The organism is Chitinimonas lacunae, assembly GCF_042650885.1.
In the GTDB taxonomy this organism is placed as follows: Bacteria; Pseudomonadota; Gammaproteobacteria; order Burkholderiales; family Chitinimonadaceae; genus Chitinimonas_A; species Chitinimonas_A lacunae.
Window position 1 is genome coordinate 3,388,758 of the sequence record NZ_JBHSBU010000001.1, and the last position, 57,671, is coordinate 3,446,428.

General features: G+C 63.2%; 46 protein-coding genes and 1 other RNA gene (2 of these 47 cut by a window edge). 16 read left to right on the forward strand and 31 right to left on the reverse strand.

The window, feature by feature from the left end:
* Positions 1-2,291 carry the 3' portion of a copper-transporting P-type ATPase gene (locus ACFOW7_RS14620; protein WP_378165544.1) on the forward strand. 49 nt of this gene lie to the left of the window's left edge, so only the last 2,291 of its 2,340 coding nucleotides appear in the window; the start codon falls outside the window, past its left edge; the stop codon is at positions 2,289-2,291.
* 175 nt (positions 2,292-2,466) lie between these two features.
* Here ACFOW7_RS14620 and ACFOW7_RS14625 read toward each other — a convergent pair whose 3' ends face one another.
* The 3 genes from ACFOW7_RS14625 to ACFOW7_RS14635 are packed head-to-tail and all read right to left on the reverse strand — an operon-like array spanning position 2,467 to position 7,051.
* On the reverse strand, positions 2,467-3,711 hold the full coding sequence (locus tag ACFOW7_RS14625; protein WP_378165546.1) for an alanine racemase: 1,245 nt from the start codon (positions 3,709-3,711) through the stop codon (positions 2,467-2,469).
* Positions 3,708-5,654, reverse strand: a complete 1,947-nt coding sequence (locus ACFOW7_RS14630) for an aldehyde dehydrogenase family protein (RefSeq protein ID WP_378165548.1) — start codon at positions 5,652-5,654, stop codon at positions 3,708-3,710. The genes ACFOW7_RS14625 and ACFOW7_RS14630 overlap by 4 nt, the downstream gene beginning before the upstream one ends.
* Complete coding sequence (locus ACFOW7_RS14635; protein WP_378165550.1) at positions 5,651-7,051, reverse strand: FAD-dependent oxidoreductase; 1,401 nt, start codon at positions 7,049-7,051, stop codon at positions 5,651-5,653. The genes ACFOW7_RS14630 and ACFOW7_RS14635 overlap by 4 nt, the downstream gene beginning before the upstream one ends.
* A 197-nt stretch (positions 7,052-7,248) precedes the next feature.
* Between ACFOW7_RS14635 and ACFOW7_RS14640 the strand changes: the two genes are divergently transcribed.
* The 7 genes from ACFOW7_RS14640 to ACFOW7_RS14670 all read left to right on the forward strand — a co-directional run bounded on the left by ACFOW7_RS14640 (position 7,249) and on the right by ACFOW7_RS14670 (position 18,739).
* Complete coding sequence (locus ACFOW7_RS14640; RefSeq protein WP_378165553.1) at positions 7,249-9,240, forward strand: neutral/alkaline ceramidase; 1,992 nt, start codon at positions 7,249-7,251, stop codon at positions 9,238-9,240.
* A 74-nt stretch (positions 9,241-9,314) separates the two neighbouring features.
* Complete coding sequence (locus ACFOW7_RS14645) at positions 9,315-10,730, forward strand: OmpP1/FadL family transporter (protein WP_378165556.1); 1,416 nt, start codon at positions 9,315-9,317, stop codon at positions 10,728-10,730.
* Between the two features lie 257 nt (positions 10,731-10,987).
* A complete protein-coding gene (locus tag ACFOW7_RS14650) occupies positions 10,988-11,629 on the forward strand; it encodes a TetR/AcrR family transcriptional regulator (RefSeq protein WP_378165559.1) in 642 nt (213 codons plus the stop codon).
* Positions 11,630-11,920: 291 nt separating this feature from the next.
* Positions 11,921-15,430 (forward strand): indolepyruvate ferredoxin oxidoreductase family protein, encoded by a 3,510-nt coding sequence (locus tag ACFOW7_RS14655; RefSeq protein ID WP_378165561.1) that lies wholly within the window; start codon positions 11,921-11,923, stop codon positions 15,428-15,430.
* Between the two features lie 217 nt (positions 15,431-15,647).
* A complete protein-coding gene (gene creD / locus ACFOW7_RS14660) occupies positions 15,648-16,985 on the forward strand; it encodes a cell envelope integrity protein CreD (RefSeq protein WP_378165563.1) in 1,338 nt (445 codons plus the stop codon).
* A gap of 336 nt (positions 16,986-17,321) precedes the next feature.
* Complete coding sequence (locus ACFOW7_RS14665) at positions 17,322-17,771, forward strand: hypothetical protein (protein ID WP_378165565.1); 450 nt, start codon at positions 17,322-17,324, stop codon at positions 17,769-17,771.
* A 608-nt stretch (positions 17,772-18,379) separates the two neighbouring features.
* Positions 18,380-18,739, forward strand: a complete 360-nt coding sequence (locus tag ACFOW7_RS14670) for a hypothetical protein (RefSeq protein WP_378165567.1) — start codon at positions 18,380-18,382, stop codon at positions 18,737-18,739.
* A gap of 94 nt (positions 18,740-18,833) precedes the next feature.
* Here the strand turns inward: ACFOW7_RS14670 and parC are convergent, their stop codons facing one another.
* The 11 genes from parC to ACFOW7_RS14725 all read right to left on the reverse strand — a co-directional run bounded on the left by parC (position 18,834) and on the right by ACFOW7_RS14725 (position 31,170).
* Positions 18,834-21,134: a DNA topoisomerase IV subunit A gene (gene parC, locus ACFOW7_RS14675; protein WP_378165569.1), complete on the reverse strand. Its 2,301-nt coding sequence runs from the start codon at positions 21,132-21,134 to the stop codon at positions 18,834-18,836.
* Positions 21,135-21,643: 509 nt separating this feature from the next.
* Entirely contained in the window at positions 21,644-22,462 is an 819-nt protein-coding gene (locus ACFOW7_RS14680; RefSeq protein WP_378165571.1) for a metallophosphoesterase family protein, read from the reverse strand.
* A complete protein-coding gene (locus tag ACFOW7_RS14685; protein WP_378165573.1) occupies positions 22,459-23,427 on the reverse strand; it encodes a diacylglycerol/lipid kinase family protein in 969 nt (322 codons plus the stop codon). Before ACFOW7_RS14685 ends, ACFOW7_RS14680 begins: the two co-directional genes overlap by 4 nt.
* A 162-nt stretch (positions 23,428-23,589) precedes the next feature.
* On the reverse strand, positions 23,590-24,723 hold the full coding sequence (locus tag ACFOW7_RS14690; RefSeq protein WP_378165575.1) for a polysaccharide deacetylase family protein: 1,134 nt from the start codon (positions 24,721-24,723) through the stop codon (positions 23,590-23,592).
* 227 nt (positions 24,724-24,950) lie between these two features.
* A complete protein-coding gene (locus ACFOW7_RS14695; RefSeq protein WP_378165577.1) occupies positions 24,951-26,141 on the reverse strand; it encodes a YfaP family protein in 1,191 nt (396 codons plus the stop codon).
* A 337-nt stretch (positions 26,142-26,478) separates the two neighbouring features.
* Positions 26,479-26,742 carry an acyl-CoA-binding protein gene (locus ACFOW7_RS14700; RefSeq protein ID WP_378165579.1) on the reverse strand — a complete coding sequence of 88 codons (264 nt, stop codon included), beginning with the start codon at positions 26,740-26,742 and terminating at the stop codon, positions 26,479-26,481.
* Positions 26,743-26,839: 97 nt separating this feature from the next.
* Positions 26,840-28,123: a dihydroorotase gene (locus ACFOW7_RS14705; protein WP_378165581.1), complete on the reverse strand. Its 1,284-nt coding sequence runs from the start codon at positions 28,121-28,123 to the stop codon at positions 26,840-26,842.
* Positions 28,120-29,073 (reverse strand): aspartate carbamoyltransferase catalytic subunit, encoded by a 954-nt coding sequence (locus ACFOW7_RS14710; protein ID WP_378165583.1) that lies wholly within the window; start codon positions 29,071-29,073, stop codon positions 28,120-28,122. Before ACFOW7_RS14710 ends, ACFOW7_RS14705 begins: the two co-directional genes overlap by 4 nt.
* 40 nt (positions 29,074-29,113) lie before the next feature.
* Entirely contained in the window at positions 29,114-29,539 is a 426-nt protein-coding gene (gene ruvX, locus ACFOW7_RS14715) for a Holliday junction resolvase RuvX (protein ID WP_378165585.1), read from the reverse strand.
* Entirely contained in the window at positions 29,539-30,099 is a 561-nt protein-coding gene (locus tag ACFOW7_RS14720) for a YqgE/AlgH family protein (protein WP_378165588.1), read from the reverse strand. Before ACFOW7_RS14720 ends, ruvX begins: the two co-directional genes overlap by 1 nt.
* Positions 30,100-30,126: 27 nt before the next feature.
* Positions 30,127-31,170 carry an ADP-ribosylglycohydrolase family protein gene (locus tag ACFOW7_RS14725; RefSeq protein WP_378165590.1) on the reverse strand — a complete coding sequence of 348 codons (1,044 nt, stop codon included), beginning with the start codon at positions 31,168-31,170 and terminating at the stop codon, positions 30,127-30,129.
* Between the two features lie 305 nt (positions 31,171-31,475).
* Here ACFOW7_RS14725 and ACFOW7_RS14730 point away from each other — a divergent pair, with 305 nt between their 5' ends.
* Positions 31,476-32,891: a cryptochrome/photolyase family protein gene (locus ACFOW7_RS14730; RefSeq protein ID WP_378165592.1), complete on the forward strand. Its 1,416-nt coding sequence runs from the start codon at positions 31,476-31,478 to the stop codon at positions 32,889-32,891.
* A gap of 331 nt (positions 32,892-33,222) precedes the next feature.
* Here the strand turns inward: ACFOW7_RS14730 and ACFOW7_RS14735 are convergent, their stop codons facing one another.
* Positions 33,223-34,371, reverse strand: a complete 1,149-nt coding sequence (locus ACFOW7_RS14735; protein WP_378165594.1) for a methionine aminotransferase — start codon at positions 34,369-34,371, stop codon at positions 33,223-33,225.
* Positions 34,372-34,633: 262 nt separating this feature from the next.
* Positions 34,634-35,296, reverse strand: coding sequence for a TetR/AcrR family transcriptional regulator (locus ACFOW7_RS14740; RefSeq protein ID WP_378165596.1), 663 nt, complete (start codon positions 35,294-35,296; stop codon positions 34,634-34,636).
* A 600-nt stretch (positions 35,297-35,896) separates the two neighbouring features.
* Between ACFOW7_RS14740 and ACFOW7_RS14745 the strand changes: the two genes are divergently transcribed.
* Positions 35,897-37,345, forward strand: coding sequence for an aldehyde dehydrogenase family protein (locus tag ACFOW7_RS14745; protein ID WP_378165599.1), 1,449 nt, complete (start codon positions 35,897-35,899; stop codon positions 37,343-37,345).
* A 60-nt stretch (positions 37,346-37,405) separates the two neighbouring features.
* On the opposite strand, the gene ACFOW7_RS14750 is transcribed toward ACFOW7_RS14745, so the two are convergent.
* Positions 37,406-38,626 (reverse strand): RNA-guided endonuclease InsQ/TnpB family protein, encoded by a 1,221-nt coding sequence (locus ACFOW7_RS14750; protein ID WP_378165601.1) that lies wholly within the window; start codon positions 38,624-38,626, stop codon positions 37,406-37,408.
* Positions 38,627-38,648: 22 nt separating this feature from the next.
* Here ACFOW7_RS14750 and tnpA point away from each other — a divergent pair, with 22 nt between their 5' ends.
* The 4 genes from tnpA (at position 38,649) to ACFOW7_RS14770 (ending at position 42,688) form a co-directional block, all read left to right on the forward strand.
* Positions 38,649-39,062, forward strand: coding sequence for an IS200/IS605 family transposase (gene tnpA, locus ACFOW7_RS14755; RefSeq protein WP_378164313.1), 414 nt, complete (start codon positions 38,649-38,651; stop codon positions 39,060-39,062).
* 322 nt (positions 39,063-39,384) lie between these two features.
* The gene (locus ACFOW7_RS14760) at positions 39,385-39,918 is read left to right on the forward strand and encodes a hypothetical protein (RefSeq protein WP_378165603.1); all 534 of its coding nucleotides are present in this window, start codon (positions 39,385-39,387) and stop codon (positions 39,916-39,918) included.
* Positions 39,919-40,025: 107 nt separating this feature from the next.
* A complete protein-coding gene (locus ACFOW7_RS14765; protein ID WP_378165605.1) occupies positions 40,026-41,393 on the forward strand; it encodes a pyridoxal-phosphate dependent enzyme in 1,368 nt (455 codons plus the stop codon).
* 146 nt (positions 41,394-41,539) lie between these two features.
* Entirely contained in the window at positions 41,540-42,688 is a 1,149-nt protein-coding gene (locus ACFOW7_RS14770; RefSeq protein WP_378165607.1) for a trans-sulfuration enzyme family protein, read from the forward strand.
* 276 nt (positions 42,689-42,964) lie between these two features.
* Here the strand turns inward: ACFOW7_RS14770 and ACFOW7_RS14775 are convergent, their stop codons facing one another.
* The 5 genes from ACFOW7_RS14775 to ACFOW7_RS14795 form a co-directional block, all read right to left on the reverse strand.
* A complete protein-coding gene (locus ACFOW7_RS14775; RefSeq protein WP_378165609.1) occupies positions 42,965-43,759 on the reverse strand; it encodes a TauD/TfdA dioxygenase family protein in 795 nt (264 codons plus the stop codon).
* Between the two features lie 25 nt (positions 43,760-43,784).
* The gene (locus tag ACFOW7_RS14780) at positions 43,785-44,759 is read right to left on the reverse strand and encodes an L-tyrosine/L-tryptophan isonitrile synthase family protein (protein WP_378165611.1); all 975 of its coding nucleotides are present in this window, start codon (positions 44,757-44,759) and stop codon (positions 43,785-43,787) included.
* Positions 44,760-45,557: 798 nt separating this feature from the next.
* On the reverse strand, positions 45,558-46,616 hold the full coding sequence (gene aroG, locus ACFOW7_RS14785) for a 3-deoxy-7-phosphoheptulonate synthase AroG (protein ID WP_378165613.1): 1,059 nt from the start codon (positions 46,614-46,616) through the stop codon (positions 45,558-45,560).
* Between the two features lie 233 nt (positions 46,617-46,849).
* Positions 46,850-47,263 (reverse strand): RNA polymerase-binding protein DksA, encoded by a 414-nt coding sequence (gene dksA / locus ACFOW7_RS14790; RefSeq protein WP_378165615.1) that lies wholly within the window; start codon positions 47,261-47,263, stop codon positions 46,850-46,852.
* Positions 47,264-47,514: 251 nt separating this feature from the next.
* Positions 47,515-47,826 (reverse strand): c-type cytochrome, encoded by a 312-nt coding sequence (locus ACFOW7_RS14795; RefSeq protein WP_378165617.1) that lies wholly within the window; start codon positions 47,824-47,826, stop codon positions 47,515-47,517.
* A gap of 262 nt (positions 47,827-48,088) precedes the next feature.
* Between ACFOW7_RS14795 and ACFOW7_RS14800 the strand changes: the two genes are divergently transcribed.
* The gene (locus tag ACFOW7_RS14800; RefSeq protein ID WP_378165619.1) at positions 48,089-48,967 is read left to right on the forward strand and encodes an energy transducer TonB; all 879 of its coding nucleotides are present in this window, start codon (positions 48,089-48,091) and stop codon (positions 48,965-48,967) included.
* A 150-nt stretch (positions 48,968-49,117) separates the two neighbouring features.
* Here ACFOW7_RS14800 and ACFOW7_RS14805 read toward each other — a convergent pair whose 3' ends face one another.
* On the reverse strand, positions 49,118-50,545 hold the full coding sequence (locus tag ACFOW7_RS14805; RefSeq protein ID WP_378165621.1) for a PAS domain-containing protein: 1,428 nt from the start codon (positions 50,543-50,545) through the stop codon (positions 49,118-49,120).
* A gap of 201 nt (positions 50,546-50,746) precedes the next feature.
* On the opposite strand from ACFOW7_RS14805, the gene ruvC reads away from it, so the two are divergent.
* The gene (ruvC, locus tag ACFOW7_RS14810) at positions 50,747-51,286 is read left to right on the forward strand and encodes a crossover junction endodeoxyribonuclease RuvC (protein ID WP_378165623.1); all 540 of its coding nucleotides are present in this window, start codon (positions 50,747-50,749) and stop codon (positions 51,284-51,286) included.
* Between the two features lie 261 nt (positions 51,287-51,547).
* Here the strand turns inward: ruvC and rnpB are convergent.
* From rnpB to gmhB, 8 genes are all read right to left on the reverse strand, one after another.
* Positions 51,548-51,919: RNase P RNA component class A (rnpB, locus tag ACFOW7_RS14815), an RNA gene on the reverse strand.
* A 14-nt stretch (positions 51,920-51,933) separates the two neighbouring features.
* Complete coding sequence (gene cydX / locus ACFOW7_RS14820) at positions 51,934-52,101, reverse strand: cytochrome bd-I oxidase subunit CydX (protein ID WP_378165625.1); 168 nt, start codon at positions 52,099-52,101, stop codon at positions 51,934-51,936.
* A 51-nt stretch (positions 52,102-52,152) separates the two neighbouring features.
* Positions 52,153-53,286: a cytochrome d ubiquinol oxidase subunit II gene (cydB, locus tag ACFOW7_RS14825; protein WP_378165627.1), complete on the reverse strand. Its 1,134-nt coding sequence runs from the start codon at positions 53,284-53,286 to the stop codon at positions 52,153-52,155.
* 6 nt (positions 53,287-53,292) lie between these two features.
* Positions 53,293-54,852 carry a cytochrome ubiquinol oxidase subunit I gene (locus tag ACFOW7_RS14830; RefSeq protein ID WP_378165629.1) on the reverse strand — a complete coding sequence of 520 codons (1,560 nt, stop codon included), beginning with the start codon at positions 54,850-54,852 and terminating at the stop codon, positions 53,293-53,295.
* Positions 54,836-55,030, reverse strand: coding sequence for a cytochrome oxidase putative small subunit CydP (cydP, locus tag ACFOW7_RS14835; RefSeq protein ID WP_378165631.1), 195 nt, complete (start codon positions 55,028-55,030; stop codon positions 54,836-54,838). Before cydP ends, ACFOW7_RS14830 begins: the two co-directional genes overlap by 17 nt.
* 101 nt (positions 55,031-55,131) lie before the next feature.
* Positions 55,132-55,701: a GbsR/MarR family transcriptional regulator gene (locus ACFOW7_RS14840; RefSeq protein ID WP_378165634.1), complete on the reverse strand. Its 570-nt coding sequence runs from the start codon at positions 55,699-55,701 to the stop codon at positions 55,132-55,134.
* An 824-nt stretch (positions 55,702-56,525) separates the two neighbouring features.
* Positions 56,526-57,212, reverse strand: coding sequence for a M48 family metallopeptidase (locus tag ACFOW7_RS14845; protein WP_378165636.1), 687 nt, complete (start codon positions 57,210-57,212; stop codon positions 56,526-56,528).
* A 4-nt stretch (positions 57,213-57,216) separates the two neighbouring features.
* Positions 57,217-57,671, reverse strand: the 3' portion of a protein-coding gene (gene gmhB, locus ACFOW7_RS14850) for a D-glycero-beta-D-manno-heptose 1,7-bisphosphate 7-phosphatase (protein WP_378165638.1). The gene runs 112 nt beyond the window's last position; 455 of the gene's 567 nt are visible here — the last part of the coding sequence; its start codon lies off the right edge, out of view; it ends in the stop codon at positions 57,217-57,219.

Here is a 57,671-nt window from a genome sequence, read left to right on the forward strand (position 1 = left end):
AGGTCACTCGCGAGCAGGCGCTGCGCGATGGCACGACCTACACCTGTCCCATGCATCCCGAGGTGCAGGCTCCCCATCCTGGACGGTGTCCCCGATGTGGCATGGCACTAGTGGCAGTGCCCCAGCCCTTACAGCAGCACACCGGACATGCTGCTCAATTGGCCTCCGTCGCATCTTCTGCGGTCGTTGCAGTGCCTGACGCCATCTATACCTGTCCCATGCATCCGGAGATTCGACAGGACCATCCCGGTACCTGTCCCAAGTGTGGCATGACGCTGGAGTCCATCCTGCCTGTCACGGATGACGAAGAAAATCACGAGCTGCGCGACTTTACGCGTCGCTTCTGGTGGACATTGCCATTCACGCTGGTCGTCACTGTTCTGGCCATGTTCGGTCATGAACTGAGCCTGTTTAGCGTCGCTACCCAGACCTGGGTTGAATTGATCCTGTCGCTGCCGGTAGTTCTCTGGGCTGGCCAGCCTTTCTTTATTCGTGGCGTCCAGTCAATTGCGCAACGCAGTCTGAATATGTGGACGCTGATCGGACTCGGTACCGGAGCCGCCTTTGTCTACAGCCTGGCGGCGACGCTAGTGCCGGCATGGTTCCCGCCATCCTTTCGAAGCATGGGGCGAGTCAGCGTTTACTTCGAGGCCGCCGACGTCATCATCTCGCTGACACTGTTGGGCCAGATGCTGGAATTGCAGGCACGCTCACGAACTTCGGCGGCGATCAAGGCGCTGCTGGGCCTGGCACCCAAGACGGCCCGTCGTGTACGCGACGATGGGAGTGACGAGGATATCCTTCTGGCTGAAGTGCACGTCGGCGACCGCTTGCGCGTGCGCCCTGGCGAAAAGGTACCGGTGGACGGTGTGGTGACTGAGGGAGGCAGCTCAGTCGACGAGTCCATGTTGACCGGCGAGCCCTTACCGGTTGCCAAGGCAGTCGGCGACAAGCTGATCGGTGCGACCTTGAACACCAGTGGTGCACTGGTGATGCGCGCAGAACAGGTTGGCAGCCAGACCGTACTGTCGCAGATTGTGCAGATGGTAGCCGTCGCCCAGCGCTCCAAGGCCCCGATGCAGCGATTGGCCGATGTGGTCGCTGGTTATTTCGTGATCGCGGTATTTGCGATCGCCATCGCTACCTTTTTTGCCTGGGGGGTGCTGGGGCCACAGCCAAGCTGGCTGTACGGTCTTCTGAACGCGGTCGCCGTGCTGATCATCGCCTGCCCCTGCGCCTTGGGCTTGGCGACCCCCATGTCCATTATGGTCGCGACCGGCAAAGCGGCCGGGCAAGGCGTGTTGTTCCGCGATGCCACAGCCATCGAGCAGCTTCGGCAGGTCCATACCTTGGTGGTCGACAAGACCGGAACCCTGACCGAGGGCAAGCCCAGCTTCGAGCGTGCAATGGGCGCTTCGGGATGGACGGAAACCGAGATTCTGCGTCTGGCGGCCAGCCTGGACCAAGGCAGTGAACATCCACTGGCCGATGCCATCGTGCGGGCTGCTAGAGCGCAGGGCTTGGCCTTGACTGCGGTGGAGGATTTTGAGTCGGCCAGCGGCATCGGTGTCCGAGGCAAGGTGGACGGGCGGCAACTGGCCTTAGGCAACCGCGCCTTTATGCTGCAACTGGGTGTCGCGCTAGACGTGCTTGAGGAGGCGGCTGAATCACTCAGGCAGAAGGGCGCCAGCGTTATCCAGCTGGCGATCGATGGCCAACTCGCCGGTATCCTGGCGGTTTCCGATCCCATCAAGGCCAGCACTCCCGAAGCATTGGCCAGTCTGAAGGCCGCAGGTGTGGCCGTTGTGATGGCAACCGGCGACGGTTGGACAACGGCTAATGCCGTCGGCAGGCAGCTCGGAATCGCTGAGGTTTATGGCGAAGTCAAACCTGCCGATAAGCTAGCCCTGGTTGAACGACTGCAAAAAGAAGGCCGGGTGGTGGCCATGGCGGGCGACGGCATCAACGATGCGCCGGCACTGGCGCGTGCCGATGTTGGCATTGCGATGGGGACCGGCACCGATGTGGCCATGCATAGTGCTCAACTGACTCTTGTGAAGGGCGATCTGCGGGGTATTGCGGCTGCGAGGGCAATTTCGGTCGCAACAGTGGCCAATATGCGGCAAAACCTGCTGTTCGCCTTACTCTATAACTCCCTCGGAGTCCCTGTCGCCGCTGGGGTGCTCTATCCCTCCACTGGCTGGCTGCTCTCACCGATGATTGCTGCACTGGCTATGAGCCTGAGCTCGGTGTCCGTAGTCGCCAACGCATTGCGCCTGCGAAGTAAGTAGCAGGGTCCAGCCTACGAGGCATCCAATTAGCCTCCACGACGCGCTCCTCAAACCGGATGATGCCCATTGATAGCGCTATGCTCATAGGGGCCGACACACTGCCCTGAGCTTGCTGAGAATGGCGATCACCGTTGCGCTACGGACCCGACAAGCATCTGGTCGAGAGGTTGTGGGATCAGAAGAAACGCCAACCCATGCCGCGATAAGTAGGGACGCGATCCTGGATGCGTCTTCCACCGATCAGCAAGACCTCGTCGAGATGGTCGAGCCATTCGCCGGCCTTGGCGGGACGCCATAGCACGGCTTCGCCCAGACGCGGCAGGGTAGGGCCAGACAGCGGTGTCTGCACTTCGCCGACGCCTTCGTTGGCTTCGGGTCGGAGTCCTTGCGGCCAGACCGGCTGTGGCGACTTATGCAAATCCGTGGCGCCCGAGGCGACCCAGCCGCCGCCTTGGCAGGTAATGCGACCGTGGCCGGGATTGCGGCAGGTTTCCAGCGCGAAGAAGGCAGCCGGGCGATGGCGGAAGGTCCGGTAGAAGTCGAATAGCCGTGGAGCCATCAGGCCCGAGCCCGCCGCAAGCTCGGTAACGCTTGAATCGAGCCGGGTGCTTTCCAGACTGCCTGTGCCGCCGCCATTGACCAGTGCCAGCGTCGCGCCGGCCTCGCGCAATGCCTGGACGATGGCCTGCCGCCGCGCCGCTACCCGGGGCATCGCCCATTGCTTGAGGGCACGCACGGCCAGATTCTGTGCGCCTTGTCCCGGCACCGCATCGCCGACCCCGGCGATCTGCGCCTCGTAACCCATCACTGCCACCAGATCGAGCGCGGGATAGCGTGCCAGCGCCCGGTAGAGCGCCACCGCACGCTCCGGGCTGTCAAGCGGCGAGCGGTAGACGCCGAAACGCAGGCCGGGCAGATCGAGCGATAGATCGATGTCGAATGCCACCGGCAGCCGGACACCGAGCGGTTCCGCCGCTCGGGCCAGGGCGACCAGATGGCTTTCGTGGTCGACCATGGCGACGATGCGGCGACCCCGCGCCGTTGCCTCGGCCAGCTCGGTCAGCGCTGCTGTCTGGAGGGTGGGATAGGCCACCAGCAGATCGTCGAAACCCAATTCCGCCAAGCGCACTGCCTCGGCCACGCTGTAGCAGAGCAGGCCGCGATAGGCCGGATGGGCCAGCGCCCGCCGCAGCAGCGCCGGCACGCGGATCGACTTGCTGGCGACCCGGATCGGCATCCCGCCGGCGCGTGCGGCCAGGGCATCGAGGTTATGGTCGAAGGCATCGAGATCGATCAGCCCGGCCGGCAGCGTCTCACCGCGCAGCAGCGCGGCCAGTTCGGCGTAGCGGGTCGCGGCGTCTGCCAGATCGTCTGGCCGAGTCGTCGCGACGCGCAAGGTGCCCAGTCCCTCGCCGTTCATGCCGAGCGTCCTGCGCGGCCGAGCCGGTTGGCCAGGTTTTCGAGCTTGAGCCCGCTGAGCGCAAAGCGCAGCAGCCCGCCCAAGCCCTTTTGCTGGCTGGCTTCGGCCAGGCTATCGAACAGCGCGTATTTATCGGCGGTGAACGGATACCAGTTGGCCTCGTATTTGGCCGAGTCGGCATCGATCATCACCGACTTGATATTGCAAAAACCATGCAGCCCCTCGGCGCCCTTGAAGCGGCCGATACCGCTTTGCTTGGCACCGCCGAACGGCAGCGCGTGGTTGCCTTCGGTGATCATCACATTATTGATGGCCACATTGCCCACCAGCAGCCGGCGCGCCACCCGCTCGGCCCGGGCGCGGTCGGCGCTCCAGACCGAGGCCGACAGGCCGTAGATGGTCTGGTTGGCAAGCGTCACTGCCTGTTCTTCGGTATCGAAAGGCACGATGGGCAATAGCGGCCCGAACGCCTCTTCCTGCATCACCCGCATCTGCGGCGTGCAGCCTTCGAGCACGATGGGTGGAATCCATTCGCTCTCGCCGTCCCAGTCGAGCCCGGTCAACTGACGGGCACCGCGTGCCAGGGCATCGTCGCGCAGTTCGCGCACGATCTCGATCTGGCGGGCGGTGGTCATGCGGCCGATATCGGAATCGCGGTCGGTGCCGAGCTTGAGCTTCTGGCTCTCCGCCACCAGCCGCGCCTTGAACGCCTCATAGATCGGCCGCTCGACCAGCAGCCGCTCGACCGAGGTGCAGCTCTGGCCGGTATTGGTATACGCCCCCCACATCGCCCCGGCGACAGCACGCTCGAGGGTGGCATCGGCAAATACCAGCATCGGGTCCTTGCCGCCCAGTTCGAGTTCGACCGGGATCAGGCGCTCGGCTGCCCGCGCCATGATCTTGCGGCCGGTGGCGACGCTGCCGGTAAAGAACACCTTGTCCGGCCCGCCATCGACCAGCGCGGCGCCGACCGTGCCGTCGCCGTAGACCACCTGGACCCAGTCCTGGCCAAAACCGGCCTCGGCCAGCACCGACTCGACCAGACCGGTCAGCGGCGTGAATTCCGACGGCTTGTAGACGCTGGCGTTGCCGGCCACCAGGGCAATGCTGAGTGGCACGATGGCCTGGTAGAACGGGTAGTTCCACGGCGAGATGGTCAGCACTACCCCCAGCGGTTCGTACCAGACGCGCGAGCGCTTGCCCAGCATGGCCAGCGGTGTGGCCACCTTGCGGTCGGCCAGCAGCCGGTCGGCGTGCTTGCGCAGAAAGTCGAGATTGTCGAGCACGGCGAAGATCTCGCCGACGATGGCATCGGTCTCGCATTTGCCGGTGGCGGCGACCACCCGCTCGACGATTTCCTCGCGCCGCTTGAGCAGCACCTGGGCCAGGCGGTCGATCAGGGCCAGCCGGGCCTTGACCGGCAGACGGGCGATTTCGGCCTGGGCCTTGCGGGCGCGTTCGTAGACGGCGGCGATGGCCGGGGCGGTGGCGGGGGTATCGAGGGGAGGGCGGGCGCGTTCGACGAGCAGGTTCATGGCATGTTCTCCGGTCGGTTCGGTGCGGATGGCGGCATCCCAGGCCAGGGCGGCGCGGACTCGCGCACCACCGTCGGGACCGGCGAAGCCGTAGTAGAGGCTATAAATCACCCCAGCCACCCCAAGCCGGGCCAGCCGCAGCTCGGCCGGCCAGCCGGCATGGCGGTCGGCGGCGTCGAGCAGCGCCAGCAGGGCGCGCAGGGTGGAGCGCGGGGCATACGCGGTCAGACGTAGCAGTTTTTTCAGGTCGGCCCGGTCACGCGGGTCCATGGCGATCGCCAGCCGGTCGATTTCCGTGCCGGCGCCGCAACTGGAAAACGGCGGCAGCAGATCGTCGCCGGGGCAGAGCAGGTCGCCCAGCCGATCAAGGCCGAGCAGTTCCACCTGGGTGAAGAAACGGCTGCTCATGGGCGGTCCTCCAGCATCCGGGCGGCGACGCGCCGACCCAGCGCCATAATGGTCAGGGACGGATTGATGCCGGGCGCCGACGGGAACAGACCGGCATCGGCCACATAGACATGCGGGCTGCCGAACAGGCGGAAATCCGCCCCCACCACCGCTGTAGCAGCATTGCGGCCCAAGGTCAGACCGCCCATCAGATGGAGGCAGATGCCAAAGCGACCGGGCAGCACCGCTTCGGCCCCGGTCGCCTCAAAGATCGCTTCGACTGCCCGTCGGCCGGCGGCGGCGCGGCGGCGGTCCTCCGAATCGAGTTCCTTGTCGATCAGCGGCCGGCCGTGGCGATCAAGCCCGATCCGGCCGGGCGCCGTATCGCGCACGGCAACCTCGATACAGGCGAAATGGCGCAACTGGCGCATCCGCTGCTGATGCGGCGCCCCGCTGCCCGGCAGCAGCAGCGCAGTACCCACGGGCGGGGCGAACACGTTTTCGAGCTTGAAGCCCTGGCGGCGGAAACCCGCATCGGCCGATTTATACGATTGCAGCGGTCCACGATGGGCATCGACCGGCTCGCGGTAGCGGGCGTAATACATATACTGCGGATGGGAAAAGAAGCGCTGCCCCAGCCGGGGCAGCCGCTCGGCGTAGCCCGAGCGCAGCAGCAGGCCGGTCGAGCCGACGGCACCTGCCGCCAGCACCACACTGCGGGTCTGCCACAGCAGCCGGCGGCCGCCGGCGAGGCGGCCATGCACCCGTACCCCTTGGCCGACTTCCTCGATACCGAGCACTTCACATTCAGGCAATAACTGGGCGCCCGCTTCAAGAGCGCCCTTGAGTGAGGTCATCGGGGTCGATTGCTTGCTGTCGCGACGGCAGCCATAGAGGCACTCGATGCAGTCGTTGCCGTCGCCATGGCCACAGTCGGCTTCCCCGCGCTCCAGCGGCGCACATTGAAAACCGCAGCGGGCAAAGCCGTCGGCAAATAGCCGGGCATTGCGATTGGCATGGGCCAGCGGCACGGTCTGGATCTGCAAGGCGGCGCGGGCCCGCTCGTACCACGGCCGCATGCCGGTTTCGCTGAACAGGTCCATGCCGGTGAGCTGACGCCAGTCGTCGAGGGCGTCGTGGTCGAATTCATCGAGCAGCGCCTGATTGACGATGGAGCCACCCCCCACCACCTTGGCCCGCAGCAGCGCCAGCGTGGCGGAACGGTTGAGTTCCATGCCGCCGTTCCAGAACAACTGGGCATTACCGTCGAGTTCCCCGCGCGGATAGCTGCGCCGCGAGTAATAGCGCCCGGCTTCGAGCACCAGTACCCGCCAGCCGGCCCGGGCCAGCTCCAGCGCGACATTTGATCCACCGACGCCCGCGCCGATCACGATAACGTCGTACTCGGTCTGCTCCATGTCTCCTCCGTGTGCTTATCGGGGCACGGTTCGGAAACATTGTTTTCGATAAGTCGGGTGAATTCAAGGCGCGAGTTTGTTGCACGGCAACAATGCAACAGCGCTTTTCCTCCGTCGAATCAATGATTTCGAGCAGGTTGACTTTGCGTTCGGCGTATCGATAACTTTGTTTTTACAACCACAAGAGGAGATACAGCATGGCAAAGCAAGCGATGGTGACAGCCGCCGTTCTGCTGGCGCTGAGCGCCGGCACCGCCGAAGCGGCTTTCTGGGTTGGACGGGCCAAGGCCGATATCACCGGTGAGGCGGCCGAAGTGGGCATGATGGGTTATGCCAGCCTGGAGCAGAAAACCGCCGGCATCCATATGCGGCAATGGGCGCGCGCCTTTGTGGTGCGCGACGAGGCAAGCGGTCGCCGAGTGGCGTTTGTGAATACTGATCTGGGAATGGTGTTCCAGGGCGTTCATCAGGCGGTACTGGCCAAACTCCAGGCCCGCTTTGGCGACCGCTACAACCGCCACAATCTGGTGCTGGCCGCTACCCATACCCATGCCGGACCGGGTGGCTTCTCCCATTACGCGCTGTATAACCTCACCACCTGGGGCTTTAACCGTGCCACCTTCGACGCGGCCGTCGAGGGCATCGTCGAGGCCGTCGTGGCGGCCGACGCCGATCTCAAGCCGGGTGAGATCCTGTTCCACCATGGCGAACTCCATGACGCCAGCGCCAATCGCTCGCTGCTGGCCTATGAGCGCAATCCGCCGGCCGAGCGCTCGCGTTGGCGCAGCGCGATCGACCCGAGCATGCTGGTGCTGCGCTTTCGCCAGGGTGGCCGCGATGTGGGGATGATCAACTGGTTCTCCACCCACGGCGTATCGATGCATATGAATAACCCGCTGATCTCGGGCGACAACAAGGGCTATGCCGCCCAGTACGTCGAGCAGCAGGTGTTTGGCCGGCTCGGCCAGACCGGCTATGTCGCTGCCTTTGCCCAGGGCAATGCCGGCGATATGACGCCGAATCTGTTTCTCAACGGTAACGGCCCGACCTACGACGAGTACGAGAACACCCGCCAGATCGGCCAGCGCCAGGCGCTCAAGGCGCTCGATCTGCTCCAGTCCGCCATCACGCCCTTGCGCGGCACGATCGATTACCGGCAGCAATATGTCGATATGAGCCGGGTGCTGGTGCGGCCCGAATTCGCCGATGGCCAGCAGCGTCCCACCTGCGTCGCCGCCCTGGGCCGCGCCTTTGCCGCCGGTACCGAGGATGGCCGCGGACCGGGTGGCTTTGAGGAAGGCAATCTGAGCAATAACCCCTTCCTGGCCCGGCTGGGCGGGGTGATCTTCGACACACCGCGCTGGCTGGCCGATTGCCAGGCACCCAAGCCCGTGTTGATCCCGACCGGCTTGCAGCAGCCCTATCCGTGGACCCCCGAAGTCCTGCCGCTGTCGCTGCTGCGGATCGGCGATTTCGCCATCGTGGCGGCACCTGCTGAATTCACCATCATGGCCGGCCGCCGTATCCGCGAAACCGTCGCAGGCGTTCTGGGCCTGCCGCTCGAACGGGTGGCGTTTGCCGGTTATGCCAATGCCTACGCCGGTTATGTCACCACGCCCGAGGAGTACGACGCCCAGCACTATGAAGGCGGCTCGACCCATTTCGGCCGCTGGACGCTGCCGGCCTATCGCCAGCAGTTCCACGATCTGGCCGTGGCGCTGCGCGATGGACGGACGGTCGATCCGGGGCCGACCCCGCGCAATCTGGCCAATGAGCAGATCAGCCTGCAAACCGGGGTGGTGCTCGATAACACACCGATCGGCAAATCGTTCGGCCAGGTCGAGCGTGACGCGGCGGTGGCCTATCGGCGCGGCGATCTGGCCTCGGTCTGGTTCTGGAGCGCTCACCCGAAAAACAATCTGCGCCGCGGCGGCACCTTTCTGTCGGTCGAGCGCTGGGATGGCGCCGGCTGGCGCCGCGTGGCCAGCGACGACGACTGGCAGACGGTCTATCGCTGGGTGCGGATCGACCCGGTATGGGGCACCTCGCAGGCCCGGATCGACTGGCGCATTCCGGCCGATGCGACACCGGGGCAATACCGCATCGTTCACTACGGCGATTACAAGAATGGCTGGACCGGCCGTATCCATGGCTTCAGCGGCACCAGCCGGACCTTCCGGGTCGATTAGTTTCACGTGAAACGCGCTGACAGCGCTGCGGGGCCGGCCGGCCCCGCTGACAACAACAACGAGGAGAACCACCGATGCCGCACCCCCGTGTCCTGATAGCCCCCGTGGCGCTGGCCCTGGCTACCCTGCCGGCCTGCGCCGGCGGTTTCGCCATCCATGAACAGAGCGCCGCCGGACTCGGCAATGCCTACGCCGGTGCCGCCGCCACGGCCGAGGATGCCGCCACCGTTTACTACAACCCGGCCGGACTGGTCCGGCTCGGGCCGCAATGGCAGTTGGGCGCCAGCTATATCGATCTGTCGGCGCGCTTTAAAACCGAAGCGTCCGAGACCTGGCTGGTCGATCGGGCCAGCGGCCGGATCGGCACCGAGGCGCCGGGCGGTCTGCCGATTGGGGCGCCTTTGTCGGTCGGCGGCAGCGATGGTGGGCAGGGTGGTCGTGGTGGGGTGGCACCGCAGTTCTTCCATGTCCAGCCGCTCAACGAGCAACTGAGCTTCGGTTTCGGCCTCTACGCACCGTTTGGTGCCGAAACCCGCTTCTCGCCCGACTGGGCCGGCCGCTACAGCGCGATCGATACCGAAATGGCGGCGCTGGCGCTCAATCCGGCGCTGGCGATCAAACTCAACCAGCACTGGGCATTGGGCCTGGGGCTCGATGCGATCCGGGTCAATGCCAAGGTCACCAAGGCGCTCGATTTTCATTACGAAGCGATGATCGGGGCCGGGCTGACCGGTACGGCCGTGCCGGTGCTCGATGGGCTGGCCACCCTGCGCGGCGATGGCTGGGGCTTCGGGGCCGATGCGGGCCTGCATTATCAGAATGCCCAGGGACTCAAGTTCGGCATCACGGTCCGCTCGGCCGTGACGCCCAAGCTCAAGGGCAGCTATCGGGTCGAGATTCCGACGCTGTACAGCCAGTTGGCGGCAGGGCTTGGCATGTCGCTCGAGAGCGAAACCCAGCATGCCCGGGCCGACTTCAAATTGCCGTGGAGCCTTGGCGTGGCGCTCGACGCCCCGCTGGCACCGGGCTGGTCGCTCCAGGCCGACTGGCTCCATCGCGGCTGGAGCCGTTTCGACGAGCTGCGCGCCCGAGTCGACAACACGCCCGATCAGGTTCAGGTGCAGCGCTGGCGCGATACCCACCGGCTGGCACTGGGCCTGACCCGGGTCGAGAGCGAGCAGTGGCGCTGGCGTGTGGGGGTGGCGTTCGATCAAAGCCCGGTCCGCTCGGCCACCTGGCGCAGTCCCGGCACGCCCGACAGCGACCGGGTCTGGCTGGCGGCCGGCCTCGGCTGGAACCACGACCGGCGCGGCCGGCTCGATCTAGGGCTTGCTTGGGGCAAGATGAAGGATGCCCCGGTTGATTACACCGATACCGCCTATAATCGCGCCGACTATCCATTCTTTGCTGCGGAGCAACAGTTCCGCGTGCGTGGCCGTTTCGACACCACCATCTATGCGCTCAGCGTGCAGTATCGACGCTGGTTCTAAGTGTGGCCCCGGCGTCATTTGCAGTTGTTTTCCTGCGATAAGCCGGAGAAACGGTCGGCTGGATGGCCCGATTGATTGGGCTGTCCGGCCGATATGGCTCGGGTGTTCCGCAGGAGAGTGAGGATAATCCCCAGGTTGCCCTGCGTGGGCGATGCGCCGGCGTCGCCTGCGCCATCGTGCAGCGCGGCATGACCTTGCGACGCCGAATGCGTACGATGGGCGATGTTGTCCGGACGATTCACCTGCCGCCCCATCCCATGACCAGGCATATAGAACGTCAACGCGAGCGCGAAGCCTTGCGTCCCCGCATTATCGACGCCGCGCGCGCGCTGTATGGCGAAGGCGGCTGCGATGCCGTCACCTTGCGCGCCGTTGCGGGCCGTATCGGCTATTCCACCACCATCATCTACAAGCTGTTCGCCGACAAGAACGAGCTGCTGCGGGCCGTCACCGACGAGGATTTCGCCGGCCTGACCCAGGCGCTCGGCGCCGGCGACCGGGCCGATGCCAGCCTGCCCGAGCGGGTACTCGGGCTTGGCCGCAGTCTGGTGGCGTTTGCCCGCCAGCAGCCGGGCCATTACTACCGCATCTTTATCAATCCGCCGCCACCGATCGCGGTCGAGGAATCGGCCGCCGAACGGGGCAATCCCGACCAGGACGCCTACGCCTTTGCCCGCCAGCTGTTCGCGGCGCTGGCCGACAGCAGCCCGGCGATTACGGTGCGCGACCCCGACCTGTTGTTGCAGATGTTCTGGAGTGCCATGCACGGCGCCATTTCGCTGCGGCTGGTGCTGGCCGACGAGCCCTGGGTCGAGTGGCAACCGCTGGAAACCCTGGTCGAGCAGTCCTTGCTGGCACTGCTGTACGGTATCGGCGCGATGGAAAAGGAGTCTAAATAGAAAAAATTATGAAGAATTGACTGCTAGGATTGATGCGGTAAATAAATAAAAAATAAAAATAAAACAAGTATTGTCGGACGATCGTTCCAGCGATCTCCGCCACCCCGCTGTTGTATCGACGCGGAATTGTCCGGACCTTTTCGCCCCGGCCCAGGAAACTCCGAGCTTATGCTCAGAAAAGCGCATACAATGCGCGCCGCCAACCCGTGCTGCCATGCCAAAAGCAGAGGTGGCACAGGCTTCGACCGTTGCCGACAGAGCGACGGCCGCCATCGAAGAAAGGAGACAGTAATGGGAATTCCCGTTTCCCTGGACGACAAGTACGCGCTCGAATCCGGTCGCGTCTTCATGACCGGCACGCAGGCCCTGGTACGCCTGCCCATGTTGCAACATCAGCGCGATCTGGCCGCCGGCCTCAATACCGCGGGCTTTATCTCGGGTTATCGCGGTTCGCCCCTGGGCGGCCTTGACCAGGAGCTGATGCGGGCGCGCAAATTCCTCGAACCCCACCATATCGTGTTCCAACCCGGCGTCAACGAAGACCTGGGTGCCACCGCCGTCTGGGGTTCGCAGCAGGTAGGTCTGTTTCCCGGCGCTAAATACGATGGCGTGTTCTCGATGTGGTACGGCAAGGGCCCGGGCGTCGATCGCTCGGGTGATGTGCTGCGCCATGGCAATGCGGCCGGTTCGTCCAAATACGGCGGGGTGCTGCTGATCGCAGGCGACGACCACGCCGCCAAGTCGTCGACGCTGCCGCACCAGACCGACCATGTGTTCGATGCCTTTATGATCCCGGTGCTCAATCCGGCCGGGGTGCAGGAATTCCTCGATTACGGCGTCCATGGCTGGGCGCTGAGCCGCTACTCGGGCTGCTGGGTGGCGATGAAAGCGATCTCTGACACGGTGGAAAGCTCGGCCATCGTCGATGTCGACCCGGGTCGGGTCGAGGTCAAGCTTCCGCTCGATTTCGCGCTGCCGCCCGAAGGGCTCAATATCCGCTGGCCCGATCCGCCGCTGGTGGTGGAAGAGCGGCTGCTGCACCACAAACTCTATGCCGCGCTCGCCTACGCCCGCGCCAACCGGCTCAACCGGGTGGTGGTCGACAGCCCGAAGCCGCGTCTTGGCATTATCACGGCCGGCAAGAGTTATCTCGATGTGATGCAGGCGCTCGAAGACCTCGGTATCGACGAGCGGCTCGCTGCCGATATCGGTCTGCGCATCTTCAAGGTCGGCATGACCTGGCCGCTCGAATCGGAAGGCGTGCACGCCTTCGCCGAAGGGCTCGATGAAGTGCTGGTGATCGAGGAAAAACGCCAGGTCATCGAATACCAGCTCAAGGAACAACTGTATAACTGGCGCGAAGACGTGCGGCCACGCGTGATCGGCAAATTCGACGAAAAAGGCGAATGGTCGATGCCTGAAGGCAACTGGCTGCTGCCGGCCGCCGGCGAACTGACCCCGGCCATGATCGCCAAGGTGATCGCCGCCCGGATCGCCCGTTTCTATACCAGCCCGGTGATCGAAGAGCGGCTGCGTTTCCTCGACGACAAGGAAAACGCGCTGAAGAAACCGCGCGAGATTATCGCCCGCCAGCCGTATTTCTGCTCGGGCTGCCCGCACAATACCTCGACCAAACTGCCCGAAGGCTCGCTCGCGCTCGCCGGTATCGGTTGCCACTATATGGCGATGTGGATCCAGCCCGGCACCAAGATGTTCTCGCAGATGGGCGGCGAGGGCGTGACCTGGGTCGGTATCCAGCCGTTTACCGAGACCAAGCATGTGTTCGTCAATCTGGGCGACGGCACCTATTTCCATTCGGGCATTCTGGCGATCCGCGCCGCCGTCGCGGCCAAGCTCAATATCACCTACAAGCTGCTGTATAACGACGCCGTTGCCATGACGGGCGGCCAGTCGGTCGATGGCACGCTGACGGTGCCGATGTTGACGCGCCAGCTCGAAGCCGAAGGCGTCAACAAGATCGTCATCACCTCGGACGACCCGGAAAAATACAAGACCATGCAGGGTCTGGCGGGCGGAATCGAGGTCTATCCGCGCGAAAAGCTCGACCAGGTGCAGCGCGAACTGCGCGAGATCCAGGGCGTCACCATTCTGATCCACGAGCAGACCTGTGCCGCCGAGAAGCGTCGGCGCCGCAAGCGCGGCAAGATGATCGATCCGCCGCGCCGGGTATTTATCAATGAACGCGTGTGTGAAGGCTGCGGCGACTGCTCCAAGCAGTCCAACTGCCTGTCGGTGATCCCCGCCGAGACCGAATTCGGGCGCAAGCGCAAGATCGATCAGAGTTCCTGCAATAAGGACTTCTCCTGCCTCAAGGGCTACTGCCCGAGCTTTGTCACGCTCGAAGGCAATGCCAAGCCCAAGCGCTCGCGCACCGGTAGCGAGGCGTTCAAGGCGTTGCCCGAGTTGCCCCTGCCACAACTGCCGCGGCTCGACCATGCCTGGGGCATTCTGGTCACCGGCGTGGGCGGCACCGGCGTCGTGACGATCGGTGGTGTGCTGGGGGTGGCGGCGCGGATCGACAATATCGGCTGCACCGTGCTCGACCAGACCGGTCTGGCCCAGAAGGGCGGGGCGGTCACGACCCATATCCGCTTCGGCGCCGATCAGCAGCGGCTCTATGCGGTGCGGATCGCGGCGGGCGACGCCAATGTGGTGCTCGGCTGCGATCTGGTGGTGTCGGCCACCAACGACTGTCTGGCCAAGATGCGGCACGGTTTCACCCATGCCGTGATCAATGGCTACGAGGCGGCCACGGGCGATATCACTAAGAACCCCGATATGAAGTTCCCGGCCCGTTCGATGGCCGATTCGGTGCGGGATGCCGTGGGCGCCGACCATTTCGACCTGGTCGATGCTACCCAGATCGCCACATCGCTGATGGGCGACTCGATCGCCACCAATATGTTCATGTTGGGCTATGCCTGGCAGAAGGGGCTGATCCCGGTGTCGTCCGAGGCGATCATGGAGGCGATCCGGCTCAATGGCGCCGCCGTCGAAATGAACCAGCAGGCGTTTGTCTGGGGCCGCCATGCCGCGGTGGACCGGCTGCGGGTCGAGAAGGTGGCCTTCCCCGAAGTGCGCGCCTCGATCAAGCTGGCCAACCAGACGCTGGACGAATTCGTCGCCCGCCGCGTCGCCGATCTGACCCAGTATCAGGATGCGGCGCTGGCCAAGCGCTATCAGGATCTGGTCGAGCGTGTCCGTGCCGCCGAGCATCGCGCAGCGCCCGAGTCGGAGCTGCTGGGCTGGGCCGTGGCGCGCAGCTACTTCAAGGTGCTGGCCTACAAGGACGAGTACGAAGTGGCGCGGCTCTATACCGACGGCGAATTCCACAAGCAGCTGGCCGAGCAGTTCGAGGGCGACTACACGCTGCGTTTCAGTCTCGGCCCGACCTGGTTGCAATGGCTGGCCGACAAGGGGCAGACGCGCAAATTCTCGTTCGGCTCGTGGATGATGGGCGGTTTCAGGCTGCTGGCCAAGATGAAGGGCCTGCGCGGCACGGCGCTCGATCCGTTTGGCTATGCCGAAGACCGCAAGGTCGAGCGGCGCCTGATCGGTGAATTCGAAAGCTCGCTCGATACGCTGCTCGCGACACTCAACGCCGAGCGGCTGCCGCTGGCGGCCGAGATCGTCAACCTGAGCCAGCAGATCCGCGGCTACGGTCATCTGAAACTGTCGAGCTATGCCAGCATCCGCAAGCAGTGGGACGACAAGCTCAAGCAGTACCAGAACCCGTCCGTCGCCGTGGCTGCGCCGATCAAGCAGGTGATCCGCTTGTAGGCCGACACGAACTAAGCTGCTTTTCAGATCGGCGCAAAGCAATACCTGTATTGGCAAATTGCCCTGCCTGATCGAAGGTTATCAAGTTTTAACTGCTCCTGACGCCTCCTTCCACGGAGGCGTTTTTTTTGCCTGACTTCTTATAACTTCATCGAAAGCGCATCGTCTTCTCATTTGGCCCCGCCACACTGGCTTATCGAATTCCAGTGCGGAGGACATGATGGGCAAGTCGGTGATATGGAAGCTGGTCGCGGTCGGGGTGTTGGCGCTGCTGCTGCTGATTCCGCTGGCGATGGTCGGTGGCGTGGTCGATCAGCGCGGCATGCAGCGCGAGCAGGCGGTGCGCAATGTGGCCGAAGGGGCGGCGGGAGAGCAGGTGCTGGCGGGGCCGGTGCTGGTGCTGCCCTACCGTCAGCTCGAAACGGTCAAGGACCGCGAAGGCGGCGTGCGCGAGGAATGGCGTCGGCGCCATACCGCCATCCTGCCAAGCAAACTGGCGGCGGGCGGCACGCTGTCGACCTTTACCCGCCAGCTCGGCATCTACCCGGTCCGTCTTTACGGCGCCGAGGTGAAGCTGACCGGTCTGTTCGAGATTCCCAGCCGCGACAGCCTGGTGCAGGGCGTCCAGAGCGGACAGATCGAATGGGGCCAGCCGTATCTGGCCATCGGCATCCGCGATGTGCGCGGCATCAAGACCAGCCCGGTGCTGCAATGGGGCAGCGCAACGTCGCCCTTTATGCCGGGTACCAATTTCAAGCCGCTTGGCGGGGGCATCCGTGCCATGCTGCCGCAGAGCGATGGCGCGGCGCAGACCGTGCCGTTCAGCTTCCGCCTGTCGCTCGACGGCATGGAGAGCTTCAAGCTGCTGCCGGTCGGCCGCGATACCGAAATGTCGCTCAATTCGCCCTGGCCGCATCCCAACTTCATCGGGGGCTTCCTGCCGGAAGAGCGGCGCATGAGCGATGCCGGCTTCAGCGCCCGTTGGCGCACCTCGTGGTTCGCCAGCAATATGCGCGAGCGTTTCGACCAGTGTCTGGCCGGCGAATGCAATGAATTCAACGCAACCCAGCTGGGCGTCAAGCTGATCGATCCGATCGACGCCTATGCCCAGACCGATCGGGCGGTGAAATACGGCTTTCTGTTTGTGTTTCTGACCTTCTGCACCTTCTTTCTGACCGAAGTGTTGAAGCGGGTGGCGATCCACCCGGTGCAATACGGGCTGGTCGGGCTGTCACTGGCGCTGTTCTTCCTGCTGCTGTTGTCGCTGTCCGAGCATTTTCCGTTTGTCTACGCCTACCTGGTGGCGGCGGCAGCCTGTGTGCTGCAAAACGGGATCTACGCCCGCTATGCCCTGGGCAGCCTGATGCGTGGTCTGGCCTTCGCGGGGCAACTTGCGGTGCTGTACGGCCTGTTGTTCGCCCTCCTATGTTCGGAAGACCATGCCCTGCTGCTCGGTTCGCTGCTGCTGTTCGGGGTGCTGACTGCCGTGATGATGCTGACCCGCAAGCTCGACTGGTACCGACTCGAACCGGCCAAGGTCCAGGAGGAGCACTGAGCCATGACCAAGTTTCTGCTCTTCCTTGCCTGTCTGCTGCTGACGGCCTGCGCAGCGCCCGTCGAGGACGCCCGGGTGGAGCTCGCGCCCGCAGTGCTCCAGGCTTGAGCGCAGCGGCCGGAGCCGACGCGGCAGTTTCCATGACATCAAATAGCGTGAGAAATATCGTGGATAGCAGTTATCGGAGCAGCTTGTCGAATCGCTTCAAGACCGTTTTCTCCCTGTCCGGTCGAGTCCGCAGCAGTACTTCTTATTGTGGTGAAATGATTTGGTAGACCTGGTGACGCCACTTTTCGGAGTGGCGTTTTTTCTGATCGGAACCCGGAGGCTTGTTCCATGCGCCGTGCCATCGATTACCGCCAAAGCACGATGAAATATCCGATCCTGGCCCAGGCGCTGTTGCCGCTGGGTTTTGTGTTTCCGCCGGGCTACCGGGCGCTGCTGGCATCAGGCGGGGCGAAACTGGAGCCGTGGTGGTTGCTCAGTGTGCAAAGCCGGCTATTCGTTGACTGTGGTGTGGCGCTGCGTCGCCATCTGCCCGATGAAGCCTGGGTGCCGTTTGCGCTGCTGGAAACCGGCCAGCAGAAACTGCTGGCCTGCTTTGCTGCCGACAGTCGAGGCGAACCGGCTGTCTGGCTGTACGACTTTGCCCAACCGCGCCGTTCGCCCTGGCTCAACCCGAGATTTCGCGATCTTGCCGCCTGGGTCGCCACGATCGATGGCACCGGCACTTTCTCTGCCGTTCCGACGCATCCCTGGTCGTTCACCGGCCACCAACCGGAATGAAAGAGGGGTGAACAAACGCTGAGCGGACCTTTAAGCGTGATCGATATGGGGGGTTATGTCGCCCCGGCGCTGCCGGCTGTTGCTGCTGTGCGCCGGTCTGCCGCCGTTGTTGAGGGAAAACGGTTGGCCGACAGCGGGTGTGGCCATCTGGAGCGGTGCTGGCAGGTAGGCGACGGAACTAAGGGAGGGTCCGTTTACGGAGGGAGGAGAAGAAGGGCTTTTTCAGGACAATTTCTTATGACGAATAAAAAGTCTATTCAATGGATTTCCCCGGTTATTTGCTGCAGTAAATGATGGTCGGATATTTGATCGGAATTCCACCTTTAAATAGTGGTATTGCCTTGCTAAGCGTTTTGAAATCATTTATATCGCTGTCCGTGCCGTAGCAGGCACGGTCGCGTTTGGGGCATGCAGGGGCTCAAGCTGTCTCCGACACGACGTTCGGTGGAATATTTTGCTGCTTCGTCGGAAAACGCGCGCTGTGTGGCAGCGGTCGATATAAGTTGATCAGAGAAGGCATCGGGCTGACTGAAGCGCCGATGCAGCCGCAGGAACTTATCCATGGCGGCTTATTTATTTAGCTTGATGACAATACAGGAATGACAATCATGATGCTGGTCGAAGAAATGGCCATCTATATTCATCGCGGTGAACTGCCGCCCTCGCTGGTTTCGGCGGAAAACCGGATCGGACCGTCCGGTTTGCGTTTTGTCTGTATCACCCTGCTGTCGTGGCTTAAATCGAGAGCACGTTTTCCCCGGCTCGAATCGATCCGCTTGGGCCACGCCGCTTCGTCGCCCAACCAACTGGTCTCGATCATCGAAAACGACCCCGGCTTCTCGGCCCTGTTCTGCGTCAAGGACGGCGCCCTCAAGACCCGCGAATCGATCGACGCTGAGGCGCTGTGCCAGACCGCCGCCCGTCTCTATCAGCCACCGCGCATAGTGGCGGCCTACCGTAGCCACTGATGGCCGACCCTGAAAAAAACGCCGCTCTATTGAGCGGCGTTTTTGTTGCTGGGTGAGATCTTTCCGGAGACAAGGGGAGAGACCGGCTTCCCTCTTAAAACCCGGCGAACTTGAGACTGGCCACCAGTGGTTTGCCCTTCTTGGCCCGTTTGCCGAGATAGGGCGCCATATCGTTGGCGTCGAGCGTCAGCGTCTGCGGCTTGCCACCGCGACCGGTACCGTTGATCACCAGGCTGTCGCCATCGCTGACCGTGATATCGAGCAGGGTTTCGCCTTCATCGAGCGCCATGGTGATCACGCCCCGGCCGCCGCTGAGCGACTTGAATTCGGCCAGCGGGAAGATATGCAGCCGGTTGGCACTCGACAGACAGGCCACCACACTCGTTTCACGTGAAACAAACGGGGTCAGCCGCAGCAGGGTTTCGCCGGTTTCGAGACTGACAAAAGCCTTGCCGGCCTTTTGCCGGGTCAGCAGATCCTTGAATTCGCAATAGAAGCCGTAACCCGAGCTGCCCGCCACCAGCAGTTGCTGTTCGGGAGTGCCGGTCAGGATCTGTACGATCCGGCTCTTGGGGCTGATATCGATCAGCGAGGCTACCGGTACCCCATCGCCGCGTCCGCCCGGCAGATTGCCGGCGAGCAGGTTGTACACCCGGCCATCCGAGCCCAGCAGCGCCAGCGTATCGACGCTGCGGCATTCAAGCGCGGCGAGCAGGGTGTCGCCTTCCTTGAAACCGAGATTCTGCAATTCGATGCCATGGCCGCTGCGGCTGCGGATCCAGCCCTTCTGCGACAGCAGCACGGTAAGCGGCTCGTCCACCACCGTGACAGCGATGCTGGCCTTTTCGCTCGCTTCGATCAGCGTCCGACGTGCATCGCCATAGGTTTTGGCGTCGTCGCGGATTTCCTTGATCAACAGCTTTTGCAGCGCATCGTCGTGGCCGAGCAGATGTTCCAGCTCGGCTTTCTCGTCGCGCAGCTTGGCCAGTTCCTGCTCGATCTTGATCCCTTCGAGCCGGGCCAGCTGGCGCAGGCGGATTTCCAGAATATCGTCGGCCTGCCGTTCGCTCAGTTGGAAAGCCTCGATCAGCGCGGCCTTGGGTTCATCCGATTCGCGGATGATGCGGATCACTTCATCGATATGCAGAAAGACCGTCAGGCGGCCTTCGAGAATATGGATACGGTCGTCCACCTCGCCCAGCCGATGACGGACACGGCGGCGCACGGTGGTGAAGCGGTAGGCGATCCATTCGCTGAGCAACTGGCGCAGCGATTTCTGCTGCGGCCGGCCGTCGAGTCCGATCGCCACCAGGTTGATGCTGCTCGAACCTTCGAGGCTGGTGTGGGTGAGCAGCATATTCATGAATTCGTCGGGGCTCTGGCGCGAGGACTTGGGCTCGAACACCAGCCGCACCGCCACGTCCTTGCCCGATTCGTCGCGGACCGTGTCGAGCTGGCTCAGCAGCAACTGCTTGAGCTGGGTCTGCTCCTGGGTTAGCGCCTTCTTGCCCTTCTTGATCTTGGGATTGGTCAGATCCTCGATTTCTTCGAGCACCCGCTGCGACGAGGTATGCGGTGGCAGCTCGTACACCACGGCCTGCCACTGACCACGTGCCAGTTCCTCGATCTTCCAGCGGGCCCGCACCGTGAGCGTGCCGCGACCCGATTCATAGGCGGCCAGAATGTCCTTGGGTGCCGAGATGATCTGCCCGCCGCCGGGAAAGTCGGGGCCGGCCACATACGCCATCAGATCGGCGAGCGGCAGCGTGGGCTTCTTGATCAGGGCAATGGCGGCTTCGGCGATTTCGCGCAGATTGTGCGATGGGATTTCGGTGGCCATGCCGACTGCGATTCCCGAGGCGCCGTTGAGCAACAGCATGGGTAGCCGGGCCGGCAGCAGGGTCGGTTCCTCGAACGAGCCGTCGTAATTGGGTTTGAGGTCGACCGTGCCACGGTCGATTTCCGCCAGCAGCAGCGAGGCAATCGGGGTCAGACGGGCTTCGGTGTAGCGCATGGCCGCGGCACCGTCGCCGTCGCGTGAGCCGAAATTGCCGTGGCCGTCGACCAGCGGATAGCGCAGCGAGAAATCCTGTGCCAGTCGCACCATGGCATCGTAGGCCGAGGCGTCGCCGTGCGGATGGAATTTACCCAGCACCTCACCGACCACACGCGCCGATTTGACCGGCTTGGCACTGGCGCCCAGCCCCATCTCGTGCATGGCGTAGAGAATGCGCCGCTGCACCGGTTTCTGCCCGTCGCAGACATCGGGCAGGGCTCGGCCCTTGACCACCGAGACGGCGTATTCGAGATAGGCCCGTTCGGCATATTGACCCAGCGGCACACTGTCGCTGGCGGAAAAATCGGCGGGAAGAGCAGGGGACGGCGCGTCAGTCATGAGGCGAAGGAAATTCTTGGATGACGAAAGGCGGCGCGATGATGGCACAGACACGCCAGCGAAACCAGCCTGCCGGCAGCCAGCAAACGGCCGGGGACTGGCGGTGCAACTCTGCTATGTGTTTTGGGAATGCCTATATAGGGTAAATGCAAGATACAGGCTTGATATGTAATCGAAATATCCATGCGTAAATTGCATAGCTTGCTTTGATGGCTGGATAGTTCGGTGAAACATCGTTCACCAAGAATAGCGCCCCTGAGTCGATTTGGGAAACCGTCTGTACGCAATTTCTTCCGGACGGTCGCCGCGCAAGATGACGACAATGGTGTCAGCCTCCCCAGCGGTCCGCCTCAGCCATTCTTCTGCCGACACAGCGGGGTCCGACGCCGAGTTGCTCAGCCAGCTGCGCCATGGTGCTTATTTGGCGCGCTGGAGTCCGCGTATCCGGACCTCAAAACCCAGGGGCGCAGCGCTCAAGCAGGCTTGGCGGCGTTGGCTGTGGCGTGGCCTTATTCCTTGAGACCCAGACCGGTCAGGCGATAGGCGCGTGCCTGGATAAAGGCGTCGCTGGCTGCGTGGTAATCCCAGCGCTCGATCAGGCAGCCGCAATGGCCGTCTTCCTTGACGTGGCGCAGCAGATTGATCGAGTTGGGCGCATCGTGGCGGACCCGGGCCGACAGCGCCGTGCCGGCCTGCACCACCCATAGCTCGCGCTCCAGATCGGGATGGCGCTCGTTGAGCATCCGCACGAAAGGCAGATGGATATGGCCGCCCAGCAGCAGATCGGCGCCCGCCTCGGTCCAGGCGCGGGCCGCGGCGGCGTGGCCGTGCAGCAGATTGGTCTCATCCTCGGCTTGGGTCACATGCATGGGCTGGTGGGTCACGACGATGCGCAACTGACCCGGTTTGGCGGCGGCAAGCCTCGCTTTGACCGAGGCGATCTGGGCCGCCGAGACCTCGCCATCGACATGGCGCCGGGGCCGGGTGGTGTTGACGCCGATCAGCAGCCAGTCGGGCAGGTCGATCACCGGTTCCAGCTCACTGCCGAATACCCGGCAGAAATTGGCATAGGGGTGAAACAGCCGCGCCAGCGGATTGAACAGTGGAATATCGTGGTTGCCCGGCAGCACCATCTGCGTGGGCACCGCCAACTGGTCGAAGAAGGCGCGGGCGCGGGCGAATTCGCTGCGGCGGGCGCGCTGGGTGATATCGCCCGAAGCAACCATCAGGCTGGGATTTTCCGACGCCACCAGTCGCGCCAAAGCCGCCATCACGGCCGGGACTTCGGTGCCGAAATGCGAATCGGACAGATGCAGTAATACGCTCATTCCAAAGGCCCCGTCGGCTCTGCGGCCACCAGATACAAAGGATGCGGCGCCACCTCGAAATGCAGCGGCGGCCGCAGCCACAGGATTTCTCCGTCGACCGCCACCTTGATGCGGTGGCTGCCGTAGTGCAAACGCGGCTCCACCGTCATGTGGCGGAAGGCGGAGCGTTGTACTTCCTCGGCGTCGGCGAGTTTGCCGAAGGCACTGCGCAACATCAGCCATAGCATGGTCAGCCGGCTGACCGGATGCAGCGCCAGCGCCGCCAGTTCGCCCTGCTCGATCCGTTCGGCTTCGGGCAGGCCGAGTTGCTTCAATTGCAGCGCGTTATTGCCAACGAACAGCGTGGTGGCGTGGATGATGCGGATCTGTTCGCCGCGTACCAGCTCGATATTGAGCCGGCGATGTTCGCGCAGCACGGTGGCAATCGCGGAGCCCAGTGCCACCAGCCGGCTGCGGCCGTATTGGCGCTTCCACTGTTCGCGGTCTTCGAGCAATTTGGGATAGAGGCCGATGCTGGCATTGACCAGAAAACGGTGGCCGTTGACCTGGCCGACCTGGACCGGCCGCACCGGCGCCTGGACCAGTGCCCGGGCGGCGGTGGCGATGTCCTGCGAGATGCCGTTGGCGCGGCCGAAGTAATTGAAGGTGCCCTGGGGCAGCACGCCGAACGGCAGGCCGTAGTCGAGCACTTCCTGGGCAACGGCGTTGATGGTGCCGTCGCCGCCTGCTGCCACCACCACCCCGCGTTCGCGCTGGGCCAGTTCCACCGCGCGCCGGGCGACCTGGGGCAGTTCGCGCCCGCTTTTCACCGTCAGATATTCATGCCCCCGGCCCGCTGCATTGAACTGTTCGCTGACCAGACGCTGGCGCTCCTCGGTGGCTGCCCGGCCGGAGGCGCCGTTGAGCACCACGAACAAGGGACCGCTGTTGCTGGGCTGCTCACAGGGAAACAGAGGGGCTGTCATGATCGGTTCTTCAGTGGAGTTGGCAGGACGAGGCGACAGGCCGTCGGCATAAATCCATGTTACAGGAACGGATATTCTTGACCATTTGTTTTATCCCTGGCTCTGGGTCTGCCACTGATTTTTCAGGAAATTTTCCATCAGAATACCGCCACGGCTGGCCGGCTAATAACGCCGGCAATCCTCCCAACTGATGCCGCTCTGGCGGGTCTGCGCCAATAGCCATGGCACGGCACTGAGCGCCTTGGGGTGGACGTCATGGAACAGAATCACCCCTTTGCGCCACAGCAGCATCAGCGTGAGCACGCGCTGTGCCGCATCGTCGGCGCTGACCCGGCTATGCCAGTCCTGCGAGTCGATATTCCACAGCGCGACGCCGATCTTGTTGGCCGCGAAAAACGGCGCACTGTCGCGGCGACGTTGGCCATAGGGCGGGCGGAACCAGGGGCGATAGGCGGCGCCGAAGGTTTCCTGGGCCAGTCTGTGGCTGTCGAGGATCGAACGCTGCCAGTCGTCCCACTTCTCGTGCGACTGGTGCTGCCAGCCATGCAAGGTCACGCACTGGTCGCGGAAAACCTGGCGCAGCGTGGCGGCATCCTGCTGGCGCAGGCGGTTCTGCAACGATTCCCCCAGCACATAAAAACTCGCATGCAGATTGTGCTGACGCAGCACATGCAACAGCGCATCGGTATGGCCGCCGCTGCGGGTCGGACCATCGTCGAAAGTCAGCAGGAAACGGCCATCGGGCAATTCCGTGCCGTCGCGCTCCAGCGGGTCGAAGGTGTCGATCTCGCTGCTGACCTTGGGAAACAGCGCCGCCAGCCGCACCAATTCGCCGGCGTAACGCCGGTGGAACTGACGCGCATTGTCGAGCCAAGGTCGATAACGCGGCTCGATCCGCTCAGCGAGCCTTGCGCCCGCTGCAAACAGCGCTGCCCGCGAGCCGGCCGTTTCGCAGAAAGGCGTGCCGCTGCCACAGTCGGCGCTGGCGGTCTTGAAATTGGCGAGCAAGGTGTCGGCAAGACGGTCGCGCACCCGCTCGATCGAGGCGCGATCGACCGATTTGATCCGCAGCGTTTCGCGCAGCGTCGCTTCATCCTGGCCGCTGACCTCGGCCAATGCTGCCGCAAATACCAGCATCTCGGCGCGCGAGGCACGGTTGTAGGCGGCCGGCGAATCGAGCGTCTCGGGCCAGAGTGAACGGTCGGACTTGGCGACCTGCTCGGGTCCGGCTGCTGACGACAGGGGTGACAGGGTGAGCAGCAGACCACTCAACAGGGCAAGAACAGGCTGGCGCATGGGGACTCCGAAAGGACGGGACGGGCGGGGTGGCTGGGAGGGGGAAGGATGAGGTGGAGGAGGCGGAGAGGAAGAAAAGGTGGGTTTGCATGATTTGCTATTTATTTATCCTTGCTAAACAAATTCTTGCAGATGCTTTTCCTGTTTTTTGTGTTTTGTAAGAACTACCTCTTCTTTTTCCTCCCGGCCGCGACACGGGCGATTCCATATCGCGGCCGGCAGATGGCTTACTGCATCAATCCCTTCACCCGCTCGATCGCCTTGTCGTAGACCGGATTGGCCTTGGCGTTACGGGCCGCTTCGTACTGTTGCAGCGCATCCTGGTACTGGCCGGCGGCCTCATAGATACGGGCGATATTGAAATACGAGCTGGCGCGCACGGTCGGGGCGGTCGGGCCGCTTGCCAGCGCAATCGCCTTACGGTTGGCCCAGATCGCTTCGGCGGTATGGCCGGCCTTCTGGTGGGCCAGACCGAGATTGCTGTATGCCTGCCCATAGTTGGGCGACAGCTCGATGGCCTGGCGATACAGCTCGATCGCGTCGTCGAGCTGGCCGGCATGGTAAGCCTTCTCGCCAGCCTGGTTGAGGCGTTTGGCTTCGGCTTCGTCGCCGCTGCTGACCTGGCGCGCGGCGACCTGGGTATTGGCGTCGAGGTAGTTGTTGACGCTGCCCAGCACGGCGGCCGGGATGGTGCTGCTGCCGGTCAGGGTATTGATGTCCTGGAATTCACCGTCGCCGGTGATGCGGAACACGGTCCACAGATTGCCCGCGGTGTTTTTTGGCACATAGTAGGAACGCACCAGCGACTGGCCGATATACACCATCACCTTGGCGCCGCTGCGGCTCAGGGCCATGGAGGTGGGGCGCAGGTGGTTGCTGTAGTCGTGTACGGCATAGACATAGGCTTCGCCTGCGTGCTTCTTGTCGATGGTGATGGTTTCCGGGCCGTAGCTGTTGACATCATCGACGTCGAGATTGGCATCGGTGCCGGCCGGGCCGATCTTGCGCTCCCAATAGATATGGCGGCCGGGGAAGGCGATATGCGAGTCGAGATCGTTCGGGGTGGCGCCCCAGTTGAGCACCACGCGCAGGCCGTCGAGATTCTTCATCACCGGGCTGATGGCGTAGCTCATGCCCTTGCACGGGCATTTGGCCACCAGATTGGAATAGCCGGGCATCTTGACGATCAGCAGACTGTCTTCGTCGTCGGCAAAGCTGGTTGACAGTTTGACCTGACCCTGGGCATCGGTGGTGGCGCTGACCGACTGGGCGCCGTTTTTCTGCACGATCACCGTGGCGCCGGCGATGCGCTTGTCTTTGACGGTGGCACTGAGGATCTGGATGGGCAGTTCATCGGCCGTGACGCCCGACAGCGCCAGACTAAGACCGAGCAGGGAGAGAGCAGAAGTGCGACGCATGGAAGGTCCAGTTCTTCTAAAGGTTCTCAAGGCGATGGAAGTTTTATAGCCGGCCAGGGCGACCGGTGTGCAAGACGGCACGGGGTCGTCTATGACGCGAGACTATAACAATCCTGTTCCTTGCACTGGCGTGATTAAGCCTTTATCTGATCGTCTGTGCGGGAGAATCGGCAGCAATTAGAAAATAATGGGACATATAGACACAAGAAATGGAGCGGCATATGGCAAAAAAGGAAGCATTAGCTTCCTTTTTCATTTCGCCTGTGAGAAAAACCAAAACCGACCAGGAGGTCGGTTTCGATTTGGCGTGGCTGGCAGTGGAGAGTGGCTTAGGGGATTACTCTTTGGCCTTCAGCGCTTCGACCAGGTCGATGTACTTCTGCATCGCCTCTTCGTTGCTCAGCCCCTTGAGCCCATCCCAGGCATCGTACTTGGCACGGCCGACGAAGTCCATCATGCCGGGGCGGTCGCCCTGGACGTCGCCTTCGGAAGCCTGCTTGTACAGAGCGTACAGCTTGAGTTTGACTTGGTTGTCAGGGGCTTCGGACAGCTTGGTGACATCTTCGGCGGCTTGTTTGAAGCGGGCTGCAATATCGGACATCGCGGTTTCCTCGTAGTAGACAGGCAATATTGTGCTGGCTGGCGCAATCTATCTAGCCCTTGCTTGGTAGGCCGGCGCCATGCCGCTATCTCGTCGGTCAGCGTGGCGCGCGATAGGCCACCGTGCCGCCGACCAGGGTGTAGCGGACTTTACCATGCAATTCCATACCGGCAAATGGCGTGTACTTGCCCTGGCTGAGCAGTTCTTCGGGGTTGGCGCGCCAGACGGCTTCGGCATCGAACAGGCATAAATCGGCCGGTCGCCCGACATTGAGCGCCCCGGTGGGCAGGCCCAGCAGACGGGCCGGATGGGCCGTGATCGGTGCCAGCGCCGCCGCCAGTGGCAGGCGCTTATGGGCGCCCCAGGCGAGGGTCAGCGGCAGCAGCAGTTCCAGGCCGGTTGCGCCGGGACGGGCTTCGCCAAACGGCAGCAGCTTGTCGTCGTCCTCGATCGGGCAATGGTCGGAACAGATCGCATCGATGGTGCCATCGACCAGACCCTGCTGGATCGCCTCGCGGTCGCTGGTGCTGCGCAGCGGCGGGTTGAGGCGGGCGCTGGTGTCGAAATAGCCGATATCGATATCGGCCAGATGGACATGGTTGATCGACACATCGCAAGTGATCGGCAGGCCGAAGCGTTTGGCCGCGTAGACCATTTCCACCCCCTCGCGGCTCGACAGCCGCTCAAGATGGACACGGGCCCCAGTTTCCTTCATCAGGATGATCAGGGTCGAGATCGAGATGGTCTCGGCAATCGTGGGAATGCCGGGCAGACCGAGCCGGGTGGCCACTTCGCCGTCGTGGGCCACGCCGCCGGCGGCGAGCGTGGCATCCTGCGGCCGCAGCCGCAGCGGCAGGTCGAAGGTGGCGGCGTACTGCATGGCACGGAACAGCACCCGATGGTCGGTCAGCGGCGCATCGGCCTGCGAGAAGGCCACACAGCCGGCGTCGCGCAATTCGGCCATTTCGGTCAGCTCCTGACCGGTCAGCCCGCGGGTCAGCGCGCCGATCGGGTAGACCTGGGCGAGCTTCAAGGCATCGGCGCGCGATTTGAGCATCTGGACCAGACCCGGCTCGTCGAGATTGGGGTCGGTATCGGGCGGACAGCACAGCGCGGTGATGCCACCGGCCACCGCTGCGGCGAGTTCCGATTGCAGCCGGCGTTTCTGCTCGCCGCCCGGTTCGCCCAGCCGGGCCGACAGATCGACCAGACCCGGGCAGCAGATTAGGCCCTTGCCGTCGATGGTCTCATCGGCCTGAAAGCCTGGCGGCGGGGCGGTGCGGCCGACGATCTGGCCGTCGGCGAGATAGAGATGGTCGATGGCTTCGAGGCCCGAGACCGGATCGACCAGACGGGCGTTGACGATGGCAATGCGCTTCATTGTTTGTTCTCCGCCAGGATCGCCATCACGGCCATCCGGACTGCGATACCGAAGGTCACTTGGGGCAGGATCACCGACTGGCTGCCGTCGGCCACGGTCGAGTCGATCTCGATGCCACGGTTCATCGGGCCGGGGTGCATCACAATGGCGTCGGGTTTGGCGTGGGCCAGCTTGTCGGGGCTCAAGCCATACGATTTGAAGTATTCGGCCGCCGAGGGCAGCAGTGCCCCGCTCATGCGCTCGTTTTGCAGACGCAGCATGATCACCACGTCGACGTCCTTGAGACCCGCTTCCATATCGTGGAACACATGGACGCCCAGTTGTTCGACGCCCGTGGGCAGCAGGGTCTTGGGAGCGATCACCCGGACTTCGGGACAGCCCAGGGTGGTCAGCGCATGAATCTGCGAGCGGGCCACGCGTGAATGCAGGATATCGCCGACGATGGCCACCCGCAGATTGTTGAATTCGCCCTTGTAGTGGCGAATGGTGTACATGTCGAGCAGCGCCTGGGTCGGGTGGGCATGGCGGCCGTCGCCGGCATTGACCACATGGACATTGGGCTGGACATGGCGGGCAATCAGAAACGGTGCGCCCGATTCGGCATGGCGCACCACGAACATATCGGCGCCCATCGCTTCGAGATTGTGGATGGTATCGAGCAGCGTCTCGCCCTTGGCGGTGGAGCTGGCACCGATATTGAGGCTGATCACATCGGCGCTGAGGCGCTTGGCGGCAATCTCGAAGGTGGTGCGGGTGCGGGTCGAGTTCTCGAAAAACAGGTTGAACACCGATTTGCCGGCCAGGGTGGTGTGCTTTTTCTCGTCGCGCTCGGCCGCATTGGCGTAGTTGCGGGCGCGGTCGAGGATCTGGCGCAGGATCGGGGCGGGCAGGCCCTCGGTGGTGAGCAGATGGGTCAGCTCGCCGTGTTGGTTGAGTTGCGGGTTGTACATGCCGTACTTCCTGTGGTGACAGCGGCGCCCGATGCGCCGCTCAGCGGGTTGGGGGAGCGGTGTCCAGCCAGCATTGCAGGATGCGCATCGCCGCCACCTGATCGAGTGCGGCACGGCGCCGGCTGCCGTAAGTGCCGGCCTCGCCCAGCAACTGGCCGGCTTCGGCCGAACTGAGGCGTTCGTCGACGTACTCCACCGGCAGCCCGAAGCGGCCGTGCAGACGCTGGCCGAATTTGCGGGCAAGCCGGGTGAGTTGGTGTTCGGTGCCGTCGAGATGGCAGGGCAGGCCCACCACCAGACGGGTCGGCCGCCATTCTTCGATCAGACGGGCAATGGCGGCGAATTTGAGGTCGTTGCTGGCACCAGTGACGGTGGCGAGCGGAGTGGCAATGCCGGTTTCGCGACTGGCTCCGGCGACGCCGATACGGACTTCGCCGAAGTCGAAACCGAGCAGGTAATCGTTCATCAGGCGTGGCCGGCGGTTTCCGACAGCATCGCCATATCGATGCCAAGCAGGGCGAGGGCGGCTTCGTAACGCTCTTCGGGTGGCAGGGCGAAGATCACCTCGGGGTCGGCTTCAACGGTCAGCCAGGCGTTCTGCGCCAGTTCGATTTCGAGCTGGCCGGCTTCCCAGCCGGCGTAGCCCAGCGTCACGAACAGTCGCTCCGGACCTTCGCCCCGGCCGACGGCTTGCAGCACGTCTTTCGAGGTGGTCAGCCCCATCTGGTCGGTCACGGCCAGGGTGGACTGCCAGTTGCCCAGCGGCTGATGCAGCACGAAACCGCGATCGGTCTGCACCGGGCCGCCGAAATAGACCGGCAGATCGGCGACATTCTCGCGGTGCAGTTCGATATCGATCTGCTGGAACAGCGTGCGCATATCCATGCCGAGCGGGCGGTTGACGATGATGCCCATGGCGCCGTGCTCGTTATGGTCGCAGACATAGGTCAGGGACTTGGCAAAAATCGGATCGGCCATGGCAGGCATAGCGATCAGGAATTGGCGGCTCAGGTCGATGGCACTCATTTTGTCATTATCGCATATCGTGATCGTTCAGTAGGGAGGCAGCAGCCTTCGCAAGCCATGCCACAGCACCAGGGCCAGAAAGCCCAGATTGCGCAGCAACTGTGGCGCGAACCACGGTTGCCGCAGCGCGGCATGGTCATGGCCGTCGAGGGCGGCGGCGAGTCGGCGTATCCGCCGCTGGTTCCAGGGCCAGTCACGCAGACCCTTGAGCGCCGTGACGGGTAGACCGGTTTCACCCACCGTCGCCCCGACCAGACTGCCGGTAATGGCTGCCGTGCTGTCGGTGTCGCCACCGCAGCCGATGATGGCGGCCAGTGCGGCGTCGAGGTCGCGTGGCTTGCTGAGCCAGGCGTGCAGTGCGGCCGGGACGGTATGGACGATATAGCCAGTCACACCCTTTTCCCAGCCCATCCGCTGGCAGAAGGCCCGGGTGGTTTCACCCTGGGCGATGCTGGCCAGCATATCGTCGAGTCTGGCCAGCAATTCTCCTGCCGCAGGGGCGGCTCGTCGCGCCAGCTCATGGCGCCAGCGGGCCGGGTCGAAATCGTCGCGGGCAGCTGCCGCGGCGGCCAGGGCGATGGCCAGCGCTCCCAGTTCGGCGCGTGGATCGCGATGGGTCAGCCGGGTCGAGACCACGACAAAGCCGGCGATCCGCTCAGGCGTGGCAGCAAAACGCACGCCGATGATCGCGGCCCGCATCGCCGGGCCGTTGCCGGCCGAGCGCACGCCGCTGCGAGACGGCGGAAAACCCAGCCAGAGCTTGAGGATTGCCCGTCCCGTCGCCAGCCCGATTCCCGCCGGCAGCGCCGCCAGCCACCAACGCAGCCGCCAGGCCAATACCTGGCCGAAACGGACCGGATCGTCGGCGCATTTGCCCAGTGCCTGGGCAGTCAGGCAGGCGTGCTCGGTATCGTCGGATACCAGGCCCAGCCCCGGCAGCAAGCCATAGCCGTCAAGCCGTGGCCGCCACGCTTCGAGCCGGCGTCGGCTCAGATTCTCGTAGGCAAGGCCACGCGCGTCGCCGATGGCACCGCCCAGCAGGCAACCGGCGATACGGTCGGTAGGGAACATAGGGGGCCGTCAGCGGATACAGACTGGTTTCGGAGCCCGCAGTTTCGCTGGAGTTCCGACCGGCACGACAATACAGCACTGCTCTCGGCCAGTGTAGACGGCTGGATTGCCTGCGGTTCCACCAGGGGAAGGACGGTAGAGCCATCTATGCAATTTATGCATAGATATTTGATTGAACGCCATTAATTGTCTTGGTAATTGCTTGGGAAGCTATGCATAAAAAGCAAGCCTACCGTCTTGGTGGCCTCTCTGTGCCAGGCCCACCTCCAGTACCATCTCCTCCTCGTCTTTTCCGATTCCGCTCTATGGCCACCTATCCGCTTTCGCTCTGCTGGCTGCGCCGCGATCTGCGGCTGACCGACCAGGCGGCGCTCCATGCCGCGCTGGCCGCTTCGGACCGGGTTCTGCCGGTTTTTATCTTTGACCGCGCGATTCTGGACGGACTGCCGCGCGATGACCGTCGGGTCGATTTCCTGCACCGTACGCTCGCTGCGCTCAAGGCTGAACTCAATGCCCGGGGCCGTGATCTGCTGATCCGCCATGCCCAGGCGAGCGAGGCGATTCCGGCGCTGGCGGCCGAGTTCGGGGCTCAGGCGGTATTCGTCAGCCGCGATTACGAACCAGCCGCCGTGGCGCGCGACCAGACGGTGGCCGCCCGGCTCGAAGCGGCGGGTATTGCCTTTCATGGCTGCAAGGATCAGGTGATCTTCGAGCGCGATGAGGTGCTCACCGCCAGTCGGCAGCCCTTTTCGGTCTTTACACCGTACAAGAATGCCTGGCTTAAGCGGCTCGCTCCGTCCCATCTGCTGCCCTATCCCAGTGAACAGCAACTGGACCGGCTGCTGGCGCGCCCCGCCGAGCCGATGCCGACGCTGGCTGAGCTGGGTTTCGAGCCGACCGATCTGGACGCGCTGGGCATCGTCGCCGGTCCGGCCGGCGCTGCCGCGCGCCTGGACGACTTTCTGCGTCGCATCGACGACTATGCCGAGGCACGCGATTTCCCGGCGGTCAAAGGCGTGTCCTACCTCTCCGTCCATCTGCGCTTTGGCACGCTCTCGATCCGTCAGGCGGTCACCCTGGCTCAGCAGCATGCCGGCCCCGGGGCGGCCGCCTGGCTGAACGAGCTGATCTGGCGCGAGTTCTACCAGCAGATTCTCCACCATCGGCCCGATGTGGTCGGACAGGCTTTCAAGGCCGAATACCGTGCGCTGGCTTTTCCCAACAACGAGGAATGGTTTCGTGCCTGGTGCGAGGGACGAACGGGTTATCCCATCGTCGATGCGGCGATGCGCCAGCTCAATCACAGCGGCTATATGCATAACCGCCTGCGGATGGTGACGGCCAGCTTTCTGGTCAAGGACCTGCTGATCGACTGGCGCTGGGGCGAGCGCTATTTTGCCGAGAAGCTGATCGACTACGATCTGGCCGCCAACAACGGCGGCTGGCAATGGGCCGCCTCGACCGGCTGCGATGCCCAGCCGTATTTCCGTATCTTCAATCCGCTGACCCAGTCGCGCCGCTTTGACCCCGAAGGGAAATTCATCCGCCGCTATGTGCCCGAACTGGCCGGTCTTGCCACGGACGACCTTCATGCACCCTGGCTGGCCAAGCCGGTTGATCGGGCGGCGGCTGGGGTGAGGCTGGGGCAGGATTATCCGTTTCCGCTGGTTGACCATGCGCGACAGCGCGAGGCGGCGTTGGCCTTGTTCAAGAAGGGATGAGAAGGCGTGCGGGAGTCGTCGCGATGTTTCACATGAAACATTCGCAAGAGGCTGATGCTTTGCCTGAGTATTTCGACGACTCCCTGGCCAGAAACCCACCCATCGCAGGGGGCGTCAGGCCGCTTTGCGGCTAGGGCATTGGCAGCCAGTTCGGCGTCAGCGTGTCCGAACCTCACAGCGCAAGCGTGCAGCGCTCGACCAGGGTTGGCGGCGACGACCACTTAAATGGAAATGCGCTACGCACCCTACGCATGACTTGTTGGCGAGATTCATTAATTTTTATAAATAGACCGCAAATAGTCTTGCAAGATAATTGCGTAAAATTTTCTATCTAACTTTGCAGCCGGGCGAGCCTGCCAAGGGCGGCGTCGATTGTCTCGTCGCGTTTGGCAAAGCAGAACCGCACGAGCCCCTGATCGCGCCCGTCGTGATAGAAAGCCGAGACCGGAATGGCCGCGACGCCGATGTCGCGGGTCAGCCATTGGGCGAAGTCGAGTTCGCCCAGATCGGCTCGCAGCGGGCGGTAGTCGACCAGTTGAAAATACGTGCCAGCACAGGGCAGCAGCCTGAAGCCGGCCGCCGTGAGACCGGCGGCGAGCCGGTCGCGCTTGGCGCGGTAGAAATCGGCCAATTGCCGCCAATGGTCGGGCTGCGCCAGATGGGCCGCCAGGGCGTGCTGCATCGGCGTGCTGACCGAGAACACCAGATATTGATGCAGCTTGCGGAATTCATCGCTGAGTTCGGGCGCCGCGACCAGATAGCCGACCTTCCAGCCGGTGGCATGGAAGGTCTTGCCGAAGGAATAGACTGCCGCCGCGCGCGGACGCAGGGTCGGGTGGCTGAGCACGCTGCGGTGGCGGTCGGCATAGACCAGATGCTCATAGACCTCGTCGGCCAGTACCAGCAGATCGTGCCGTTCGGCCAGCGCCGCCAGGGCGTCGAGATCGGCGGCCGAGAACACGCTGGTGGCGGGGTTGTTGGGATTGTTGACCACGATCAGCCGGGTGCGCGGTGTGATGGCAGCGGCGACCTGATCCCAATCGACGGCAAAGCTGGGCGCTTCGAGGGCGATCCGCACCGGGACGGCACCCTGGGCGGCGATGGCGGGAGCGTAGCTGTCGTAGGCCGGCTCCAGCACGATGGCTTCGTCTCCTGCCGCCAGGACTGCCGCGAACACGGTATAGAGCGCCTGCGTGGCGCCGGCGGTGACGGTGATCTCGTGCTCGGGGTCAATGCTGACGCCCTGGCTGGCCAGCAGCTTGGCGGCAATTGCCTGACGCAGGGTCGGCAGGCCGGGCATTGGCGCGTATTGGTTGTGGCCGGCGGCCATGGCGGCGCTGACGCCGGCCAGCAGGTCCGGATCACACGGAAAATCGGGGAAACCCTGCGACAGATTGATGGCACCGTGCTCGTTGGCGAGCTGGGTCATCCGGCTGAAGATGGTCAGACCGACCTGGGGCAGCTTGGAGCGGATGGGCATGGGCAGGATCCGACAAGAGAAGAGATGTCGCATCGTGCCAAGAGCCGCTGCCGCTGGGCAAATAACCTTGTGCTTGGTGTTTATGGCGCCGTTGCCTAAGCAACGCTCGCGGCCATGGAAAACGCCGTCCCCCACAGGTGGGACGGCGTTTAGCGCATTTCCGCGACACGCGGGGTCCGAAGAGCTGGCCACAGCGCGTCAGCAGCAAGCTTGCCAGCGACGCCGATGTGGGGGAAATGCGCCAGCCGGCTGACCGCGTGGATCAGGCAGCGACCGCCAGCGGCGTTTCGAGCGCCGACTCCTTGATGCCCAGGCCGCGCAGCAGCGCGTGCATGGCGGCGCTGACCAGTTGATCGAGCGGCTTCCACTCGACCCAGGGTTCATCGCCCATCACCACATGAAGCGAAATCAGGCCGTGCAGGGCGCCCCAGAACAATTGCACCAGCACATCGGGGTCTTTCTCGACCAGCGTGGGCGTGGTCTCGGCCAGCGAACGGAAGGCCAGGCGGGCGAAAGCATAGGCGTCCTGGCTCGGATTGCCGCGTTCGGCGGCCGCCTCTTCCGGGCTGTAGGGCGGCACCGGGTTCACGAAGATCAGCTTGTACTGCTCGGGATGCTCGACGGCAAAACGGGTGAAATTGCGCGCCAGCAGCAAGATGCGCTGAGCCGGCGGGGCATCGGGGCGGTCGCCTGCGACCAGCCGTTCGGTCAGTACCGCGAAATCGGCATCGGACAGGGCGCGCAGCAGGGCGTCTTTGTCTTCGAACAGCGAGTAGATGACGGTGGTCGAATACTCGATGCGGTTGGCAATGGCCCGCACGGTCAGGGCGTCGTAGCCCCCCTCGGCATAGAGCTCGCGTGCGGCGTCCAGAACCTTCTGGCGGAGTGCTTCGCGGTCGCGCCGCTTTCTGTCTGCGATACCCATGGCTTTGATATTCCTATCGAAATTGAGCGGACGTGCGGCCGGTGATCCGGCTCGTCTGGAGGGAGTTTATCAATCCGTCATGACCGCTTTACATAGAGGGATTTCCCTTATCCCAACCGTGTGTCCTGGCGACGTGGACATTTGACAGAAGGGGTTTATGGAAAAAACCGCCGTTCTTGTTAAGACAATGGCATTGTGGCTTTCGCTTGAGAACCACGCAATATGGGAATGACATTATCCAGCGCCAGAAACCGTTTTTGACAAGCTGTCAAATACGGCAGTGGATTGTTTTTTAACGATTTGGGATGTTTGTGAATTTTCTCTTATATGCCAAAACAGGCTGGTGTGGCGGGGTCACTGCCGTGTAACAATGGCGCCCTGCGCGCGGCGGGGATGGGTGTGCCTGTGAGGGGCTGCTGCTTATTCCACAGGAAAAGAACCGGGCCGTTGGCGGGTTTGTTTCCTGCCAAAACGCCGTTGCGCAACATCCAGTAGCGCGAGTACCGCACGCAGAATGGCCTGGAGGAGGAGAAATCCGGTTGTTTCGGAGACAGGCGTGCGGCGACAAGAGACATATTTTTTATATCTGGACTGATGCACATGGAGCTTTTCGATGAGCAGGCCTGGCCCACCAGTGTGGCCGACCGCTATCGCCGTGCCCAAAGCGCCGCTGCCCAATTGGCAGCGATGGGCTGTACCGAGCGGCTGGATTTCCTGGCCCGATTGGCTGCCGTGGTGCTGCGCCGGCGCGACGAGATCGTCGATCGGCTGGTTGCCGCCACCGGCCAATGCGCGGGCGATGCCCTGATCGAGGAAGTATCGCTGGCGCTGGAATTATTGGCCTATCTGACCCGCCACGGCAGGCGTGCCCTGGCCGGTCGTCGCTGGGGCGGCCTCAAACGGGTGCGTTATCAGCCGCTTGGCGTGGTGCTGGTGCTGGCGCACTGGCATGCCCCGTTCTACCGTGCCCTGAGTTCACTGGCGTTTGCTTTCGCTGCCGGCAATGCCGTGCTGTACAAACCTTCCCCCCATGCCTTGCTGCCCGGTCTGCTCGAATCCTTGCTGACCGAGTCGGGTTTCGACCCCGACTGGGTGCAGATCGTCCCCGGCGACGAGGCGGTCGGACAACGACTGCTGGCCGGCCGGCCCGATAAGGTGCTGTTCTGCGGCTCGGCCAGTTCGGCGCGGGCGGTATTGGCCCAGGCGGTCGAAGGGGCGGTGCCGGTCGAGGTGACGCCGCTTGGCAAGGTGCCGATGCTGGTGTTTGCCGACGCCGATCTCGACGCTGCCGTCGCGGTGGCCGTGCGTGGCGCCTTCGCCAAATCGGGCCAGAGCGGCTGCGCGATCGAGCGTATCTATATCGAACGCGCGGTCTACGCCGAATTCCGCAGCCGGCTGGTGATGGCCTGCCATGGCCTGCGGCTCGGTACCGGGCGCGACGACGATATGGGCCATCTGAGCCAGCCGCATCGGATCCAGACCGTGCGCGAGCTGCTCAAGGACGCGCTGGCCAAAGGGGCACGTCAGCTATGCGGCCATACCTGGGATGGCCATAGCCCCTTTGTCCCGCCCATCGTGCTGGAAGACTGCCGCAACGGCGTCTGGCTGCTCGATGAGCCGGTACTGGCACCGCTGTTGCCGCTTTTCGTCTTCGACCATGAAGACGAGGCGGTCGAGGCGGTGAGCCGCTACCCGACCGGTCCGACCGCGCTGGTCTGGTGCCGCGACCGCAGCCGCGCTGCCCGGGTCGCCGCCCGCTTGCCGGTCAACCATGTGGCGATCAACGCCCCGGCCCGGGTCGATTGGCGCCGCTGCGTCACCGGCCGTCGCCGCTGCGAAGTGTGGCTGCGCTCGCTCTGCCGCTTGCAGACCTGGGACGCCCGCGCCGAACTGCCGCCTGCGGTGGCACGCTATCCCCTGTCTTCAGGCAAATACGCCCTGCACGAACTGCTGGCCGCCACCAATGTGCGCCGTGGCGCCGCCGCGCTGCTGGGCTATGCACGCGCCAAATTTCAGCTACGGCGTCTTCACGACGACCAACGGCGCTGACGTCACCTTCACCACCATTGACATCCTCCCCGGCCTGAAGTCCGGAGATTCCTACGGCGCTCAGGCGCGGCATTGAGCCGCCACTGAGTCGCTTCGGTGGGTTCCTGCTGCTGGCGGCATTGCCTCACCGCTCACTTCACAGGCTAACCGGGCGTGTCCCGCCCTTAGAACATTGATCGCGCCGACCAAGTCGGCGTTTTCCTCGACACCGCATTCCACGCAGGCGAACCGCGCTTGTGTCTGGCGATTCTCCGCTGACACATGCCCGCAGCACGGGCAGGTTCGGCTTGTGTTCTGCGGAGGTACGCCAATCAGATGCCCGCCGTTCCATGCCAGCTTGTAGTCCAACTGGCGGCGGAACTCGAACCAGCCCTGGTCGAGGATGGACTTGTTCAGGCCGGACTTGGCCTGAACGTTCTTGCCCGGCTTCTTGGTTGTACCTGCCGCCGACTTGGACATGTTCCGTACCTGCAAGTCCTCGATACACACCATCGCGTGGTTTTGGCTAATGGTTGTCGTGGCCTTGTGCAGGTAGTCGCGGCGGGCATTGCCGATGCGGGAATGAAGCTTCTGGACGCGGGCTTTCGCCTTCTTCCAGTTACGGCTGAACTTGACCTTGCGGCTCATCGCCCGTTGAGCTTTGCGCAAGGCCATTTCGTGCCGTTTGAAACTGTTGAGCGGTGCCAGAAAGCTGCCATCGCTCATCGTGGCGAAGCGGGCAAGGCCCATGTCGATACCGACCGCACCACCTTGCGGAATGGGCTGTGCAACTTCCCGCTCGGTCTGGATGCTCACATACCACTTGCCGCAGGACTGGCTGACGGTGACGTTCTTCACCGCGCCGAGTACGTCCCGGCTATTGCGGTAGCGCAGCCAGCCGAGCTTGGGCAGGAAGATGCGGTTGTTCGCCTGGTCGAGCTTGATTTGCTTCGGGTCGGGATAGCGGAAGCTGTCCGACTGGCTCTTCTTCTTGAAGCGCGGGAAGTCGGCCCGCTTGGCGAAGAAATTGCTGTAAGCCCGCTCCAAATCCTTGAGCGTCTGTTGCAGCGGGTGCACGGGTGCATTGGCCAGCCATGCCGTTTCCGTGCTGTTGCGCCATTCGGTGAGCAGCTTGCACAACCCCGCATAGCCCAACTTCTTCTCGCCTTGTTCGTAGCGCTCCTTCTGTAACGCCAGTGCCTTGTTGAACACAAACCGGCATGATCCGGCGAAGCGGCGCATGTCGCGTTGCTGCTCGCCGGTCGGCATCAGTTCGTATTTGAAGGCTTGAAGTCGTTCCATACCTCAATAATACTTTTGGTCTATGAGCAATGATAACGATATTCGACAAGGGCGGCACTGTGTTTTCAAGATGCACGTCCATTTGGTCTTTGTGGCGAAATATCGCCGCAAAGTATTCGATGGCGATGCCATCAATCGGCTGCGCACGATCTTCGCCAAGGTCTGCGCCGACTTCGAGGCGCAACTGATCGAGATGGATGGCGAGGACGATCACGTTCATCTTCTGGTGGAGTACCCGCCCAAGGTGGCCGTATCCAACCTCGTGAACAGCCTCAAGGGTGTGTCCAGCCGCTTGCTACGCAAGGAACGGCCGGACATCCAGAAACGCTACTGGAACGGCGTGCTGTGGTCGCCGTCCTATTTCGCCTCATCCTGCGGCGGCGCACCGATTTCCATCGTCCGCCAGTACATCGAACAGCAGCAGACCCCACACTGAAAACAAACCCCCAAGGACGGCTACGCCGTCCGCGCTATCCTTCCCCAGCCTGAAGACCGAGGCTTGCCGCGCACCGGGTCAAAACGCCCAGTTGGAATGGCCTGGGCTTGCCGAACGTCCGGGGCGACTGCTGACCAGGGAGTCGCCCCCGGAAAGCGCCCGATTCTGGGCCTTATCGCCATTTATGCATCCCCTGCCATCTTCGACGCTGGATCGGAATAAGCCATGCGCCCACGTTCGCCTTCGACCATCTGCCGTTGCCTTCCAGGCCGGTTGAGGCGGCCGCGGCCATTGTCGTGTTCATCGCTGGCATGGAGAGGGTTTGCGACTACAATTCCGCACCATGAACCGCTATACCACCCATCTGGTCTGTGCGCCGGAAGACTTGCCCAACTCGGCCCAGGTGATCGAGTGGCTGGTCGCTCCGGGAAATGATGTCATCAGTGATGAACCGCTGGTCTGTTTGGCGGTCGCAGGTGAAGTCCGTATGGTCGTGACGCCGCTTGACGGCGTGCTGGTCGAACAATGCGTCGCCATCGGCGAGCGGCTCGATGCCTGTGGGCTGGTCGCGATGATCGAAGCCGAGGAAAAGCCTTTTGGCGCGAGCTGGTCGATCGATCCCGAAGACGCCGACGCCAGCCTGTCACTGGCTGCCTGCCGCCTCGAAGCGCCGCCGCCGGCGGCTGTGCCTGCGGTGGTGCCCGAGGGCGACGCGCTTGCCTGGTGCGCGGCGCTCGGGATTGCCCCCGATGAGGTCGACTGTGATCAGCACGGCCTGACCGTGGCGGCGGTGCAGCGTCATGTGCGGGCCGAGCTACGCCGACTGGCGGCAATCCGCGAACTTCTTTCAAAATAACCGGCGGTTCTTTGCTGTTGCCGAATCGGCCCTTGGGCTACGCCGGGGCCGTGCCTACCATCCCGCGCTGGCGACGTTCCGTCGCGCTTATTTCCAAGAGGCACCTGATGTCACGCGATCCCGTTCTCGGCCTGATCGGCCAGACTCCGCTTGTTCAACTGACCCGTATCGATACCGGTCCCTGCCAGCTATTCGTGAAAATGGAGAGCCACAACCCCGGTGGCTCGATCAAGGACCGGATCGCGCTGACCATGATCGAAGCGGCCGAACGTGACGGCCGGCTGCAACCGGGCGGCGTCATCATCGAGGCGACCGCCGGCAATACCGGCCTGGGCCTGGCGCTGGTGGCGGCCAGAAAAGGTTACAAGCTCAAGCTGATCGTGCCCGACAAGATGAGCCAGGAAAAAATCCAGCATCTGAAGGCGCTCGGCGCCGAAGTGATCCTGACCCGCTCCGATGTGGCCAAGGGCCATCCGCTGTATTACCAGGACTATGCCCGCCGCGTCGCCGACGAAACCCCGGGCGCGTTCTATATCGATCAATTCAATAATCCGGCCAATCCGCTGGCCCATGAGCTGTCCACCGGCCCGGAAATCTGGCAGCAGGTCGAGCACGAGCTGGACGCCGTGGTGGTCGGGGTCGGCTCGGCCGGCACCCTGACGGGCTTGAGCCGCTTCTTCCGCCGCGCCGCGCCGACGGTCGAATTCGTGCTGGCCGATCCGGTCGGCTCGGTTCTGGCCGACTATGTCGAAAAGGGCGAATACGGCGAAGCCGGCAGCTGGCGGGTCGAGGGCATCGGCGAAGACTTCATCCCGCCGATGGCCGATTTCTCCCAGGTGCGCCATGCCTACCGGATCTCCGACGAGGAGAGCATCGAAACGGCCCGTGCCCTGCTGTCCGAAGAGGGCATCCTGGCCGGCTCGTCCTCGGGCGCGCTGGTCGCAGCCGCCTTGCGCTACTGCCGTGCCCAGACCACGCCGAAGCGGGTGGTGACCTTTGTGTGCGACAGCGGCAACAAGTATCTGTCGAAGCAGTTCAACGAAGGCTGGCTGATCGACCAGGGCCTGCGCCAGTTGCCGCGGCGCGGCGATCTGACCGACCTGATCACTCGCCGCCACGATCTGGGCGCCACCATCACCGCCCGGCCCGACGAGTCGCTCGCCGATGTCTACGCCCGCATGCGCCGCCATGATGTGTCGCAACTGCCGGTGCTCGAAGGCGATGACCAGATCGTCGGCCTGATCGATGAGTGGGATGTGCTGCTGGCCGTTCACGACGAGCCGGAACACTTCCGTCTGCCGGTGCGCAACGCCATGAGCACCGAGCTGGAAACCCTGAGCCCGGCCGATTCGATCGAAAAACTGCTGCGCACCTTCAACGAAGGCCATGTGGCCATCGTGGTGGACGGCGGCCGCTTCCTTGGCCTGATCACCGAAGCCGATCTGGTCAACCACTGGCGGCAACGCTGGCGCTGAGGCGCCGGGGGACGGCGCTGCTGGCCGGTTCCGTCCCGCTCTGCGTACTTCTTGCAAGAAAATTACTAATTTGTTCTTAGCGAACTAACAGTCTTGCAAGCATTTGGCAAAAATATTTCCATTTGCAATCAGGACAGGAGCGAGAGATGTCCCATATCGATACCATCAGCGTCCACGCCGGTTATTCCCCCGATGCCCAGGGCGCCGTGATGCCGCCGATCTACACCAGCTCGACCTACGCCCAGCGCGCCCCGGGCGATCCGATCGGTTTTGAATACGCCCGCAGCGGCAACCCGACCCGGCAGGCTTTTGAGTCGGCCCTGGCCGAAGTCGAAGGCGGCACGCGCGCGTTTGCCTTTGCCTCGGGCATGGCGGCGATGGCGACGGTGCTGGAACTGCTCGACCACGGCGGCCATGTGATTGCGCTCGACGATCTGTACGGCGGCGCCTGGCGTCTGTTCGAGCGGGTGCGTACCCGCAGCGCCGGCCTCCAGATCAGCTATGTCGCGCCCGACGATATCGAGGCGCTCAAGGCGGCCTTCCGGCCCGATACCAAGATGGTCTGGCTCGAAGTGCCGACCAACCCGCTGCTCAAGATCGCCGATCTGGAAGCCGTGGTGGGACTGGCCCATAGCCATGGCGCGCTGGCCGTGGCCGATGCCACCTTCTCGACGCCTTACCTGTTGCGCCCGCTCGACTACGGTTTCGACCTGGTGGTCCATTCGGTGACCAAATACCTCAACGGCCACTCCGATGTGATCGGCGGCGCCGCCATCGTGCGCGATGCCGAACTGGGCGAGCGACTGGGCTATCTGCAAAACGCCGTGGGCGGCGTGATGGACCCGTTCTCCAGCTTCCTGGCCCTGCGCGGCCTGCGTACCCTGCCGCTGCGGATGGGCCGCCACAGCGAAAACGCCCTGCAACTGGCTCAGTGGCTCGAAGCCCAGCCGCAGGTGGCCCGGGTGCTCTATCCGGGCCTCGCCAGCCATCCGCAGCATGCGCTGGCGGCCAAGCAGTTCAAGCAGGGCTTTGGCGGCATGCTGTCGCTGGAACTGGCCAGCGACGACGCCGGCGTGCGCCGTTTCCTGGCTGCGCTGCGCTATTTCACCCTGGCCGAAAGCCTCGGTGGAGTGGAAAGCCTGATCAGCCAGCCGTTCACCATGAGCCACAGCTCGCTGCCCGAAGACCTGCGTCGCCAGCGCGGCATCGAGCCGACGCTGCTGCGCGTCTCGATTGGCATCGAACATGCCGACGATCTGCAGGCCGATCTGGCTCAGGGGTTGAAGGCGATCTGAGTCCGACTTCGAGCAGCCAAGGCCACCAGCCCGAGTCGGTGCCGCGGGCGAGCGGTTGGGCCGCTGGCCATGACGGCCCCTGACCTGGGGCCTCGCTGAGCGGACACCGTGTGTCCAGGCCGATCCGAGGATACAGCGTGTCCAAGCCCACGCTGTGTCGCCTTCTACGCTTGCGTGCTCTTGGACACCTTGTCTGGGACAGACTGGAGTCGATAGCTGGCAAAAAGGCCATCCGTTGTGGATGGCCTTTTTGCGTGGTGGAGGCGGTGACTGGACTTACAGGACGTGGACGCGCTGGAGATGGCGCGACACATTGCCCCGGATGCGCTCGCGGCCGTGCAGCAGCGAGTGGTTATCGACCATCAGGAAGTCGCCGGTCTGCCATTGGTGACGATAGAGATACTTATCGTCGTAGAGCCGCTCCAGCAGATCATCGATAAAGGCCGTTTCCGAGTCGAAATGCTCGCCCAGACCATGCACGGCGATCTTGACCGGATTGACCTCCATATTGTCTTCGTTATACGGCTCGATAAAGCGCATCACCGGCACGCCGGTCAGCGGGTGGCGATCGACCAGCCGGGCATGGATGGCGCCACCGTAGTGGGCCTTCTTCTCGGTCGAATACTCAAGCTCGATGGCGGCCCAGCGCTGCTTGTCCTCATCGCTCGCTTCGGCCAGCAGCTTGGCGGTATTGGCGAAGGTGGTCTCGCCGCCGTGACCTGCCTCGGATGAGCGCAGACACTGGAAGATATTGAACTTGGGCGTCTTGGCCGCGAAAGCGCCGTCCCAGTGCAGCTCGACCCGGCCGCCCGAGAAGATATGGTTGGCGGGGTTCTGCTCCATGCGCACATTGAGCAGCACGCCGAATTCCCACTCGAACAAGGGGCCGAATTTCTCGCAGAAGCCGATGTAGTCCGGTTCGTCGAGTTTTCTGAAGCCGCGCAGCACCAGCAACTGATTGGCCAGCAACTGCTCGGTCAGATGGTCGGGGCTCAGATCGGCCACCGACTGCTCGGGGTGATCGGCATGGATGACGATGCCAAAAGGCTGATTGGTGGTGGAAGTCTGCATCACGGTATCCCTCTGCTGGCTTGGCTTAATGGTCCTTGGCATGAACGAAGTGGCTGGGTCGGCCGTTCTCGAATACCAAGAAGGCATTGCTGGCTTCGGCCTCGTGGCGCGGCACCAGGGTCATCACATCGTTCTGCTTCAGCACCACCGAGTGCCAGGGGGTGCGCCAGGCGTCCTGGGTCTCGGTCAGATAGACGCCGATCTTCTTCGAGACGCGCGGCTGCGGGTGGATGGTCAGGCGCAGGGCATGGTCGAACTGGTCTTCGAGCAGCCGGCTCCAGGCGTTGCTGCGCTGGATCACCCGGTAGGCATTGGCGCGGGCGGCGTTCTGGATCGCGGTATTGGACAGCCCTTCGAATTCATCGAGACCGCTGAAGTCCTCGTAGAGGAATTTGCAGATGCCCTTGTACATCTCGCCGGCAGCGTATTCTTCCTTGCTGCGGCGCTTCAGGCTGCTGAGCGGCTCGCCGTACAGGATCATCAGCTCTTCCCGGATGGTGCCGAAGTCGCCATAGCCCGGGAACACATCATCAAGGTCGAAAAAGCCGATGCTGTCGGGGTAGCGGGCGCCGATCCGGCCGATCAGGTCCTGCTTGTAGGCGGTGATATCGCGGTCGGGAATCCGCACCAGATCGGCAAACACGCGGCCATCGGAGCAGATGGTGATCTTGGCGCCCGGCGCATACAGCTTCTTGATATCACTGCACAGCCGGTCGATCTGGGCCAGGGCGATCTCCTCGCCCTTGTCGGGCAGCACGCCCAGGGTCTTGCGCCGGTTGGGCGATTTGGCCGGGAAGGCCGGCAGCACCATATGGATGGGCTCGCCCCGGGCAATGAAGTATTCGAGCTTACTGAGATGCGGTGCGGCTTCGAGCGCAAAGTCCTCGGCCTCGCGGGCAGCGCTGGGCAGCAGGCGGCGCTTGTGCAGAATCAGCTTGATGATGGCCTGGGCCAGTTCGGCATGGCTGGTCGGATGCAGTTGGGTCGCTGCGTTTTGCATGGATTTCTCACTCCTCGGGTATTTCATTCTGGTCGCCCGTGTTCGGGCAGTTTTTCGTGGGAATAGCGACTGCGTTGATGCGCCTTGCGGTGTTGCGGAGTAAACCTTCCCCATCATCCGTCGGCAGACGGATGGCAAACAGGCGGAATGTCCAGTCAAACCAATGCCCGTGGCCAAATAGCCAGGACACGACAAGACGGAATAATCAGCAATCGGGGGGGAAACAGGTGGCGCTAGGCCGGGGCGGGGGAAAGAAAAGTCATCATATTCGATACGATTATTCGAGATTGTCGTGAGTGGAAGCTATAAACAGGTGATTTAATCCGGAGGGGGAAACTCTCCAGACTGGTCTATTTGTATAGCCGTCTTATATGGAACAGATGTTCGCTGGGTCGATTGAATATGGATATAGACAAGTCCGTTACCGCGTCGGGAAACGGAAGCCGTTGAAAGGCTGGAAAAATTCTATAAGAACCCAGTTCGAAATGTCAAATGACTGTGCAAAGGAGAAAGAACGAATTTCGGGCCGCAGGCAATATTCCCATGTCGATATATAAAATATCGAAAGGATCAAATCTTTTCTCAATCGGCCGTGGCGGCATCCGATTTAATGTCGGAACAATAACAAAAGTCCCATCATTTTGCTGTTTGTTTAATTGAAAAATATAATTTGAGATTCTTTTGAACAAACAGCCGATTTCTGACGCAATTGTTAATCAAGCGAGCCGGCAATGAAAACGCCCCGTGCCTTCGGTCGAAGGCAACGGGGCGTCAGGAAAAAAACGACGAAAGGTCGGCTCAGCGGACGCGACGGCGGGCCGACACGGCCTGGGCCAGCCGGTGCAGCAACTGTTCGCTTTCCTCCCAACCGAGACAGGCGTCGGTGATGCTCTGGCCGTACTGGAGCGGCTTGCCCGGCACCAGATCCTGGCGGCCCGCCTCGATATGGCTCTCGACCATCACGCCGAAGATGGCCTGGTTGCCGGCGGCGAGCTGGTTGCAGACGTCTTCGCAGACGTCCTTCTGGCGCCGGTAGTCCTTGCTGCTGTTGGCATGGCTGAAATCGATCATCAGCTTTTCGGGCAGATTGGCGGCGGCCAGGTCGGTCACGGCGCGGCCCACATGCTCGGCATCGTAATTGGGAGTTTTGCCGCCACGCAGGATCACATGGCAATCAGGGTTGCCGGCCGTGGCGACGATGGCCGAATGGCCGAACTTGGTCACCGACAGGAAGTGATGCGGCACGCTGGCGGCGCGGATGGCGTCGATGGCGATGCGCAGATTGCCGTCGGTGCCGTTCTTGAAGCCGACCGGGCAGGACAGCCCCGAGGCCAGTTCGCGATGGACCTGCGACTCGGTGGTGCGGGCGCCGATCGCGCCCCAGGCGATCAGGTCGGTGATGTACTGCGGGGTGATCATATCGAGGAATTCGGTCGCGGCCGGCAGCCCCATCTCGTTGAGATCGAGCAGCAGCTTGCGGGCACGGCGCAGCCCGTTGTTGATATCGAAACTGCCGTCGAGATGCGGGTCGTTGATCATCCCTTTCCAGCCCACGGTGGTGCGCGGCTTCTCGAAATACACCCGCATCACGATCAACAGATCGCGCGCCAGCTCCTCATGGAGCGCCAGCAGGCGGCGGCCGTAGTCGAGGGCGGCTTCGGGGTCGTGGATCGAGCAGGGGCCGATCACCACCAGCAGACGGTCGTCGTCGCCGGTCAGCATCCGGTGGATGGCCTGGCGGGCCTGATAGGTGGTGGTGGTGGCCACCTCGGTGACAGGAAATTTTTCCAGCGCAGCAATGGGCGGCAGAAGCTCTTTGATTTCCTTGATACGCAGGTCGTCGGTCTGGAACAGCATAAGCGGGCTCGGGGATCGGTGGCTCTCCAGGTTAGCCGCAGCCTCAAGCCGGTGCAAATGACTTGTCAGTGCGCGTGGCAGAACCGCCGGCTATAAAAGCCGCCAGTAATGCGCCTTGGCAGGCAATATAAAATAAATAGGAAAAATGAGCGCTAGAAGAGGCGCCCATTGGAGGCAGAAAGGAATAGCTGCCCAGAAAGGCTAACGGCCCGGCATGGCCGGGCCGCTGTGCTTCAGTCGGCGTACTGCTTTTTCAGGCGCTCGCGGCGCTCTTGGGCTTCGATGCTCAGCGACGCGGTCGGGCGGGCCAGCAGACGGGCCAAACCGATCGGCTCGCCGGTGTCTTCGCAATAACCGTAGTTGCCTTCATCGATCTTTTTCAGCGTCGAGTCGATCTTCAGCAGCAGTTTGCGCTCGCGGTCGCGGGTACGCAGTTCGAGGGCGTATTCCTCTTCGAGCGTGGCGCGATCGGCTGGATCGGGTGTGGCTTCCTGTTCCTGGAGATGCTGGCTGGTGGCCGAGGCGTTATTCAGCAGCTCCTCCTTCATATCGAGCAGGCGCTGTCTGAAGAAGGCCAGATGGTCTTCGTTCATGTAATCGTCGCCCTGCCAATTCAGGATGTCTTCCTCGGTGAGTATCTTAGCCATGGTCGTACTTCTCTGCGCTGGTTGACGGGTTGCCGCGCGCAAGGCTCGGCGGGGTTCGCTGACGATGCGGGGGGCGAGCTTACTTGAGCCGCTCCAACCCTGGCAACCGATAAATTCCCGATCTGTGCGTCGGGTTCGGCCGTCGGCGCGATGCCGATTTGAACGGGGTCCGGGCTGGCTGGCCACGGACTCCGGTCCATCTTCTGATAATAGGTTGTGGCCGGCGCCATACAAGCCACGGCCGGGCTGGCTTATTTTTGGGTCAGGATCCACTTCACCAGCACTTTGAGGTCATCGTCCTTGACCTGCTGCGGTGGCATCGGGATCGGCCCCCATACGCCGCTGCCGCCTTTCTTGATCTTGTCGGCCAGCTTGGTTTCGGCGGCCTTGTCGGCTTTGTACTTGGCCGCGACATCTTTATAGGACGGGCCGACCACTTTTTTGTCGACCTGATGGCAGGCCAGGCAGTTGTATTTGGCGGCAATGGTGGCGCCGTCGGCGGGGGCAGCCTGGACGCCGACACTGGCGGCCAGCGCAAGGGCGATGGCGAACGGGTATTTCATGATTAGGCGACTCCTGTTGCGAGGCCCGGTTGGGCCATGACATTAAGCGGCACTTGGCATGCGATCGGAACGGGCAGGACGGCCGCTGAGGCGGATCGCGCCCGGCAGGCGCAACCCGGCGCCGATGTTACTCCAGCGCCCGGACCTTGCCAAAAGCGCTCCCTTACTCGAATGGCATGAAGCGTGCCGCCTCGCTGTGCTACACTGCTGCGCGCTGCGGCCGTCTTGCGCAGGCGGCGCTTTCTTCCCGATGTTCACGACCATGTCCTTGACTCTTGATCGCAACGACCGCCTGTTTTCCATGACGGTTACGGCTTCCTTGATTGCTCACCTGCTGGTGATCCTGCTGGTGAAGTTCGGGCCGCCCGACCCGCGTACCCTGTTCAACGACGCGCCGTTGGAGATCGTGCTGGTCAATGCCCGCGCCAAGAACGCACCGACCCAGGCCGATGTGCTGGCGCAGCAGAATCTCGATGGCGGCGGCAATACCGATCAGAAACTGCGCGCCAAGAGTCCGTTTCCGCCCGAGGTGGTGGACGAGCCGACCGATCAGATGATCCAGGAGGCCGCCCAGCGCCAGGCCGTGCTGGAAGCGCAACAGCAGAAGCTGTTCAGCCAGCTGCAGAACGCCCCGCGTCTGACCCCCGACGAGCAGCGTCCACAGCCCAGCGAAGCCGAGAAGGGGCTCAATATCGACGCCCCGCCGCGCAAGGCCAGTGAAATTGCCCGGCTCGAAGCCGAGATCAGCCGCAACTACCAGGCCTATCAGGAACAACCGCGCAAGGCCTATGTCGGCGCCCGCGCCCGTGGCGTGGTCGAAGCCCGCTATGTCGAGGACTGGCGTACCCGGATCGAACGGGTGGGCGATCTGCATTTTCCCAAGGACAGCCGTGGTCAGAAGCTGTACGGCAATCTGCGCGTCGATGTCGAAATCGCCCGCGATGGCAGTCTGGTCAGCGTGACGGTGGCCCGCTCCTCGGGCAACCCGACGCTCGATGAAGCTGCCCGCCGGATCGTGCGGATGTCGGCGCCGTTCCCGCCGCTGCCCAAGGGCATCGTCGACAAGAGCGGGCAGCCGGCCGATATTCTGTCGATCACCCGGACCTGGACCTTCACCCGTAACGACAACACCCTCGAATAAGCTGCCCCGCAGCAAACGAAGCGCCGGAATGATTCCGGCGCTTTTTTATTTCCAATATCTTTATAAACCGCAATATATCTTGCAAGGGTTTGGCACAAATAAATAAAAACGCCCCTGGGCGGGGCGTTTTGCGAGGGTGTCCGATCGCCCTCAGGGCAGACGCAGATCGCCGCCAGGCGGGCCGTTGGCGAGGAATTCGGTGGCGGCGTCGACCAGGCGGCGGGCCTGATTGAGATGGCGGCGCAAGGCCGGCAGTGCCAGGTCGATCTGGTCGGGGCGGTTTTCCAGCAGCTGCACCAGTTGGCGCAGCTGTTCGAGCGGCGGCAGCAGATCGGCGCTGATATTGTCGAGCATGCGGTCTTTGAGCAGCACGTCGGCTTCGAGCGCTTCCTTGCTCTGCTTGAGCCGCTGTTCGCGCAGCTTGAAGGCCGAGATGTCCTGGGCGACCAGGCTGTAGCCCTTGAGCGTGCCGTCGGACTTGTGGGCGAACAGCATCAGCATCACCGGCAGGCTGCGGTCTTCGCGCGTCATCAGTACCATCTCGCCGCGCCAGACGCCATCACGGGTGGCCATCGGCAGGGCGGTATGGAGGAAATGCGGTTGGGCCCAGGCTGGCAGCAGATCGGTCAGGAACAGGTCGTGAACCGCTTCTTCGCTGACGCCCAGCCATTGCCGGCCGGTCGGGTTGAGCCGGGTCAGCAGGCCGGCGGGGCTGGCCTGGGCGATCACGCTGAACCCGCGCTCGATCAGGTCAAGCGCCATCTGCTGCCGTTCTTCCTCGCGTTTACGCTGGTCAATGTCGCGCAAGGCGCTCAGCAGCAGGGCGCGGCCGCCCAATTGGAGATGGGTCAGGACGATTTCCACCCAGCGTGGCCGTCCCTCGCGCGGTTCGATCTGCCACTCGTAGCGTTGCGGCCGGCCACGGCGGGCCGCTTCGATGATGGCTTGTTCGGCGCGGCCGTCGAAACCCTGTGCCAGGGCCGAGCAGTCGTGCAGCGTCATGCGCAGCAGTTCGTGCTGGCCATAACCGAGCAGTTCGGCGGCGGCCTCGTTGGCCTCGACGATGCGCAGGGTATCGGGGTCGCGCAGCAGCAGGGCGTCGCCGGCGGGCAGAAACAGCCCTTCATAACCCGGATGGCCCTGTGGTGGCGGCGGCGGCGGGGAAGACGGGACGACCAGGCAGTCGATCCGCAGCGGAATGCCGGCTTCGGCCAGCGCAATGCGGCAATGTTGGCGTACCCAGGACAGCTCGCCGTCGGGGCGTTGCAGCCGATAGTGGAATTCGGCCTCGCCCTGCGCAGCCTCGCGCAGCCGCTCGACGCCGAGCCAGACTTCGGTCTTGTCTTCGGGGTGGATCACCTCGTGCCAGAAATTGGCGTGCTGGCGCAGCAGTTCGACGGTTTCCCCGTACAATTCGCTGGCTGACGGAGATAGATAGAGCACGCGGTCGCGGCTCAGCGTCAGCGAGAACAGAACCGCCCCGAAGCCTTCGAGCATTGCATTGCCAGCTTTATAGCCGGCCAGCATCTGGTCGTCGGAAAGAGGCGGATTGGCGGGAAAATACTTGCGAACGCTCACGATAGGGCGGCGCGAGCCGGTGGCTATGATCTGACAGGATAGCATCTGCTTCGCTCCGGTTCTGGGACGTTTGTAATGGCGACGGTCCTGCGACAGCGGGCGCGATAGGCCGATGCGGCCGGCATCTTGCATTTGCCGGGCCAAGGCGGCAAGCCGGGCGCTATGCTTGTGGCATTTTTGCAGCGTTGGAATGGGTGCTAGGTGACGATTACTGTACGGATCCTCGGTATTGACCCCGGTTTGCGCACCACCGGCTTCGGGGTGATCGATTGCGCCGGGCAGTCATACCGCTATGTGGCCAGCGGTTGCATCCGCAGCGGCGAAGGTGGCCTGCCCGAACGGCTGGGACGGTTGCTTGAAGGCATCGGCGAAATCTGCCGCCACTATCAACCCAAGCTTGCGGCCATCGAAGAGGTGTTCGTCAACGTCAACCCGCAATCGACGCTGCTGCTCGGTCAGGCGCGTGGCGCCGCGATTTCGGCCCTGGTGCTGGCCGGTCTGCCGGTCGCCGAATACACCGCGCTACAGATCAAGAAAGCCATGGTCGGCAACGGCCATGCCGACAAGGATCAGGTCAGCCATATGGTACAGCGCCTACTCCAGCTCGATGGCGCCCCGCAAAGCGATGCGGCCGATGCGCTCGCTTGTGCGCTATGTCATGCCAATCATCTGGGTGGAGCGGCGGTGTTGGGCGGCGGCAGATCGCGCCGCGGGCGCTGGTTGGCCCTGCCGGGCTCGTGAGGGGAATGGGCGGTCCGACGCACCCTGGGTTTCAGCCTCGACAGCCTGTCCAGGCGGAAACCCGGCTTGAGGCTCCTGGCCGGTGGCAGGCATTCCTCTCTCGGACATGCTGTGTCCGGGGAGCGGTCAGCGAGGCCCGGACAATGAGGCATTACGGCTGGCCGCCTGATGGCACCCTACAGCGGGGCTGCTGAGTGGCCGAGCCCAGCCCGAACGACAAGGGCCACTGCCAGCTGGCAGTGGCCCTGTTCTATTAAATGGTGGCGAAGCCGGCCTGTAAGCCGGGTTCTGTGGCGCGGCGACCGGAGTCGCCGCCGACAGCCATTCCTCTAGGAAGTACGTTGCCGTACCTCTCAAGCAACCAACCCGCAGACTCGGGGGGCCCCGTCATCGTCTGCCTATTTGGTCTTGCTCCGGATGGGGTTTACCGTGCCGTCCGTGTTACCACGTCCGCGGTGGGCTCTTACCCCACCGTTTCACCCTTGCCACCCCGCTTGTGCGGAGTTCGGCGGTCTGCTCTCTGTTGCACTTTCCGTCGCCTTGCGGCGCCCGGCCGTTAGCCGGCATCCTGCCCTGCGGAGCCCGGACTTTCCTCCCCTCGCCAAAGCGAGCAGCGGCTGTCCGGCCGACTTCGCGGCGCGATTCTATCACGCCGGCCCTTCGCCGACGTGGCCGTCTCGGTAGCGTTCGAAACGCCGCCGCGTGCCGGCTTCGTCGCGCCGACCGAAGGCATAGTTGGCCTCGAGCCACATCACATTGATGATCCCGGCGGCAAGCGCCAGCCCCAGTCCCAGAATCCAGGCGAAATACCACATGATGCTTTCCTTTACGCAGCGGCCGTGCCGCCTTGGGTGTCGATTCGCTGTTCAATACATACCGTGGGCATCGCGGCGGATATGCTCCACCGTCACCGGCCCGCGCATCACCCGGTAGACCCAGCCGGTGTAGGCCAGGATCAGCGGCATGAACAGCCCGACCACCAGCAACATGGTGCCCAGCGTGCGCTGGCTCGACACGGCATCCCACAGCGTCAGGCTGCTGGCCGGATCGAGCGTGGACGGCAAGACAAACGGGAACAGGGCGATCGCCGCACTGCCGATGATGGCCGCGCCAGTCAGGCTGCTGAGCCAGAAGCCCAACAGCGGCCACCTGCGCCAGATAGCCAGCGCCGTCAGCAGCGGCGCCAGCAGGCCCACGAGCGGAATCGGCCACAGGCCGCGGCGGAAGTTGTCGAGCCAGGCGCCGGGTGCGCGTACCACGTCTTTCATCAGCGGAGTCAGCACGGCGCCCGTATCGATCTCGCCCACGATCCGCCAGCCGTCGAGCCGGGCCAGCCACAGGCCGCCCAGCGCAAACAGCAGCGTGGTCACGGGACCAAGCCACAGTACGACCTGTCTGGCCCGCTCTCCGACCGTGCCGCCCGCTTTGCCGCTCAGGCGGGCGGCGCCATGGAGCGTGAACAGGCTGAGCGCCAACAAGGCACTGAAGAAGCCAAAGCCCGATAACAGCTCGCCCGGGCCCCCCTCGCGGATCACCCGCAGGGTGTTGTCGAAGCGAAACGGCAGACCAGTGAACAGCGTGCCGATGGCCAGACCGAACACCAGCGCCGGAATGGTGCCGCCGAGAAACAAGCCCCAGTCCCAGGCCGAGCGCCAGCGCGGGTCGGCCAGCTTGCTGCGGTAGTCAAAACCGACCGGGCGCAGGAACAGACCAAACAGGGCAATCATCAATACCGGATAGAGCAGCGAGAACGCCGCGCCATAGACCAGGGGCCAGGCGGCAAACAGTGCGGCGGCCGCCGTGACCAGCCAGACCTGGTTGCCTTCCCAGGTCGGCCCGACCACATTGAGCATCACCCGGCGCTCTTCATCGGTGCGGCCAAGCCAGGGCAGCAGCGTGCCCACGCCCAGGTCAAAGCCGTCGGTGACGGTAAAGCCGACCAGCAGGAATACCACCAGCGCCCACCAGATCAATTTGAGGGTTTCATAGTCGAGCATCATGGTCTCCTAGGCAGCGGCAGGTGCGGTTTCACCGTCGTAACGGCCGGTGTGCAGGCTGGCAGGACCGAGACGGATATATTTGAGCATCAGGTACATCTCGACCACGAACAGCAGCAGATACATGGCCACCAGCCCGCCCAGACTGAAATAGAGCTGCCCGGTCGAGGCCGTCGAGGCCGACAGATGGGTGGGCAGGATGCCCGAGATGGTCCAGGGCTGACGGCCGTATTCGGCCACGAACCAGCCAAGTTCGGCCGCGACCCAGGGCAGCGGAATCGACAGCACCGCCAGCTTGAGCAGCCAGCGCTGCGGTGCGAGCTTCCTGCGTACCAGGAACCAGAACGAGGCGGCGAAGATAAACAGAAACAGCAGACCCAGTCCCACCATGATGCGGAAGCTCCAGAACAGCGGCGCGACCTTGGGAATGGTGTCGTTGGCGGCTGCGGCGATCTGCGCTTCGGTCGCGTCGACCACGCGCGGGGTATAGCGCTTGAGCAGCAGGCCGAAACCGAGGTCTTCGCGATAGCGTTCGAATTCCGGCTTGGCGCTCAGGTCGCCCGCCTGCAAGCGGGTCAGCGCGGCATAAGCCAGCATGCCGCGCCGGATCCGTTCGGCGTGCTGGGCGCGCAAGTCCTTGAGGCCGATCACCGGGCGGTCGAGCGAGCGGGTGGCGATCAATCCGAGCACATAGGGGATGCGCAGCGCATAGTCGGTCCGCTCGGCTTCCTGATTGGGCAGGCCGATCACGGTAAAGGCGGCCGGAGCCGGATGGGTTTCCCATTCCGACTCGATGGCGGCGAGTTTGACCTTCTGCACTTCGCCCGTGGCATAGCCCGATTCGTCGCCCAGCACGATCACCGACAGCGTCGACAGCAGGCCGAAACCGGCGGCGATGGCAAAGGAGCGGATGGCAAAACCGGTATCACGCGCCTTGAGCAGATAGAAGGCCGATACCCCGAGCACGAACATCGAGGCGGTGACATAGCCGGCGGCGACCGTGTGGACGAACTTCACCTGGGCGACCGGGTTGAAGAACACTGCCGCAAGGCTCTGCAGCTCCATGCGCATGGTGACGTAATTGAATTCGGCGCCGACCGGGTTTTGCATCCAGCCATTGGCGATCAATATCCATAGCGCCGACAGATTCGAGCCCAGCGCCACCAGGAAGGTGACTGCCAGATGCTGGACCTTGCTGAGCCGGTTCCAGCCGAAAAAGAACAGGCCGACAAAGGTCGATTCGAGGAAGAAGGCCATCAGCCCTTCGATGGCCAGCGGGACGCCGAAGATATCGCCGACGTAGTGCGAGTAGTAGGCCCAGTTGGTGCCGAACTGGAATTCGAGCGTCATTCCGGTGGTGACGCCCATGGCGAAGTTGATGCCGAACAGCTTGCCCCAGAAGCGGGTCATGTCCTTGTAGACCTCGCGACCGGTCATGACATAGACCGCTTCGCAGATCACCAGTATCCAGCTCAACCCTATGGTCAGCGGTACGAACAGGAAGTGGAACATGGCCGTGGCGCCGAATTGCAGGCGTGACAGGGCCACCACATCATCGGGGGGCAGCATGGTCGGGCACTCCGGGAGGGGGAAGGGGATCAAGCAGCCGCTGTTGCAGGGCGGCGGGGGGAACCTGCATATGGCGGGCCAAGGGGTCGGAGAACCACAGGGTCTTGGCAGCCCATAACAGCAGGCATTTCACGACGAGTATCGCAAGCAGCTCGCGCCAGAGCGGGCGGGTGCGCATGATGGCTGTCCTGGTTGGCGGCGCGGACCGTGGTCCGCGCCCAAGTCGCCGGGTGGGGTCTGCCCGGTCATGGCGGTCTGTGCCGCGCCCCGCAAAACGGTCTAGCGTTTGTCGGGGTCGCGCTGGCCGCCGGTGAGTTTCAGCCGGTCAGCGAACTCCAACACCTTCTGTACCTTGGCACCCAGTCGCATCAGGCCGATCACCGTTTCGGGCGACAGGCGCTGGACGTCATCGAGCCAGCCAGTCGTCAGTTCGATCAGCTCATACATCTGACGCATCCGCTCCTGGGCGATGCGGTCTTCTTCATCGTTGGCTTCTTCCATCAGTGCTTCGCGCAACAGCGACAGGGTCGGCTCGATTTCGCGCCGGCGCCGCTCCTCGATCAGCACGCGGAAGATTTCCCAGACGTCTTTCGGGGTTTCGTAGTAATCGCGCCGGTCGCCGGGCAGATGGACCAGCTTTACCAGTCGCCAGGCCAGCAGTTCCTTGATGCCGATGCCGACGTTGGAGCGCGAGAATTCGAGGGTTTCGACCAGCTCGTCGGCATTGAGCGGGCGGCCGGCGATATAGAGCAGGGCGTAGATCTGACCAACCGTGCGGTTGACCCCCCAACGCGAACCCATCTCGCCGAAATGAAGGACAAAGCGTTCTGCAAGCGGTGAAAGTTTCATTTGCTGTATTTCCAGTATTTTCTGGAAGTTTAAGACGCTTGATCCAGATCAAGCAAGTGCGATGTAAGGAAGAGAACGGCTGGCGTGGTGCTGAGAAATGGGCTAGCGGCTGCCAAGTAACGGTTTCTCCAGCTTTTTCGCCGATTCCGCCTCGACTTTCCCTCTGTTCTCCCGCCCTGAGTCACCCCAACCCAACCCTTGCTTCGCTTCTCTCTCGCACTTTTCGCTTCTCCTCTGACCTCATCCACGACCGAAACGGACGCTTTGCTCAGCAACAAGACGGCCAACTTGCTGAGATTTCCCTTTGCCCGCTTTCAACCAACCCCTCCGCCACCCGACTGTCTCGGAAGAAGGCGATGGATGGGTTCGGGAAGAGGCGGTGGGGGAGGGGTTTGCCCCTGTTTTTCCCATCTGATGTGGGGGGGAGGGGGGAGGGGGGAGAAGGGGGACATCAAGGCTGGGACATAGCCTAAGAAAAAGGAGGCCTGACCAGACTCTGAAGACGACGTTTTTGTTATTTGTTAAGTATAAATACGGTATTCATAAATATATCTTAACAAATAAAAGAGAGGATAAACGCCCTGTCCGAGGCGCCACAGGCAAAGGAAGCAAGAATAATCCTTTTTAAAAACATTGGCTTGCGTGAATGTGCCGGGCATGTGGCAAAGGGAGGGCCGGGAAACGGAGTTCCTGGAGCGCAAGTGAAGTAGCCCTGGCTGCGAGTGAGCCTTTAACTGAGGACGGTCTTATTGAAGTTTAGGAGGCTAGCCTTTAATAAGGGACAGCCTTAATAAAGGTTGTGAGGAAAGGGAAGGATCACACCCCTACCAAGCAAAGTAACGGTCGCCTTCGCGCTTGAGGAAGGCGCGTTGTTCGCGCCAGTCGGGGCAGGCTGATTCGACCAGGGTCCAGAAGCGGTCGGAATGGTTCAGCTCTTCAAGGTGGCACAGCTCGTGGATCACCACATAGTCGATCACCGAGGGCGGCGCCTGCATCAGCCGCCAATTCAGCCGGACCACGCCTTGCGCCGTACAGCTGCCCCAGCGTTTCTGGGCATGGGACAGCGCCAGCGACTGCGGCGTCAGGCCGATCCGGGCCGACCAGTGCGCCACGCGCGCTGCGAAATGGCGCCGGGCCTCGCGCTGCATCAGCCGGGTCAATGCCGCAGCCGGGTCCTGGCCCTGCGGCAGCACCACGGCGTCGGGTTCGACGATCAGGCGGCCGACTTCATGACGGATAGGCAGCGAGTGGCCCAGCCAGTCGATCCGGCCGCCATCGGCCAGGGAGGGTGGCGGCGGGGCCTTGGTGTGGTAGAGGTCGAGCTTGCTGACGATCCAGCTCGCCTTGCGTTGCAGAATCGGTTCGAGATGATCGAGCGGGAAGCGGGCCGGCAGGCGGATGGTCAGACCGCTGGCGTCGATGCGCAGACCCACCGAGCGCCGTCTGGCGCTGCGGCGGATCTGGTAGTCGATGGTGCGTCCTTCGAGGACGGCGCGGCCGGCGGCAGACATGGCGTTAACAGCGGCTTTCGGCCCGATCGGCCTCGTCTTGTTCGATCAGCAGTTCCGCCGCTTCGGCCAGATCGGCCACGATGCGCGTGCCAGGCGGCAGGCCGCCTGCTGCAAGCGTTTTCTCGCCCTTGCCGCTGCGCACCAGCACCGGCTGGGCACCGACGGCGGCGGCGGCTTGCAGGTCGCGCAGGCTGTCGCCGACCACCGGGGTCTCGTTGAGGCTGACATCGAAACGCTGGGCGATGTCGCGATACATGCCCGGTTCGGGTTTGCGGCAGCCGCACTGCATCGATGCGGTGTGCGGGCAGAAGAAGATGGCATCGACCCGGCCACCGACCCGGGCCAGTAACCGATGCATCTTGTCGTGCATGGCATTGAGTTCGGCCATGCCGAAAAAGCCCCGGCCAAGGCCGGATTGATTGCTGGCTACCACCACCCGGAAACCGGCGTGGTTGAGCT

Bases quoted from the DNA above. Each gene is read 5' to 3' on its own strand.
- ACFOW7_RS14625 (WP_378165546.1), bottom strand. From the start codon at position 3,711: ATGAACGGCGAGGGACTGGGCACCTTGCGCGTCGCGACGACTCGGCCA.
- ACFOW7_RS14630 (WP_378165548.1), bottom strand. From the start codon at position 5,654: ATGAGCAGCCGTTTCTTCACCCAGGTGGAACTGCTCGGCCTTGATCGG.
- ACFOW7_RS14635 (WP_378165550.1), bottom strand. From the start codon at position 7,051: ATGGAGCAGACCGAGTACGACGTTATCGTGATCGGCGCGGGCGTCGGT.
- ACFOW7_RS14640 (WP_378165553.1), top strand. From the start codon at position 7,249: ATGGCAAAGCAAGCGATGGTGACAGCCGCCGTTCTGCTGGCGCTGAGC.
- ACFOW7_RS14645 (WP_378165556.1), top strand. From the start codon at position 9,315: ATGCCGCACCCCCGTGTCCTGATAGCCCCCGTGGCGCTGGCCCTGGCT.
- ACFOW7_RS14650 (WP_378165559.1), top strand. From the start codon at position 10,988: ATGACCAGGCATATAGAACGTCAACGCGAGCGCGAAGCCTTGCGTCCC.
- ACFOW7_RS14655 (WP_378165561.1), top strand. From the start codon at position 11,921: ATGGGAATTCCCGTTTCCCTGGACGACAAGTACGCGCTCGAATCCGGT.
- creD (WP_378165563.1), top strand. From the start codon at position 15,648: ATGATGGGCAAGTCGGTGATATGGAAGCTGGTCGCGGTCGGGGTGTTG.
- ACFOW7_RS14665 (WP_378165565.1), top strand. From the start codon at position 17,322: ATGCGCCGTGCCATCGATTACCGCCAAAGCACGATGAAATATCCGATC.
- ACFOW7_RS14670 (WP_378165567.1), top strand. From the start codon at position 18,380: ATGATGCTGGTCGAAGAAATGGCCATCTATATTCATCGCGGTGAACTG.
- parC (WP_378165569.1), bottom strand. From the start codon at position 21,134: ATGACTGACGCGCCGTCCCCTGCTCTTCCCGCCGATTTTTCCGCCAGC.
- ACFOW7_RS14680 (WP_378165571.1), bottom strand. From the start codon at position 22,462: ATGAGCGTATTACTGCATCTGTCCGATTCGCATTTCGGCACCGAAGTC.
- ACFOW7_RS14685 (WP_378165573.1), bottom strand. From the start codon at position 23,427: ATGACAGCCCCTCTGTTTCCCTGTGAGCAGCCCAGCAACAGCGGTCCC.
- ACFOW7_RS14690 (WP_378165575.1), bottom strand. From the start codon at position 24,723: ATGCGCCAGCCTGTTCTTGCCCTGTTGAGTGGTCTGCTGCTCACCCTG.
- ACFOW7_RS14695 (WP_378165577.1), bottom strand. From the start codon at position 26,141: ATGCGTCGCACTTCTGCTCTCTCCCTGCTCGGTCTTAGTCTGGCGCTG.
- ACFOW7_RS14700 (WP_378165579.1), bottom strand. From the start codon at position 26,742: ATGTCCGATATTGCAGCCCGCTTCAAACAAGCCGCCGAAGATGTCACC.
- ACFOW7_RS14705 (WP_378165581.1), bottom strand. From the start codon at position 28,123: ATGAAGCGCATTGCCATCGTCAACGCCCGTCTGGTCGATCCGGTCTCG.
- ACFOW7_RS14710 (WP_378165583.1), bottom strand. From the start codon at position 29,073: ATGTACAACCCGCAACTCAACCAACACGGCGAGCTGACCCATCTGCTC.
- ruvX (WP_378165585.1), bottom strand. From the start codon at position 29,539: ATGAACGATTACCTGCTCGGTTTCGACTTCGGCGAAGTCCGTATCGGC.
- ACFOW7_RS14720 (WP_378165588.1), bottom strand. From the start codon at position 30,099: ATGAGTGCCATCGACCTGAGCCGCCAATTCCTGATCGCTATGCCTGCC.
- ACFOW7_RS14725 (WP_378165590.1), bottom strand. From the start codon at position 31,170: ATGTTCCCTACCGACCGTATCGCCGGTTGCCTGCTGGGCGGTGCCATC.
- ACFOW7_RS14730 (WP_378165592.1), top strand. From the start codon at position 31,476: ATGGCCACCTATCCGCTTTCGCTCTGCTGGCTGCGCCGCGATCTGCGG.
- ACFOW7_RS14735 (WP_378165594.1), bottom strand. From the start codon at position 34,371: ATGCCCATCCGCTCCAAGCTGCCCCAGGTCGGTCTGACCATCTTCAGC.
- ACFOW7_RS14740 (WP_378165596.1), bottom strand. From the start codon at position 35,296: ATGGGTATCGCAGACAGAAAGCGGCGCGACCGCGAAGCACTCCGCCAG.
- ACFOW7_RS14745 (WP_378165599.1), top strand. From the start codon at position 35,897: ATGGAGCTTTTCGATGAGCAGGCCTGGCCCACCAGTGTGGCCGACCGC.
- ACFOW7_RS14750 (WP_378165601.1), bottom strand. From the start codon at position 38,626: ATGGAACGACTTCAAGCCTTCAAATACGAACTGATGCCGACCGGCGAG.
- tnpA (WP_378164313.1), top strand. From the start codon at position 38,649: ATGAGCAATGATAACGATATTCGACAAGGGCGGCACTGTGTTTTCAAG.
- ACFOW7_RS14765 (WP_378165605.1), top strand. From the start codon at position 40,026: ATGTCACGCGATCCCGTTCTCGGCCTGATCGGCCAGACTCCGCTTGTT.
- ACFOW7_RS14770 (WP_378165607.1), top strand. From the start codon at position 41,540: ATGTCCCATATCGATACCATCAGCGTCCACGCCGGTTATTCCCCCGAT.
- ACFOW7_RS14775 (WP_378165609.1), bottom strand. From the start codon at position 43,759: ATGCAGACTTCCACCACCAATCAGCCTTTTGGCATCGTCATCCATGCC.
- ACFOW7_RS14780 (WP_378165611.1), bottom strand. From the start codon at position 44,759: ATGCAAAACGCAGCGACCCAACTGCATCCGACCAGCCATGCCGAACTG.
- aroG (WP_378165613.1), bottom strand. From the start codon at position 46,616: ATGCTGTTCCAGACCGACGACCTGCGTATCAAGGAAATCAAAGAGCTT.
- dksA (WP_378165615.1), bottom strand. From the start codon at position 47,263: ATGGCTAAGATACTCACCGAGGAAGACATCCTGAATTGGCAGGGCGAC.
- ACFOW7_RS14795 (WP_378165617.1), bottom strand. From the start codon at position 47,826: ATGAAATACCCGTTCGCCATCGCCCTTGCGCTGGCCGCCAGTGTCGGC.
- ACFOW7_RS14800 (WP_378165619.1), top strand. From the start codon at position 48,089: ATGTCCTTGACTCTTGATCGCAACGACCGCCTGTTTTCCATGACGGTT.
- cydX (WP_378165625.1), bottom strand. From the start codon at position 52,101: ATGTGGTATTTCGCCTGGATTCTGGGACTGGGGCTGGCGCTTGCCGCC.
- cydB (WP_378165627.1), bottom strand. From the start codon at position 53,286: ATGATGCTCGACTATGAAACCCTCAAATTGATCTGGTGGGCGCTGGTG.
- ACFOW7_RS14830 (WP_378165629.1), bottom strand. From the start codon at position 54,852: ATGCTGCCCCCCGATGATGTGGTGGCCCTGTCACGCCTGCAATTCGGC.
- cydP (WP_378165631.1), bottom strand. From the start codon at position 55,030: ATGCGCACCCGCCCGCTCTGGCGCGAGCTGCTTGCGATACTCGTCGTG.
- ACFOW7_RS14840 (WP_378165634.1), bottom strand. From the start codon at position 55,701: ATGAAACTTTCACCGCTTGCAGAACGCTTTGTCCTTCATTTCGGCGAG.
- ACFOW7_RS14845 (WP_378165636.1), bottom strand. From the start codon at position 57,212: ATGTCTGCCGCCGGCCGCGCCGTCCTCGAAGGACGCACCATCGACTAC.